Below are 50,313 nucleotides of genomic sequence, written 5' to 3' on the forward strand. Positions count from 1 at the left end.
GGGTCGAATTACTGCGTCTGAAAGCCAGTCAACAGCTCGCAGCCAATCGCGCTGAGAAGGGACAGTTTTTTACCCCTCAAGGTATCGCGCAATTCATGGCTGGACTTTTCACGCACAGACCTGACACCTTACAGGTCCTCGATCCTGGTGCAGGTGTCGGCTCTTTATCAGCGGCTCTGGTTGCAGCAGCCGGCACGTGGCAAACACCACCTACCCGGATCAAGATTACTGCCTACGAAATTGATCCAGTCTTACGAGCATATTTGCAATCAACACTGGAACATTGTTGCCAGCTATGCCGGCAAAAGGATATTGATTTTGATTATGAGATTATCCCAGAAGATTTTATTGAGGCAGGCATCGACATACTTATGAGTAATAAAACCCTTTTTGCTCCACTTAATAAATCTTTCAATACTATTATCATGAATCCTCCATACAAGAAAATTCATAGCAAATCACGCACCCGCCGGCTATTACAAAAAGCCGGCATAGAAACCAGCAATCTATATACCGCTTTTTTCTGGATTGCTATCGAACTACTTGAACCTGACGGAGAAATTGTAGCCATAACCCCGCGAAGTTTCTGCAATGGGCCTTATTTTCTTCCGTTCAGAAAAGCCTTCTTATCTACAATGTCTCTTCAAAGAATTCATGTTTTTGAGCACCGTGATAGAGCTTTCCAGGACGAAGACGTCCTTCAAGAGAATATCATCGTACACGCAGTAAAAGCCCAACAGCGCACCACGATTGCCATCTCTGCCAGCGAGGGGCCTGATGATGCATGGATGTCGATACGAGACGTCACGTTCGATCAGGTGGTAAAACCAGATGATCCAGCACTATGTATTCGGATTGTGCCTGACACCTTGCATCAACACATAGGACAGCATGTAGAGCGGCTTTCAACATCGCTCAGCGAGTTAGGTGTTCAGATTTCAACCGGAAGAGTGGTTGATTTTCGCGTTAGGGAATTTCTCTGTGAAGGAAATGGGGAAGAAAAGGCTCCCCTTATTTATCCAAACAATTTTGTGGCAGGATACATCACATGGCCCGGTAAACCTGGAAAGAAACCAAATGCTATCAACATCCATCCCGCCACAGCGAGTCTGTTACTTCCACGTGGCTGGTATGTTCTGGTTAAGCGCTTTTCTGCAAAAGAAGAAAAGCGTAGATTAGTTGCAGCAGTATATAACCCTGACAGAATTGATGCAGACCTTACGGGATTTGAAAATCACTTGAATTACTATCATCACGATGGTCATGGCTTATCGCCAGCGCTGGCGAAAGGGATTGCAGCGTTCCTCAATTCGACAATCGCAGATGAATATTTCAGACAGTTCAGTGGACATACGCAGGTCAATGCCGCAGATTTACGGAACTTCAGGTATCCAACAAAAGATCAATTGATTGCAATAGGTGAACGTATTGGTGAGACATTCCCACCCCAACAACAACTGGATGATCTCGTGATAGAAAGGCTGGGCATGACCGCAACGAGTCGTGATTTACAGGCCAGACAAAAGATTGAAGAGGCGATGGCCATCCTTCGCGCACTTCAGCTCCCCAGGGCACTGATTAATCAACGCTCTGCTCTCACCTTGCTTGCCCTCTCAAATGTCACACCAGACAGCGACTGGGCAGATGCATCTGCTCCTTTATATGGCATAACAGAAATGATGAATTACTTCCGTGATCAATTTGGTATCACGTATGCACCAAACACGCGCGAAACTGTGCGCCGTCAAACCATTCATCAGTTTGTGCAGATGAATCTCGTCATTCCTAATCCAGATGACCCGGATAGACCTATCAACAGCCCCAAGACACGGTATCAGATGGAATCCAACCTGCTGGCATTAATCACGTCATTTGGGACAGATGCATGGGACAACAAGCTGAGAACCTATCTGGCGACCGCTCAGGGGTTGCACCGCCTGCGCGAAAGGGAACGGTCTCAGGCATTCATTCCTGTGCAACTGCCGGATGGGAGCGAAATCAACATAACGGCAGGAGGACAGAATACGCTCATTAAGCAGATTATCGAGGATTTCTGTCCGCGGTTTACACCGGGGGGAGTTGTCATATACGTGGGCGACGCCGGTGACAAGTTCAAGCTATTTGAGCGAACATATTTTGAACAATTGGGTGTTCATGTGAATGAGCACAGCAAGATGCCAGATGTGATTATCCATGTACCAGATCAAAACTGGCTTGTTCTCATCGAAGCAGTGACCAGTCATGGCCCGATCAATATGAAACGCCATAACGAACTCAAAGATGTGTTTAGAGATAGTAAATCTCCTTTAGTGTTTGTAACAGTATTTCCTACACGAAAAGTAATGAAAAAGTATCTTCAAGAAATCGCCTGGGCAACGGAAGTCTGGATAGCAGAGTCTCCAGGTCATATTATTCATTTTAATGGGGAACGCTTTCTGGGCCCATACGAGTAACATGTTCAGGAAAAGCAAACCCGCGAGCACAGTCATCCGTAGAACCTGTTGCAAAAACATCTGCTAGAAGTTATCTCATGCACGTATAATCGTGACGAGCACACACAGCATCCTCGTGACCAGCAGGGTCAATGGTGAACCACGCTCCGGCTCGTGAGCATGCTGGTGCGGCAGCATGGCTGTCGCACTCCAAACACTGCGACACGCACCTGACGAGCGGGTAAGGCAACCCATCCAGCGCGTGATTGCACTATTGATGATGCCAGCGCTGCTCTATTTCGTACCGGTATAATAGCTATCGTTGGCAATTAGCAAGCGTTCAGGCGCATGTGCGACAGGCTGGAAGCAGACAACAAGCTTTTATGAAATAAGTGCTACTCTGTGTCCGGCATGACTGGCTCGTGAGGTTTGGTAGCCCATAGCATAGCAAATCGGTAACCCTTGTAACGATTCTCTGACTACAATCCCGCAACCCCCTTCGCACCGGTCAGATCACAATCGGTCAGATCAGCATCTGTCAGATCGGCGTCGGTCAAATCGGCATCGGCCAGACTTGCTTCACGCAGGTTCGCACCTTGGAGACTCGCGCCGCGCAGGTTGGCCCCACTCAGGTTCGCACGAGACAGATTGGCCCGCGTGAAGATCGCCCCGCGGAGATTGGCACCACTGAGGTAAATACCGCTAAGGTTCGCCTCGCTGAAATCGGCATTACATAAACTGGCTTCGCCTAAATTGGCTTCGCTGAGATTGGCACCGATAAAGTTTGCCTCATCGAAGGTCGCCTCGCGCAGGTTGGCGTGCATCAGATTGGCATTCGCCAGATTGGCTCCATTGCCGTTGGCACCATTAAGGCTCACCCGAATCAAGATAGCACCACTCAGATTTGCGCCACTCAAATTCACCAGTTGTGCCTCGCGCAGTTGCGCTTCGCTCAGATTGGCCCCAATCATCACCGTATCACGCAAATCAGCACCACTGAGGTTGCAAAGGCTAAGGTTTGCCCCGTACAGATTGGCCCCACTGAAGTCGGCAGCACTTAAATTAGCACCGCGCAGATTGGCCCCAACCAGCGACGCAAATTCCAGGTTCGCCCAGCTCAGATCGGCCTTACGCAAATCAGCATCACTCAAATCAGCACGTACCAGTTGCGCCCAATTCAATCGCGCTTCACGCAGATTGGCCCAGCTCAGATTGGCACCGCCCAACTCACAGACACTCAGATCGGCCCGGTACAGGTTGGCATCGGTGAGGCGGGTACGGCTCAACTGGGCTTCACTTAAGTTGGCATTGCTCAGATTAGCTGCACTCAGGTTCGCACCACTCAAATTCGCCCCCACCAACCACAGTGGGCCAGGGCGGTTAAGCAGATCAAAAATCTGATCAGGAGTCAGGTCGGCCATACGGCCCTCCTTTACACATCAGTTATACGGCAGCGTCGGCGTCTTCGAGACCAGCCAGATCGACGCCGGCGCACCCATTGAACGACAGGCAATCTGTTCTACGGCAAATTCACGACCGGTTTGCCAATGGAGAGCTTCTTGTAATACACCACACTGGATATAACCGATAGGTTCATCGGCCTGCTTCCCAGCCGACATCGAGCAGGTGTAGTCAATATAGGCCCAGGCTTCCCCCCTATCCTCCAACGCTAGCCGGCGATCTTGATTCACGGCTTGACTCAGGCGACGTAAACCGGCTTGCATTGCCGATAACCCCAGTTTCACCTGAGTGGCAAAGGGCAAAACCTTTGATCCAATCAGCGCAGCCGTCCCAAACAAGGCACTCTGGTTTGCGATGGCCAGACGCGCAGTCTGCCGCCCGATCCGCAACGCCATACTACGCGCCGAACGACCGAAAAAATTGATCAGGCCGGCATTGAGCGATGCATAGTGATAAAATGTCAGACCGGTCGTGGCTTTCAGTTGCTCCGGCGGATAATTGCCGATCAGATGGCTTAAGCCGGCTTGTCGTAGTACGACGGCCAGACCGTTGCGCCCGATCACCTCTTCGGCTGCCAGTAATGCCCAACGCATATACGCATCAACCAGTAGTAAATCGGCAACCGGATCGTGGTCGGAGCGGTCGCGGATCTCCATGCCTTCCTCCTCTACACGCCTGTGACCTGCGAATAGGTGTAGGATACCACAGACCGACCGTACATGTTACTGTCGTTGTAATAAACGTATGTGATGAAAAAAGTGGAACGTGAAGAGCAGATTTATTTCTCACAGAAAACACCGGTTGGAGAGGTGTAAACGACATCCTCTGCTCCATCACCTGCATAGATGCGCACCAGGAGCCTGAAGCACAGACAAAGCTCTGAAAAAATCAGAGAGGGGTACATACCCCTCTCTTGCAATCAAACGTGTTCGTGCTGCTTACTCACCCTTGATTTCAGTCCACAAATCATCGAAGGCAGTAGTGCCCTCATTGCGCACCGCCCACTCAAGGCGCTGATACATCGCGTCATCCGGGGCAAAGCCTTGCGCATACAAGTCACGCACCTCGGCGGAAATGAGTGGCAGCGCATCCTTATTCGGTGTCAGATAGCCAACATATTCGGTATTTTGAGCGGCAATTTCCGGTCGCATGAGAAAATTGATGAAGACGTGGGCTGTATAGGCATTGGGTGAGTCCTTCAGGATAACGAGATTATCCATCCAGATCATGCCACCCTCTTTGGGGATCACGAAGGCGATGTTCGGATTACCGCTGAACTCATCACCCAATCCATTGCGCGCCTGCATAGCCGTTCCACTCCAGGCATGCGCCATCACATATTCCTCGCTGGCAAGTTTGCGGTTCACGTCAGAACTGTTATAGGCAGCCAGGTATTGCTTCTGAGCCAGCAGAATATCTTTCACTCGCGCTAGAGCTGTTGGATCGGTGGAATTGAGCGACTGACCGATATAGCGTAGCGCCGCCCCCGGTGTCTCTCGTGCATCGTCGAGCATGCTAAACTTACCGGCAAACTGAGCAATCTGATCGGGTTCAAAGATCGCAGCCCAGCTATCAATGCCGTTCGGGAAGAATTTCGTGTTGTAGGCAATGCCGGTAATGCCATACATGTACGGCACGGAATAGGAATTTCCCTTGTCGAAGTACTGATCAAGCAGGTTTGGATCGATGTGCACCAGATTGGTAAGCAATGACTTGTCTATCGGTGCGGCTAATCCCTCTATCACCATGATCTGCACTGCATAATCCGAGGGAACGACAATATCGTACCCTGAATTACCGGCCCGCACCTTAGCCAGCATGTCTTCATTGCTGTCGTAGGTGTCAACCACGACTTCAACGCCATACTCGGCTTTAAACTGATCGAGAATCGCCGGGTCGATATAATCTGACCAGTTATAGAAGTAGAGCTTATTTGACAATCTGCTGCGATCAACACCATCGCCAGTTGTTTGAGTTGTATCACCACTGCCGGTACCGTATTCGTTACCGGGACTGGTGGTTGCGCCACCACCACCACACGCCGTTAGTACCAGAAGCAACACCAGCGTCATCAAGCGAAGCATCTGCATCCTCAACCTCCCTCACGACTGTGTATCCAGACCTATCGTCGCCGCTGTAAGAGTTGCGACAGTGCGACCAGCACCATTGATAACAGTAGCATCAGGGTAGAAATAGCATTGATTTCTGGCGTCACTGCTCGTCGCACACGGTTATACACTTCCACCGGTAGGAGGGAAGTTCCTGGCCCGGAGAGAAACAGCGAAATGATGAAGTCGTCGAGCGAGAGGGTGAAGGCCAGCAAAGCACCACCAACGATACCGGGCAAGATGAGCGGAAAGGTAATGCGCCAGAAAATGTTCCAGTTATCGGCACCTAGATCGGCTGCTGCTTCTTCGAGCCGACGGTCGAAATTTTTGAGGCTGGTACGCACGACAACCACAACAAACGAGATGCTGAAGGCGATGTGGCCAATCGTTACTGTGGTGAGATTACGCCGCAGCGTCTCGCCGGTCATCATTTTAATCAGATCAAAGGCGATTGCCGAGAAAGCCAGCAAGGCTACTGCCATCACGATTTCGGGCACCACAATCGGGAGATAAATCAAGCCTTCCATCGCCCCTCGTCCCCGAAACCGGTAGCGCTCCATCGCCATCGCCAGCAAGGTGCCAATGATCGTTGACGCAACCGTTGACACACTGGCCACCACTAATGTATTCCAGGCGGCTCCCATCATACGTGGATTGTTGAACAGGCGGATATACCAATCAAGCGTAAAGCCTGTCCAACGCACGCCAAACTCATCACGGGTGAAGGAAAAGATAACCAGAATGACAATCGGTGCATACAGGAACAGATAGACCAGAATTGAGAAGATTGTCAATCCCACACCGCTCCACGTCAGGCGCCCCTCGGCAAATGCACCGCGGGCGCGGGTCAGGGTGGTTGAAGCGGGTGCTGTCTCGATCATCGCTCTTCCTCCGTTGTTGCGCGGAAGTACATCATTATCAGCACCAGCAGCACGATCATCATCAATACAGCCATTGCTGAGCCGAGTGGCCAGTTAATCGGGTTGGCCCGCAGGAAGAGCCGCTGAATCAGATTACCCAGGTAGTCGACCTTGGCCCCACCGAGGAGTTCAGAGACGACGAACTGACCGAGGGTCGGAATGAACACCAGCACCGACCCAGCCACAATCCCCGGCATCGTCATTGGCAGCATCACGCGCAGAAAAGCCTGTACCTTGTTTGCGCCGAGATCGGCAGCGGCTTCCATCAGCGTGAAATCGAAACGATCAAGTGCGGCATAGAGTGGCAAGACCATAAACGGCAATTCACCGTAGACCAGGCCGAGGAGCGTGGCACCTTCGTTGTTGAGCAAAGGGAGGCGACCAACGCCGATGATTTCAAGGAAGCCGTTGATGATCCCATTGTTGGCCAGAATAATCTGCCAGGCATAGATACGCACCAGAAAGTTGGTCCAAAATGGGATCAGAATCAGCATCAGCAAAGGCATACGCCATTGTTGTGGACTGCGGGCAATAAAGAGCGCCAACGGATAGCCGATCAACAGGCAAATCACCGTCGTCAGGACACTAGTCCAGATCGAGCGCCAGTAGGCGTTGACGTACAGGCTCTGCGTGAAGATCGTAATGTAGTTATCGAGCGTTGGTTGATAGACAACCCGCCCCAATGCATCGTTGGTCATAAAGCTGTAGACAAGAATAATGACCAACGGCAACGCGAAGAAGAGCAAGAGCCAGAGCAGACCAGGAGAGAGCAGCAACAAGAGCCGGACACGGTCGCGACGCTGTTGTTGCTGTTGAAGCATGGTCATCGCGCCCTCCTATTCACTGAGCACCAATGCATTGTCGGGTGGGCAGACAATGACGGCGGCTTCACCCGGCTGCCAGTATTCATCACGGTCAAGCGTCGAGCGCGTATTTTGTTCCCAGATGTCAATCGTGCGGCGCTCGTTAATGCGAACCGTAATCCGCGTATCACTACCGATATAATTGACACTCATCACCGTACCGGCCAGACCATCCATCGGCAACTCACTGTTGGCAGCCAGTAAACGTACTTTTTCGGGCCGGATCGAATAGGTGACCGCTGTCCCTTCACTCAATGGACGAGAGGCCAGGCCACGAAAGCGTAAGCCCTCTGGCGTCTCTAACACTGTGTAATTGCCATCACGCCCGATCACTACGCCATCGATAAAGTTAGTCTCACCGATAAAGTCGGCAACGAAACGACAATTCGGCCGCTCGTAGATCTCGGTTGGTGTTCCCACTTGCAGAATTTTGCCCTTGTTCATGACCGCAATGCGATCCGACATCGTCAAGGCCTCTTCCTGGTCGTGGGTTACAAACACGAAGGTGATCCCAACCCGGGCCTGAAGACTCTTCAACTCAAGTTGCATCTCTTTCCGCAGTTTTTGGTCAAGCGCACCGAGCGGCTCATCAAGCAACAAGACTTCGGGATGGTTGACGAGCGCGCGCGCCAGCGCAACCCGCTGTTGTTGACCACCGGAAAGCTGACGCGGTCGCCGTTCTTCCAGGCCGGTCAGGCGCACCAGTTCGAGCGCTTCCCGAACACGATGGGCAATCTCGGCCTTTGGCGTTTTGCGCATTTCGAGGCCAAAGGCAACGTTTTGCGCAACGGTCATGTGTGGGAAGAGGGCATACGATTGAAACACCGTATTCACCGGTCGCAGGTGTGGTGGCGTAATACCCATTTCACGACCGTGAATAAGGATACTGCCAGCGGTTGGCAATTCAAACCCGGCGATCATGCGCAGACTCGATGTCTTGCCACAACCGCTTGGCCCCAGCAAAGAGAAAAACTCGCCGTCACGAATTTGCAGATTAACGTGATCGACGGCCACGACATCGCCAAATCGTTTGACAACGTCACGGAGTTCAATTGCGATCGAGTCGCTCACCTGAACACTCCTGCCAACTGGTTGAACCCCAGTTATGAGTAACGCGAATTACGGTACGACGGTTAATAAGACCCCATCGCACATCGCAACATTTCACTCCCCACATTAGCCAGGATCATTCACCGGCATCGTGGCCTGCTGGCATCACACTGTGCTTTTGTTTGAAAGGTAGTATACCACAACCTTCCGGCGCAATTTTGCATCGTCCTGCACAGATTTATATGGATGATATTCAGTAGATATGACTGTCTCGATCTTATTTCGGGCACCAGTGAAAGGTGGTCAAATCATTTTCATCCCAATGGAGCACGAGCTTTAACCTGTGCACATAATTTCCCCTCTGGTTCACCATCCAATCTGATCACTTGCACAAATACGTAGTCCCTGTTCGCGGTACGATCTCTGTCTCAGTACCACCTGGCAGAACCACACCACGATCGCGACCATCGCAGCACGATTCAGAGACGAGACTCACATAATGTCAATAGACATCAAATCGGCGCGAACATAATCAGGAGGGGCAGGCATGCAGCCTGCCCCTCCCGGTGTCGGGCTATACAGCCCTGTGTGCCTATCCTCCAGCCACGTTATGGCGCAACAAAACGCCCCTGCCACGTCTTAATCTGGGCAATTGTATCCTGTGCCCGCAGATACGAGAGACGCGGACTCCAGTCGGGATTGAGAATGGCGAATGCCGCCTGTTCATGGTTCGGGTTCCCCTGCTCACCCCAGAGCACGGCAAAATTGATGTTCCAGAGGAACATATTGCCAACGAACGGATAATTCTCGTAAACTCGCAGCATCGCCGAGCGAATGTATTCCGCCTGCTGCTCTGGAGTCACGTAATTACCAAATTCGTACCCCGGCGTGTTGTTTGGCGTTGCCCAGCCGTACTCGGTAATCCAGATCTCCTTATCGCCCATCCCATACTGCTCCATCCACTTCCGCACATTCTCGACATGCCGGAAATAGTGCGCCTCGTGGTCGTTCCAGCAGCGATCAGGTGCCGGTTGACAACCGGGAATGTAGCTCGGATTGTCGGGCCAGAGAGTATCGGGCGGATTAGCCGCGCCACCCGGATGGACCGCCTGAATATCGAAGTAATTGCGTACTTCACCGTTGTTGTAGGTATACATCAGGCGGTAGAACTCCTGGTCGGAAAGGGCAATCGCCGGGTTAGTCACACCACTCGATGACGAAGCGGCTGCCAGCACTAGCGCGTCTGGATTGAGCGACTTAATGCGCGTGTAGGCTGCTTTCAGAATCTCAACATAGTGCCCGACATCTTCCGGCACAATCTCGCCACCATTCTCAACCGCCAGGTTTGGTTCATTCCAAATCTCATAGGCATGAATCTTGTCACCGTAGCGGCGTACCATTTGCTCCAGGAAATTGGCCAGTGTCTCAGGATCATCGGGCAAACCATTGGTCGCGTTGTACGCGGTCGGTGAACGTACCACATTCACCAGCAACTTGATCCCAGATCGATCAACCGCCTCAACGATGCGATCCAGCTCATCCCAACCGTAGATACCCTTTACCGGGTCTTCGATATCCATCCAGACCACTTGCTGGCGGAACCAATCAAAACCGGCATTATTCGCCAGTTGCAAGACACGGTCGCGGTCGGTGTAATAGAGGTGACCAACGATACCGAACTCCAGATAATCAGGGTTAATCGGTACAGGGGTCGGCTCAACCGCTACCGGTGTTGGCTCAGACGGTACCGCAGTCGGCTCAACCGGTGCAGTCGTCGGTACTGCTGTGGGTGGCGTCGAAGTATCAGGAGTAGACACCACTGCTGCCGTTGGCACATTACTTACCGGTGGTGTTGCCGGTTGACCACCACACGCGGCCAACAGCGCTGCCACAATCATCAAACAAAGGATCAGAGCCGGCCAGCGCCGGATACGATGCATCTTCCATCTCCGAGTCATACGAATACTTCCTTCTCACACGTTGGCGAGCAATATAACCCGGTGGGTCATACCGCTCGCCTGCTCTTCGCTAATCTTTGGGCATTGCCTGGATGGCAAACCACGCCGGACGGGGGCTCCAGTCACCATTGATCACCCCAAACGATGCCTGTTCGTGCAACTCATTGCCCTGTGCACGCCACGGCACAGCAAAGTTCAGGTTCCAGAGGAACATTGCCCCCACCCATGGCGCATACTCGCGACGCCCAATTTGGAACGCACGCACAATCCACTCGGCCTGTTGATCGAACGAGATCGAATTACCATACTCATAACCTGGTGTATTATTGCGGGTTGCCCAGCCGAATTCGGTAATCCAGATTTGCTTGTCGCCCAGGCCATTTTCTACCAGCACGTTACGAATATCTTCAATACGGCGGAAGTAGAATTCACGGCTTGTACGCCACTGCGGGCCAGGACCAGGACGGTCAGGCCAGAGGGTATCAGGCGGATTGTAATGGCCACCGGGATGTACACCAATGGCATCGACATTGGCCCGAAACTTGGGATTAGAGGCCATCGAGCGCATATACGATGTATCGCTCAGTGCGATATTGGGGTTGTTCGTCTCGGTGCTGGTTGGTGCACCACTGACGACAATAGCCATCGGATCGTTGGCTTTGATCGCCTTGTACGCAACCTCAAGGAGATCAACATAGTAGCTTGCATCGGCTACCCGGCCACCCACACCGCCATCGCGGGCACAATCACCGCCATTTTCGCACGCCCGATTCTGCTCGTTCCAGATCTGATACGCCTGAACTCGCCCTTTGTAACGCTTTGCCATCTCGCCGACAAAATAGGCGAAATCCTTGAAGTTTTCGCGCCGGGGCATACCGTTACTGCCGTTTGCCGTTGCCCAACTGGGTGCGGCAACAATGCTCAGTAACAGATTCACCCCTTGACGATTCGCATCGGCCACAATATCGTCAAGTTCGGCCCAATAGATGGCACCTGAACGGTCGTGCAGATCCATCCAGCGCACTTGTTGTCGAATCCAGAAGACACCCGCATCACGGCTCATTTGCAAGACACGGTTGCGATCTTGCCAGGCTGTCCCCTGTCCGTAGAGGTGTGCATTGAAGCCATAAATGAATTGCCGCGGCAATGATTGATCGGATGACCGGTAATTAAATGCCGGATTTGTGCGGTGTCGCAAATCGCGATACTCATTACCCAGCAAGCCGAGCAGAATACGATAGCGGGGGTCCGGTTCATCGGGATGCCACTCCATGCGCTGCCGCTCGAAGTACTGCACCCAGTAGATTTCACCGGTGGCCTGATTGCGCTCCTGGAACTGCTCGGAGAGCGGATAACCGAAGACCTCAAGACCACCGTTGTTGAGCCAGAATGTGCGGAACGGTGCCGGGCTATCGCGTAAGGTATGGCCGGTCTCAGCAAACCACGTACCATCACCGGGATTGGCGACCCGCTGGAACGGAGGTTCATTCTCACGGCCTTCAACTAACCGCCGACCAAGCAAACGGCCCAGGATATAGTACCGGTTATTTTGCTGACCAAAGTTTTCAGGATGCTCTTCGAGAATAGCCCGCTCAAAATACTGTACCCGGTAAAACTTACCCGGCTCAGTAAAGCTCTCTTCGATAAACGGTTCCGAAATGGGATATCCCAATACAAATAGCGCATTTGGCGTATTTTTCCAGGTCTCCAGGAACCAGTTCACCGCACTATGGCCGGTCTCAGGAAAATAGCGCGCCTGATACGGCGGATACGTATCGGGCACACCGCCCTGCGCTGCACCGGGTCGTGGCCAGGCCAGCAATGAAACGGATAGCACCAGTAAGCCCAGTACAGCAAAGATCCGTCGTGTCATGCAACAACTCCCTCACTTACTGCGTTCACCATTGAATCACTACTACATGTCATAACCGCTACCGTAGCGAGACTTACATAGCGCATAGCTGATGAATGGCTGATATGTGGCTTAGAAACGATTTGGCAACTGATACAATTGCTCAAGCAGCCCGGCAGATTATACCCGTCGCTGTGAGTGGGAGTCAAATGAGGCAACACAATGCTACGAAAGCAGACCGGTCAGCCAGCAGGCCGAAAGCCCACCTTGCGACACTGAAGCTCAGGTGGGTTTGAGCCGGCGAGAAATCTCTCATCATAACCCCAGTTGCTACCTTTATCACCACAGAGGCACGGACGACACAGAGGATGGTCATAACCCGAGTTGTTACGTTGAGGCGTGACGTAGAACGTCTATAAGAACTGGCTGCTACCAAATCGTTCATGCAGTTACGGCGCATGGTGTTGTGCGTAGTGTCTTGCTATTCATCCTGGTAGTCTGCCTCACGTGACCTGCTTACAGCGCAGGTCGCAACCCGGGTTATCATAATACAGTGCATGATTGCCGAGGCCATCAACCTTATTGATCAGTCCCTTCACAGCGTTTTCCTGCTTTGTCTGTGATGAACCAGCTCCCCGTGGGACAGGATACCAGCTCGCGACCATCCCCTGTCACCAGGGGCACGTACCGGCAAGGGCGGCACTGCGGCCCACACCTGCCGGTACGCACGGCTGGCGCAGTATGGCTGCCGTACGCCAAACGATGCGTCGCGAACAACCCGGTCAGGAAATCATATCTGCGCCAGCGGGTAATACCACTGGATATGCAGCGGAAATGCCGTTCTCCATATGCGTGATTGCCACTGGTGTGATGGTGCAATCACAAGCAATGACTTTGGTAAACCAGATTTGCTATGACAACCTACGGTTCAACAACCGGCAACTGCGCTTCAACGACTGGATCAATGGTGAGCAATGAACGGTGTACCCAACCTTCTGTCTGGCGCAGATTAATCATCCGCAACCACTCGCCATCAGGGCTGCGGCCGAGAAGGGTAACAGACTCACCGGCATGAATCTGGTCAAGCACCGTCCCGCGTAGATTTGGTGCAGCCCGTACATTACCACCGTTAAAAACAGTCGTCAGAGCCGGTACGTCAGTCGGACGGACAGTGGGCACCGACAGGGTTGGCTGTACATCCTGTCGCATGACAGTCGGCGTGGCCGGGATGGTCTCTGCTGTGGCCGTTCTGTGCACATCGAAGAGGACATGCTGGTTCGGCTGATCACTAATTTGGGTGGTGACAACCGGCTGTGTGGCAGGTTCCATAAGGATGGCTACACCGGCCAACATCAGACTCACCCCTAGTAGTGTCGCACCGACTAAAAAAGGCCACTGCTGCCACACAGGTAAACGCACAGCTCCGCGGCGTTCAGCGATGTCGATATAGTGCAAGAGTTTGCGGCCATCCCACAACTGGACAGGTTGGTCTTTGGCTTCCAGGTAACATTGACGGGTAAAGCCGCTCGTGGTGACGAGAATAGCCTGGTTAGCCCGTTGAATATGCAACGCCCCAACCAGGTCACGCACATAATTCGGGCGTACCGGTTTGGTATACCGCTTACATTGCACAAGATAGAGTTGTCCATTCCGTTCGGCAGTAATATCTACACCGCGATCACCACTCCCACCCCGTATCTGGACACGCTGCCAGCCTAGATCGTGTAAAAGTTGCGCAACACGTTCTTCAAATTCAGCGGGAGATAATTCCAGCAATTGCTTGCGACGTAGTGAGCGTTGACGGTAATCATTCCACAATGCAAAGAGCAGAATAAAGAGGGAAACAATTCCGGTAACGATGGTCACTTGCCACCAGATAGTCAGAGAGGAAAAGGAGAACCAGAGCAATGCAAGAGAAACTACGATTAATCGAGCAACATAATCATCAACAAGCCTTTTGCGGGAACGTTTGAACATTGTAAGGCCTCATCGTTATCAAAAGCGTGAACCAGACATATCTTACACGTATTCCATTACGACAATGGCACGTATAGATATGAACTGTGTACAGGCTTGTGAAAAGGGGCTGTTTCATCCATTCGCAGCAGGTCACATTGCGCCAGGGAAACGTCGAGGGAGTCGCACTTCACCGCCGGGTCATATCAGACCTTAGTCGCTCGCAGTTATCTCATTAATGACTGACAACCTCCATGATTGTGAGGCGCACACCAGTATCCGCATGACCAGCCGGATCAACCGCGTGCCACGCGCCGGATTATGGGTACGGCTGGCGCGGCAGCATGGCTGCCGCACACCACACCGCACACCACACGAATGATGAGCGGGCAAGGCAATCCATCCAGCGCATGATAGCACTGGCGATGATCGTCAGCCCTCCTCGCTGGCATACCGGCAGAGATCGTGACGCTCACACCCACTATCCGCATGACCAGCCGGATCAACCGCGTGCCACGCGCCGGATCGTGCGCACGGTTGGCGCGGTAGCACGGCTGCCGAACGCCAGGCTACACGCCACGGGCAATCCGGCCTGGAAAGCAGTATCCCCGCTGGTGCAAGGAATGGAAGCGCTGGTTCAGTAGGTCAAAGGTGGGGCATTGTCAACCGCAGATGATGAGACACCCGCTTTGATGTAGAAACCCTCTTTGCCCTCTGTGTCTCTGTGGTGATATAGTGTACGCCTGAACTTCCGTATTAGATTTTACTATCAGGGGCACCTCTATACCACGCGCCTGATCGTGAGCACGGCTGGTGCGGCAGCGTGGCTGCTGCACGCCACACGATACGTCAGGGGTATGACGAGCGTGCAAGGCAACCAATCCAGCGGGTGATGGCACTACAGATGGTTGCCAGTGCGGAGTGAGCTCTCGTTACAAAGGTATCGACTCTACTGACAATGGCGGTTGTATCACCTGCCGTAACCGCGGTGATTGTTCCCATAACCGCTCACGGCGCATCAGGCGCAAGAAGGCATCAACCACCTGCGGATCCCAATGGGTTCCTCTGCCATTCTCAATGATCTGGAGCACCGCTTCAGGACTCATCACCGAACGGTAGGCACGATCGGCAGTTAGCGCCTCGAAGGTATCGGCTACCGCCAGAATACGAGCCTCGAAGGGTATCTCTTCTCCCTTCAAACCGTATGGATAGCCGGTACCATCAAAACGTTCGTGGTGGGCAGCGATAATCGGCAATATATCACGTAACCCACTGATCTGCTCAAGAATCCGTACCCCGATTTGCGGATGGCGGCGCATCTGGGTCAACTCTTCAGGTGAAAGAGGTCCTGGCTTGAGTAAGATATCGTCGCGAATGCCAATCTTACCAATATCATGCAAGAGACCGGCATAGTGAATGCGCTCAATCGCCGCAGGACTAAGACCCAGTTCTTGCGCCAGGCGGACGGCGTAGCGACTAACCTGGCGTGAATGGCCATAGGTATAGGCATCGCGGGCTTCGATTGCCCCGGCCAGCGCAGCGATCATCTGCTCGTATTGATCTTTGAGGGCACGATAAAGACGTGCATTGTCCAGGGCAGCAGCAATCTGCGAAGCAAAAATTTCGATCAGATGCCGATCAGCAGCATCAAACGAAGGTTGTTCACTGTTGCGGGTCAGATTGAGGAATCCGATGGCGTGGTCGCGACTCCGCAAGACCACTTCGATAAGGCGATCTGATGGTGTGGCCGGACATTCGATCAACTGGTAGTGCGCCGCTCGCAGACTCTGTTCGTCACGTTCGCTTAGGGGCAGGCTTCGGCCAGATTCGGAACCGATCAGCACCACCAACGCATCGCCATCAGCGTCAATCAGTGACAAGCCGATGGTGCTTGGGGCAAAACGACGACCGACGAATTCAAGCAAGAGAGCGGATTGTTCTTGAACATCGAGTGAAGCCGTAATCACCTGGCTAAACTGATACATAAGCACCAGATCGGAGAGACGCTCCTTCTCACGGCGCACACGACGCAATTCCAGTGCCGTTCGTACCGTCTTTTGCAATTGCTCAGCATCGACAGGTTTGGCAATGTAATCAAGGGCGCCGAGCTTAAGTGCTTCGCGTGCAGTTTCGACCGTCGCATGCGCCGTCATAACGACCGCGTCTGTTTCCAAATGATTGGCACGCAAGTATTGAACAAGCGCAATCCCATCCAGATTCGGCATTTGCAAATCGGTCAACACCAGATCAAACGTCTGCGTAGACAGCAACTCTATCGCCGCGAGACCATCCTCTACGGTAACGACATCATAATGCCGACGGAGAAGCAGACGACAGAACTCACGGATATTTACTTCGTCCTCCACAATGAGTATCCGGGGGCGCTCAGGGGAAGAATTTGCGTAGTCAGCCATAGATCAGGCTCCCCAGGCATGTCCATCTGCACAGAGCAGATTGCGGGCTATTCGTTTGTAATGTAGCAAGTTAAGTTTGCATAAAGGCTACAATGACCGTCATGTCGGTAACAAAATTGTCATTGGGTAACGGATGCCAGGGCAAACTCAACCGTTATCGCTACAACACCGGTACGTGCAGTATATGCTCAGGAACCACCTTGCGCACGACGGGAGAAGTAGAGTTGCAGCCGTCGTTCTAACTCATCGAAGTCGAACGGTTTGGTTAAATATTCGTTAACACCAGCGCGCAGCGCATTCTTTTCGGTATCGGGAGTACCGAAAGCAGTGACCAGGATCACGTACACTTGTGATTGATTTTGGCGGAGAGTGCGCACCAACTCAATACCACCCATACGAGGCATATTCATATCGGTAATAACCACATCACAATCATGCACGGCCAGCTTTTCCAGCGCATCGATCCCATCTTCGGCTTCGATCACATCGTAGCCGCTATTACGTAACAGAAAACGATAAAGCCGGCGAGTAGCAGCATCATCTTCAACAACCATAATGGTGTGTGGCACGGCGCACTCTCCTCAAGTGTACACGATACAGCGATCTCTTTACTGAACGTGAGACAGGTGTTCTTTTAGAATACCGGCAGAGCGCTGAAAGAGAGCAATCTCCTGCTCGGACAATGGCAAATTGAGCACCTCCTCAGCACCATCACGACCAACGATTGTTGGTAGACTGATTGCAATCCCGCTTACTCCATACTGACCATTCATCAAGCTGCTGATCGTCATTACCGTATGTTGATCGCGCAGCACTGCTTCGGCAATCGATAGCAGCCCCAGGCCGATAGCATAGTAGGTCGCTCGCTTGCGCTTAATAATCTCGTATGCGGCGTTACGGGTTTGTTCGAGAATCGCATCAAGCGCAGCCTGATTGTAGCCCTGACCATTTGCACCGACAAAATCAACCAGCCTGACCCCGGCAATATTTGCCAGGCTCCAGAGCGCTAACTCGCTATCGCCATGTTCGCCGACAATGTAGGCGTGTACAGAGCGGGGATCGACACCGTAGTGCTGACCAAGCAAGTAGCGAAAGCGTGCCGTATCGAGGATGGTACCTGATCCGATCACTCGATTCGCTGCCGGACCGGCAATCTGTGCCCCAATGGTGGTTAAAATATCCACCGGATTGGTTGCAACAACGATGATCCCATCATCATTGGCTGCCAGAATTGGGGGGATGATCTCGCGGAAAATGGCTACATTCCGATTCAATAGATCGAGACGGGTCTCGCCAGGCCGCTGATTTGCCCCGGCAGCGATGACTATCAAGTCGGCACCGGCCAGATCAGCATAGGTACCGGCGTAAATGCGCATTGGGCGAACGAAGGGCAGGCCGTGATTGAGATCCATCGCCTCCCCTTCGGCACGGGCATGATCAATATCAATCAACACCAGTTCGCTGGCCAGGCTACGCTGCATCAGTGCATAGGCAAAAGATGTGCCCACCATGCCTGTCCCGACGAGGCCAACTTTACCGGTGCGTTTACGTAAACTCATAGCATACTCCTCCTATTTGCTCTTATCATACCATATCGCACCAGAGATTGCGTATCCGGTTCAGATCACGGGGATACAGCGCGGCACAACGCACGAATTCATCTCGAACATCTGATAAGGCCGAGGGGTAGTGAGTAGTTTCGTTTTACACGAGTACGGTGAATGCAACAGCCTGGCTTCCGCATTCCGCACAGCACCGCAAGGGCACACTGGGGATGGAAGAGATAGTATCCAGCGTCATCTTTGATACCTGGTGAAATTATTTCCACCCGGTTGGTATATGAAAAAGTAAAGATAGAGGTATTTACCAGGTCGGTACGTAACCCGGTCAGTAAGAGGGCTTCTTTATCTTCAGGACTGGAAACATGTTTGACAGTAGCAGCAGCGTGCCACCAGGTCACACGGGTCGACAGGTATTGCTGCACCGATCTGGTCAGGTAACCACCGGGAATCAGCGATACGCCGCCAGATCGCGTTCATCGATAGTCGGCATATAGCGCGACATCTCAACCATCTTAAAGATCTTCTGGTGATGAGGAGTCACGTTCATCGCAAAGAGCTGATACCCCGATTTACGTGCACTGACAACAAACTTGAGCAATGCTGAGATACCGGCTGAATTGATAAACGAAACCTCGCTAAAATCGAGTACCGTAATCGGACGCATCTCCTGACACTCAGCAGCAATAGCGGCAGCCGAGATGGCATCAACGCTGGTGGTCAAGATGTGGAGTACAACGACATCGCCAAATTCTTCTCGTCGAATAATGTCGCTCATTGTTGCCGATCCTTCCGATACAAACGAAGGGTTAACACCGTTCCCTGTTGCGATGAATCGACCTCATAATCATCAACTAATGCACTGATCAGATACATCCCAAAGCCGCGCAGATAGCCGGCATCAAGGGTTGCATCATCAACAACGCGCCGCGAGACATCGATTCGTTCAATACCCCCACCCTGATCGCTCACCCGAATCTCAAGTTTTTCACCATCGATCTCGAACGTTACAGCAACCAGTTTAGCTCCATCGCCACGATTTCCATGATCAATTGCATTGTTGACCGCTTCGCTAACAGCCAGTTTCAAATCTTCAACCTGTTCGGGGCTAAAACCGGCGGCACTCCCAACTTCCGCGGCGCTGGCCCGCACTACCCGCTCGAAGATCGGGATTGATGGAATCCGTAACTCTACTCGTTGCATGCCACTGCCTCTACATACATCGTTCGTTCGGCCTTACACCAATTGTAGTGTACCGGCTCAAGCGAACCATTGTATTGCCATTCACGATGACAGACGTGATGAAGGAACCGGACGCGACCGGGAACTACCATTCATCGTTGCTGTCTGACGAACGAGATGATCATAGCGACGCAGATACGCCTTGCCAAGTGAGGTATTACCAACTTGCAGGTAGCAAGCACCGAGATAATACAGCGCCTGAGCATGACGAGGGTTACGCCGGAGCACTTTTTCAAACAACGGGATTGCCCGCGCCGGTTCCAGAAGTTCTTTGTAGCACAAGCCCAGCATAAACTGGGTTTCCAGATCGTCTGGCCATTGTTCGAGTACTTGCTGAAATTCCGCCGCTGCCAGGTCGTAACGACCACGCCGAATGTACATGTACCCCAAATCGAAACGCAGCGAATGGGCTTCCGGTGCCAACTGTACAGCTTTTCGCCAGGCTGCCAGCGCCCAGGTATCACGTCCTAACGTATTGTACACAAAACCGAGCAGATAATGAGCCTGCGCATCGGTTGGCATCAGTTGAACGGCGCGCTCGAACGCACGAGCTGCCTGAGCATTCATTCCCATATCGTAGAGGAGCTTACCCATGTGCAGGAAGAGTTGACCGTGATGCGGATTAAGACGTGCACAGGCAAAGAGCAGTTCATACGCCTGTTTCGGTTTCTTTTGCAGGCGCAGAATGGCACTCATGCGCAAGCGGGCATCGACGTAGTGACGGTGCTGGGGTGGTATCTGTTCGTATTCGGTGTAGGCTTCCTCAAACCGACGCTGGCGGGCCAGAAGGTTGCCCAGCAGATAGCGAGCAGCATACTCTTGCGGACGCCATTGCAACAGCGCCCGATAAATCCGCTCAGCCTCCTCTTCGTACCCCTGCTGTTTGAGCGCCTGGCTCAGCCGGTAATACCATTGGGCCACCTCTTCTTCACTGCGCTGCACCAGTGGTTCATCGGGTAATGGCTCCGGCGACACAAAGGTTGGCTCAACCCGCAATGCTTCGGCAAAACAGCGTTGGGCCAGCTCATGCGCACCGTGGCTCTGGTGCATCAAGCCCATGTAGTAACGGGGTTCGGCAGCCTGTGGGCGCGCACTACAGGCACTGCTGAAATGAATGTATGCCCGGCCAGCATCATCGATCCGCTGGTAGCAGCGGCCAAGCGCAAAATGGGCTTCGTAGAGGTTGGGATTGTGCTCAAGCGTCTCTTTGAAGGCAGCAATCGCCCGATCAATCTGACCGAGAGCTGCAAACGCGACTCCCAGGTTGTAATGCGCTTCGGCTAACTGGGGATCGGTCTGTACCGCTTCGAGATATTCGCGTAACGCTTCTTCCCAGTGATCTTGGAAAGCAAGCGAATTACCAATGTACAGGTAAATAATCGCCCGCTCGCGCTCGTAGATTTGCGCCTGCTCTTCACCATCCACATACGCGGCTATCAGAGCAGCTTTAAAATGTTCAATCGCATCAGCATACGCAGCCCGCAGGTATGCGCGCATTCCCTGACTGAACGCAGCACCCAGCCGCGTTCCGGTCATGAAGCGCTCGCTCCCGGTAAAGGTGTCGAGATCGAGGGGCATGAATTGTAGTTCGTTGGTTGACGCCATAGTGCACCTCGGCAACCAAAATGTACTGATCTCTACTATAACATGCCGCCTGTCATTCGTATATGGTAGAATCGTCATACAGAAAAATACGACAATATGTAGTTTTGTTCATCTGCATGTATGGTATGAAGAATACATAAGAAGGTTGCCGTTGAGAGGCATATCAAACGATACACTTCGCGCAAACTGCACCAGGTTGTGAAGAGTCTGTAAGTAACAAATTAGATCGCACAGAACGAGCCGGCAACCCAACACTGCCAACAATGTTCATATCACCCGCTCTCGACAGTGAGCGCACGCTCGTGTGTGATCGGGAACTGGACTAGACACGTGGGCCTGGAAGGATGCAGGATGAATGCAGAGGCATAGCTTCACCACTTTTGGGATACATATATCAAATCTGGAAAAATACAATGCGTGGCATGCGATTCAAGATGTACCCTTCCACTACCCTCTCGTTCCCCGCATTCCAGATATGGCAAGGGGGGGGTGGGTTCAAAACCTGCTCCTACGGAATCCACCCATCTGTATCATGCAGGTGATACCCACGGATCGTTGCGGCGGGTAGTGACCGATGAGCAAACCGCTACGTCCACCGCCTGCGCATGAGGACGGCTGGCGCGGCAGCATGGCTGCTGCACTCCAAACTGCGCACGGGCAATCCGGTCTGGCAACGGTATTCTCGCCGCAACGTGATCTTCTGGCGGTCGCGCTCTTGGTGGATGGATGAGATGGCTACTAACTCTGATGGAATCATCAACGTTCACTCGCTCAAACATGCTCTCGATAGTCGTCGAGCGTCAGTCGTATCTGCTGCAACAGCTCGCGGGCCAGGCCACGCCCAAACTGCGCCTGGGCCAGTGATTGCACTCGTGGCAGACGCTCGCGCCACGCTTCAACTGTAGCCGGCACCCCATCAGAAAAAGCTGCTGCCCAAAGCGAGTGCATGGCCTCGCTCCCGATCACATCGACGATCACACTGCGCATTTCGGCTGCCAGATCGAGCAACCGCCGCCGCAGGATCACGAGGGTCACATCATCACTGAGCACACCATTCGTCCAGGTACGAACCTCTTGCACCAATGCCGCAGCCAGCGCACGTGGCTTACGCTGCGGCTGAACCATTACCAGTTCGACCAGACGCTCGAAACCCAGAATCGCACCATCAGCACGGGCGGCTTCGATCAGACCATCGGTGTACAGCAGCAAGCTTGCTCCCGGTGCAATGACCGCATTGAGTTCAGTATATTCGCTCTCGCTATCAACCCCTAACGGTAAGCCACTGATCTCTAATTCCTGGATCGTATCGGTAATCAACAACGGAAAAGTGTGACCGGCATTCGCACAACGAACTTCTCCCGTATGCGGTTCAAGGTGCAGATACAGCATTGTGATCATGCCATGCGGAATTTCGCTCAAGATGCCACGATTCACGGCTGCTATCGTCGATGCCGGATCGGCATACCGACGGGCTTCGTGACGAAAGACGGTACGTGCCACGGCCATCCGCAGAGCAGCAGGCAAACCTTTGCCGCTGACATCACCGATCATGATGCCGTGCAGACCATTAGTCAGAGGGAGAAAATCGTACAGGTCACCACCTAAATCACGAGCCGGCAATGAAATCGCCGTTACTTCCCAGCCGGGGAGATGAGGCGCCGCCTCAAGCAAGAGTCCCTGTTGAATATCACGGGCAAGCTGCAACTCCTGTTCAATCTCACGGGCACGCTGCTGGGCGACTTCATCGACTACCGGTTCATGCAGAGCAGGTTCTCCTGGTGACTGACGTTTTGGCACAACGATTCGTCTGCGCTGGCGATGACTTAACAGACTCGGCCAGACCCGGCGCCGTGAGGGCAGTTCTGGCAGCAGACGATCATGACGGACGGACATTTAACGCTCTCCCTCAAGCCGGACAACCCAACGCCGGCAACTCTCAATCAGCCATTGTACTGCAACCCCTTCCAGAAGCTGATCAGGTGGTAGATTGTTTAATAAGCGTTCGGCATTTCGATATTCGCGGATCGCCTCGGTGATCTGTCTGTTTTGACGGTAGCACTCGGCCAGATGGAAGGCCACTAATGGATGGTCGCGGTTCAGATACCGTGCCTGCTCCAGATGCCGAATGGCAAGAGGCATTTGTTGTTGTCGTTCATAGATCAAACCCAGTAAGAGATACGCTTCGGTGAGCAACGGATTCAGTTCAAGCGCACGCCGTGCTTCAGCTAAGGCCAGATCAAGATCACCACGATTGGCATGGGCCTGGGCGGCAAGAGTCAATACCATAGGTGCATGCCGACCGGCCAATGGCACACGAGCGAATAATTCAAGTGCTGTATCGAGCTGGCCATTTTCGATCAACTGACGACCTTCTTGAACAACGGTCTCCTCGGTAAATAATGTCACTTTTCGTTCAAGTGGACGTGACACACGATCACGCAGAGCCGGTGACGGCAACCGTTGACCGGTGGTCGTCGGCATCCGACGGGCCGGCGGCGGATTTTTGCGATACAGAAATGCGCCATCTACAGCAACTGGCGTCAGGCGGTCGAAAATGTTCCAGAGCGTTTCGGAGAAGCCAAGGCACAGGATGCCACCATCTGTCAGTGCATCGTAGAAGCGGGCCATCAGGCTACGACAGGTATCAAGCGAAAAGTAGATCGTTACATTTTGACAAAAGAGGATATGCGTGCCATACGCTGCTGCCGGAAAGGGTTCGAGCAGATTATGTTGGACAAACGTGACCAGTTGCCGTACCCGTTCGTGAATGGACAGGCCAGCATCGGTAGTGGTAAAAAAGCGAGTACGTTGGGCCGGGGTTAGATTGGCGATCGTTCGCCCGCGGTACACTCCCTGCCGGGCCTTTGCCAGGGCCGACGCACTGAGATCGGTTGCCAGAATCGAAACCGGACGTGGGAGCGGATCACCGAGAGCTTCCAGCGCAGTTATGGCAATCGAATAGGGTTCTTCACCGGTAGCACACCCGGCACTCCAGATTTTGATCGGCATCCCCGGTGGCAGCGTGGCATGCAATGACGGCAACAACGTTTTACGTAATGCGTCCATGTGCGGACGATTGCGGAAGAAGACTGTCTCGTGATTAAGGAGCAGCTCAGCCAGTTGTTGTAACTCAGTTGGGTCAGCGTCTAACACCAGATCGGCCAGGTAGCGCGCCGGTGTGCGAGCCGCCGCTGCCGCCCGTCGTTCCACCGCACTGCGGAGGGTCACCAGACGCGCATCATCGAGCAGGACGCCACAATAGCGCACCAGCAAATCGCGAAGCGGAACAAGAGCTTCTGTCGATACCGTCATGGCATACTCGCAGACCCGGCAAAGCGCTCACTTAATACCACAATCATCTCTTCAGGTGACAAGACCAGCTCGGCAGCACCCAACTCAATGGCCGCACGAGGCATACCAAAAATGGTACAACTGGCTTCGTCCTGGGCAATCGTCAGCCCACCAGCCCGGCGAATCGCCCGCATGCCCACCGCCCCATCGCGCCCCATGCCGGTCAACAACACACCCGCTGCGCTGGCGCCGTAGAGTTCGGCAACCGCCGTCATTGTAATATCAATCGAAGGGCGTTGGAGCAACAACGGTGACATGCTGAGATGAACAGTGCCATCAGGCTTAATGAGGAGATCGGCACGATCAGGGGCCAGAATGGCATGACCAGGTCGCAGCAGCATTCCCTCGCTAGCCAGTTCCAGCGGCAGTGCACTTGCGCCGGACAGCCATTCGGCCATCCCAGCCCCAAAACCCTGCGCAATATGCTGCACCACGATGACCGCTGCCCCAAAGGTTCGTGGCAGACCGGCTAATAGCTGACGAACCACTTTCGGTCCACCGGTCGAGGCACCAATCACCAGCACCGGAAATTGGCCAGGAGCAACGCGAGGGGTCCGCACATAATGCGGTGTATCACCCAGTGAGACTCGTTCTGCAGGTGGGGGCTGGCGACGACCGCGCAGATGAGTTACGACTTTGATGCGCGCAATAAGCTTCACCCGTCTGATGAGGATCCGCCGCAGGTGATCGAGCGAGTCAGGATCGGTCAGGCTTGGCTTTTCCATCACCTCAAGGGCACCAGCGGCCAATGCCTCAAACGAGATGTTGGCATCTTGACCGCTGACTGCTGCGGATAGAACCAGAATCGGTGTTGGATGGTACGCCATGATCTGGCGTGTCGTCTCGACTCCGTCAAGCACCGGCATGCGGACATCAAGCGTGATCACATCAGGCCGCAGCTCAGCAGTAAGCGCGATAGCCGTCTTACCATCACCAGCCTCACCGACCACGCGGATTGTCGGATCACTTTCAAGCATTTGCCGCAACAACCGACGCATTAGCGCCGAGTCATCGACAACAAGGACGCGCAGAGGGTTTGTCATACACCCCTACCCCATCATTGCGCCGCTAAGCGAAGGTAACCTGTTATTCCATATCCAGTACCAGTCGCACTCGATTGGGCAGGTTGAGGAGATCAATGTCTTTGTTGAGATAATCATCAACCCCGGCTTCAAACGCTGTGCGCTTGTCATCAGATGAGGTTAGCATAATGATACGCAGATCATCGAGCGCCGGATTTTCTCGAATACGACGGCACACCTCGTAGCCATCGATACCAGGCATCTGCACATCGAGCACTAACAAATCAGGCGGTTCGGCAGCAATCGCGGCCAACGCCTCTTCACCACTATGGGCGAGGCGAACCGTATAGCCATACATCTCGAGTCGCATCTTGACGATGTCGGTAACGAGACGGCTATCATCAACGACCAGAATGGTTGGCATAGCTACTCCTCGTGGCCGAGCAGTTGCTGAATCACGTTCAGCAGACTGTCCTGGTTAAACTGACTCTTCACGATGTAGGCCTGTGCTCCCACTTCCAATCCACGACGACGATGTTCTTCAGAAGCAAGGCTGGTAATTAAGATGACCGGCAGATCAACGAGGGCCAGTTCATTTCGGATGCGAGTCGTGAGGGTAAAGCCATCGACACGAGGCATCTCGATATCGCTTACTACCAGATCGTATGGCGTCGAACGGAGCCTGTCAAGAGCATCTGCCCCATCAATAGCCACGGTAACATCGTAACCAGCCGATTGGAGAATGCTGCGCAATAATTCACGGGTCGTAAACGAATCATCAACGACCAACAGCCGCGCCGTCCGGGTTGGTTTCACTACCGGCTTGCTCGCGGTAGCAGCAGGCTTTGGCCGATAGCCATTCCCCTCGACCAGATAGAGCGGGTTGATCAGCAACACGAGACGACCATCACCCGATTGTACCGCGCCACTCAAGGCTGGACGACGAGCAAACAGATGGCCGAGCGGCTTAATCACAGCCTCGCGCTCATCGATCACGTCGTCAACCAACAAGGCAACACGATGTTGTCGTGTCTTGAGTAGCACAACCGGTATGCGACGGTAGCGCGTGAGTGGCGTCTCCGCAGGAATGGCCAACAGTTCGGCCAACACGAGCAGATTGATCGTGCGTTGCTGATGCACAAATGTCGGCTGGCCATCAATGAACTGAATCTGATCGTGCTGTACCCATAAGATACTCCGAATAGTCACTGCCGGTAGCGCCAGATGGTGTTGGCCGACCTGCACAACCACAACCCGGCTGGTGATTAGGGTAAGCGGGATGGTGAGCGTGATAGTCGTACCCTGGCCGATGGTCGAATCGATGCGAACCTGTCCGCCCAATTCAAGCAGATTGGTGCGCACGATGTCCATCCCGACTCCACGCCCGGAAATTTCGGTAACGTTCGTCGCCGTTGAGAAGCCGGGCTGGAAAATGAGATCGAGCGTCTCTTGCGTATCGAGCTGATCGGCTCGACCGGCAGTCAACAGGCCGAGTTCTATCGCCCGGTTACGGATACGAGCCGGATCAATTCCCCGACCATCATCCTGAATACTGATCCGCACCTCATTGCCCGAGGACTCGGCACTGACCTGAATCAAACCTGTTGGTGGTTTGCCTTGCGCAATGCGTTCATCCGGTGGTTCGAGACCGTGATCCACTGCATTGCGTATCAGGTGAACTAGCGGATCGCTGATCAGCTCCAGCACTTTACGATCAAGCTCGGTCGTTTCACCGCGGATCTCAAGCGCTACCTGTTTACCGGTCGCTGCTGCCAGATCGCGTACCAGGCGGGGGAGCGAGTTAAAGATGGTCGCAATCGGTAACAGGCGAACCGTCATAACCTCTTGCTCCAAATCTTTGACCAGTAGATGCTGACGTGACAGATACCGATCAAGATGCTCCCGCTGGTGTTGGATATGATCAACGAGCATCACCTGCACATCGCGCAAGGCGGACAGACGCGCATCAAGTACCTGGCGCTGAGTTGGCGAGAAACGGAGACGGGACAGCTCTTGTTCAAGTGCCAGCAGCGCACGTTGTTGGCGTGATACCAGTGCGTATAACTGCTCTAATTCTGTACCAATTTCGGTAAGCCATTGTTGCCCGATAGTGAGTTCACCGGCCAGATTAAACAGTCGGTCGAGGCGATCAATACGCACTCGTACTGTCTGGCGTGTGGTACGCAGTGGTGTATCGGTTGGCGACGATGGCTCTGGCGAAGCGGGTTGTGGAGTGGGTGGTGAAACGGAGGGGATTGCCGGAGAGGTTGCCCTCAGCGCTTGCAAAACATCGGGCAGATGGGCGAGCGTTGCTGCCGACAACTGAGGAATCTCAGCGGTCAGCCGGGTAACCAGATCACCACCTTGCAGCAGCAGATCGATCAGTGTTCGTTCAGGTACACGCCGACCTTCGCGCAGATCGCCTAAGACGTGTTCCAGCGCATGCGCCAACTGAGCAATCGGATCGAAACCCAGCATGCGTGCTGACCCCTTGATCGTATGGACTGCGCGAAAAGCCCGATCCAGGGCTGCCCGCCGCTGACCATCATCAACCTGCGCCTCCAGGTTCAAGAGGGCATCGTTCAGCACCCGTATATTTTCGGTTGTCTCATCACGAAACTGATCGTAGAAGCTGGTCAAATCCATATAAGGCAACTGTTTTCAACACGACACTCAGTGAGTGCCGGTAAGGCTGGTCTGTTCAATAGTAGAGTAACCCAAGTTGCTCCCATGCTGTGAGCAGACCACGGAGGCTGACTGCCAGGAGGATTTGCACGACGTGGTGCTCAACACCGTGCAGTGCAACCGCATGAACGATGTGGGCAGCAGGTAGTTCCCATGGACGCGCTACGTCACGCCTCAAAGCAGCAACTCGGATTGTACCCATCCTCTGTCTCCTCCGTGTCTCTGTGGTGATAAAGGCAGCATTGGGTTAGAGGAGTTTGCTCCGCAAATGCCTCACCCATCCATACAGATTGCACTCCGCTGGAGCAGACCTTCAGCACCTCACCGGTAACCACTTCGCCGGTTTGGAGTAAGCTAATGATCAGAAGAAGCCAGTCCATGCAAGCGGGCGGCAATCGCATTCAACCTGGCTGCCGATTCGGCCATATGGCGTGCACTGAGCGCCGATTGACGGGCTACCTCAGCAATTTCACGCATCGTCTCGACCACCTGCTCACTAGCGCTTTGCTGCTGCGCGGTTGCCAGACCAATTTCGGCTGCCGCCTGCGCTGTGCGTTCAGCCACCATCACGATGTTATCCATCACCTGCCCGGCGCGGTGTGCCAGCTCAACGCCGCGTTCAACCTCTTTACTCCCCTCTTCGGCGGCCAGCACCGCAGCGCTGGTAGCCTGGCGGATTTCGGCAATCACCCCCTTAACCTCTTTCGCCGCGGCGAGCGTGCGATTGGCCAGACTCTTCACTTCAGCGGCGACCACTGCAAAGCGGCGACCATACTCGCCGGCACCAGCAGCTTCAATGGCTGCATTGAGCGCAAGCAGATGGGTTTCATCAGAAATATCATCAATCAGGTCGATAATCTCGCCGATCTGTTGTGACCGCTCACCTAAACCGAGCACACGAGTTGAAATATCTTGCACGCGCTGACGAATCCGCTCCATCGCCTGAATACTCTCATCAACCGCAGACTGACCACTGCTCAGTTGTTCCAGCGTTTGCTGCGCCGCTTCAGACACATGTTCAGCCGCCTGTGCGATTTGACGGGCAGTACTTCCCAGCTCTTCAATCGTGGTCGAGACCTCTGTGACGGCACTGGCCTGCTCGCTGGCACCACCGGCCTGCTGCTGTGAATTGGCCTGTAATTCAGCGGCAGCCGCAGCCAGTTCACTACCCAGCTCGACCTGCTGGATATTCTTTTCCATCAACTGCTCGGTATTCCGTAACAGCTCTTCGGCCCGTGATTGCGACTCAATCAGGGCGCGGCTGAGATCACGGCTACTTAGCCAGGCCAGCGTGCTGATCGAGACCACGGCAATCACCAGAAAACCACCATCGATCCAGAGACTTCCGGCGTAGAACGGTTGTAGCCCCCAGAATTGCTCGGCCAGCAACAGTAACAGGTACGCGACCAGATTGACAAAACTCACCAGAAAGGTATCCTGCCCACTACCGAGCAGGCCAGCGCTGACGATGGCGACAAACATCACACTGACCCGTGCGCCATCAGCTCCTCCAAACAGGAGCAGAACCAGAATCGCCCCAAATGTCATCGCCAGGAACAGCCAGCGCCGACCAGAGCGTATTCGCCCTTGCTGGAATGACCAGCTTGCCAGCCCGTAGAGCGACAGTCCTACCAACGCGATCAGGCTGACGATCACGAACGAAGCCATCGCTGCATTGCCGGCCAGCCAAAAAACCAGACCGATAACCCAAAACAGAAGCAGAACAATCACACCAGCTACAACCAGCCATTGCAAAAGCAACCGATTTTCACGGAGAGCCGACAGTTCAAAGAAAGTGGTAGTTCGCGAATTCATAACGCAGCCTCAGCATGTTTCAGGCGCAAACCGAGCGCGAGATCGGTAGCCAATCGCCGCAGATCGAGCATTAAAACCGGCTGTTCATCCAGTAACGCTGCACCGGTCACCCATGGTAACTGCAAGCACGCCGTCAGAAACGGTGCGAGCGGCACCACCAATGGCGATTCAGCGAGAAGGTCAATCCGTACCACCAATAATTCTACAACCCGCCGCCGCAAATTAATCGTGAGCGCGTGTAAGCGTCCAGAAGCTGGTGGATCGGAAGGATCGAGTAAGGGGCCAAGCTGATACCGCATGATCGGTCGCCCACGATCATCGCGGTCAGTAGTTGAAGGAAAACCAACTGCATCAACATCGTTCTGTCGGCAAAGATAGCGACGGCAGCTCGTCTCGATGAGCAGGATCACAGCCCCTCCTGCACAAGCATAAACAGCGTTGCCGGATCAAGGATAGCGATAGCGAGGTCATCGCGATAACGATAGATGGCCTGTATCGCCCGTTGAGCCGCGCCGACAAGATTGATCGGGGGTGGTTCAAGCTGAGCCGACTCAATCGTAATCAAATCCACCACCGCATCAACCAGAAGCGCAGCATCCATCTGCTCGTGATGAACCCAGATCAGACGAGTTGCCCGATCAGGCGGTGCCGCCGGCAGACCTAGCAGCAAGCGCACATCGATCACCGGCAGAATCTGCCCCCGTTGATTGATCAGACCGGGAATGGTTGGTGGTGTGCCCGGAACCGGTGTTGGTGTCCGCCAGCGCATAATCTCTCGCACCGCCGTACCGGCCAGAGCAACATGCTCGGCTGCCAGGCGCACATACAGATATGCAGAGGTTTGAGACTGGCCCGATAATGATTGCATAGCTTCCATATCAGCACCAGATGACCGGAATCTCCGGTAATATGTGTGAGCATACGGCAAGCAGACGCATCAGTCAAGCTACTTGCCGGTATCCAACGACTGTGCTATAATCGCAGGCGGAACAGAGCCGATCTGGCAGGCGGCAAATCACCCGCCTGCCAAATTTGTGTGTCAGTGCGCTGTGCAGTCCCGCTCCCATGCGGGCGCCTGCCGGCATCATGCGAAAGGAGCGACGCCGTGTCGCAGCAACTGCTAGAAGAGTTGGGCCGGCGCCAGTACCGCACCGATATTCCCGAATTTCGCGTCGGTGACACGGTGCGCGTCGGCGTAAAAGTGGTCGAAGGAAATCGCGAGCGAGTTCAGGATTTTGAGGGAGTGGTCATTCGCCGCCGTGGCGAAGGGATCAACGAGAATTTCACCGTCCGCCGCATCGCATCGCACGGGATTGGTGTAGAGCGTACCTTCCTGTTGCACGCCCCACGGATCGACTCGATCAAGGTTATTCGTCAGGGTAAAGTGCGACGGGCTAAACTCTACTACCTGCGTGGGCGCACCGGCAAGGCAGCCCGGATTCGCGAGCGCCGTTAGACCACACAGCACTCACCGCCGACACGATAACGAAGAGGTGTTGCATTGCAATGCCTCTTCGGTTTTTTTATAGCCAATGGCTATCGTGAATGTTCATGTTCCGGTACGCGCTACACCCCGCGCCTGCCGGTGCCAAGGTGGGTATGGAAACGTGCCTTACGCACGCCAAACGATGCTCTACGGGCAACCCGGACTGGACCCCGTATCCACGCCAGCGTGTGCAGCAGAAACGCCGTTCTCCATCTCCCGAAAGCCATATTGCCCTACCAGTATTACTGGTGCCCACCAGAACGAGAGACAAACCGGACAATGATAGGTAACAGGTAAACCAGGCCATCGCTGGAAGACAGATCCAGGTCACAAACTGTAGCCTGTGCTCCTGTTCAGTATCGCCAGCTCCCTGTTGTACAGCCCATAATGAGGCGCATTCATCACACCTTTCCTGAACCTCTTGCCTCGCGGTCGTATAATGAGCGTAGGGGTCTTTATATACAGCAAAAAGGGCAAGCCAATGCAAGACTTTTTTGAATTTAGTCTTGGTGCCAGAGTGTTATACCAGATGGGTCTGGCCGGTGAATTAGGGCAGGTCATCAGCAATGCGCTGCCGCAACGGCGCGCTTTTATTGTGGCTGATAAGGGAGTGGTACAGGCCGGCCTGCTCGAACCAATCCGGGCCGGCCTGGCGCCTATAGAGCTGGTCGGTATTTTCGACGATGTACCTGCCAATTCGTCGGTGGCAAAAGTTACAGCAGGCGCTGAACTGGCGCGGGCAGCCGGCGCCGACCTGCTGATTGCAGTCGGTGGCGGTAGCCCCATCGACACGGCCAAGGGTATCCGCATCGTGCTTACGCTGGGCGGATCAATTCCCGATTACGAAGGCTACAACGTGATTGAAACCCCGCTTACACCGCTGGTAGCAATCCCAACAACCGCCGGTACCGGTAGTGAGGTGACACCAATTGCTGTGATTCTTGATGAAGAAGGTCAACGTAAAATAAGTATTGTAAGCCGTTATGTAACCCCTACCCTGGCTATTCTCGACCCACTCATGACCCGTACCCTACCGCCACGTCTGACAGCGGCCACGGGCATGGACGCGCTCTCACACGCGATTGAGACGTATGTTTCAACTGAAAACAACCCCCTAAGCGATAGTCTGGCACTGGCAGCCATTGACATGATAGCCGCCCATCTGCGCGATGCAGTCCACGACGGCGAGAATATGGAGGCTCGTAGCCAGTTATTGATTGCGGCGACGATGGCTGGTATTGCCTGCGGTAATAGTCTGTTTGGAGTTGTGCATGCACTATCACACGCACTGGGCGGCAAATTCCCCGTTCATCACGGCACGGCGAATGCTATCTTCCTGCCGCCGGGTATGCGCTTCAACAGCGAGGTAGTGCCGGAACGGTATGTCCGCATCGCCAGGGCAATGGGAGTCAATGTTGGTGGCCGGAGCAACGCCGAAGTGATTGCTGATGGTATTGCAGCGGTGCGCACACTGACTGCCGACTGCGGGTTACCTACTACGCTCCGTGAAGTCGGTGTCCCGCGTGAAGCCTTGCCGGAGATGGCTGAACTGGCGGCAGTTGAACCGGCCATTTTCAACAATCCCCGTCCGGCAACGCCTGAAGAGTTACTCGCTATGCTCGAAGAGGTGTGGTGATAACCCGGCAGGGGGCGAGCAATAGTGTTCGCCCCCTTCGATCAAATCTTCTCGCGGGCAACCCGATGGGCAAAGAGTTTCTGAAACTTCACCACTTTCGGGGCTACCACAAACTGACAGTAGGGCTGATAGGGATTGCGAGCAAAATATTCCTGGTGATAGTCCTCCGCCGGATAAAAGGTGGTAGCGGGGACGATCTGCGTCACAATCGGATCGCGAAACACCTTTTGCTCGGTCAACTCACGTACAAGCTGCTCGGCCGTCTGACGCTGCTCCTCAGAGTGGTAGAAGATCGCTGAACGGTATTGTGTGCCGACATCAGCCCCCTGCCGGTTCAGCGTCGTCGGATCATGAATACTGAAGAAAATTTCCAGCAATTCGCGATAGCTGATCTGTTCAGGATCAAACTGGATTTGCACCGCTTCCGCGTGGCCGGTATTGCCGTCACACACCCGGCGATATGTCGGGTTGGGTACGTGCCCCCCGGTGTATCCCGATACCACATCCTTTACTCCGCTCACCTGATCGTACACCGCTTCCAGACACCAGAAACACCCACCGGCCAACGTTGCTGTCTCCAGAGGCATACCAACTCTCCTTGTCTACGTCATCGCTTCCTCTTTGTAGTCTACCGCAGTTTGACGATGGATGGCAGGCTTTCGTACAAAGAGTGCTACAGCGGATTGTAGCGGTTCATCGCTGTTGTTAAACCTTCCCGTAAGATTAACTCAACTGCATCGGCAATTCGTCCAAGCAGATCGGGAAGAGCAGCCTCTTCATCAGGCGTGAAACGCCCCAATACATAATCGGCAGCGTCCATCTTGCCGGGAGGCTGACCAATCCCGACCCGTAGTCGGGGGAATTCGGTCGTTCCCAATTGGGCTACTATCGAACGCATGCCATTGTGCGTCCCGGCACTGCCGCGCTCACGGATGCGAAGTTTGGCGAACGGTAGATCGAGATCATCGTAGATGACCAACAGCTCGCGTGCCGGGTCGATCTTGTACCAGTTACACAGCGCGACCACCGCCTGCCCGCTGAGGTTCATGTAGGTTTGAGGTTTTGCCAGCACCACGCGCTGATTGTGAATGTTCCCTTCGGCAAGCTGACTGTTCGCCCGTTGCGGGCGAAAGGTCAGACCATGCCGTTCGGCTAACGTGTCCACGCTCCGAAAACCGATATTGTGGCGGGTTCTCGCATAGCGCTCCCCCGGATTTCCCAGACCAACAATGAGCCACATATGATCCATCCTGACCGGATACTATTCCTTTACATCAGATGCGCATGGTAGAAGCGGTTGCGGTATGCGTCAAGGAGATAGGAAGTAGGAGTGAGCAGGGAGAGGGAAGGGGGAAGAGGCGTGAGGAGAGAGAAAAGAAGGGTGAGCAGGGAGAGGGTGCAGGCAACGGAAAGAGGAATTGGAACGAGGTTGCATGATCAGGGGAGCTTATCATCTTCTCGCCATTTATCGGCGATAATAGAGGCTAACAGACAACAACCTCAATTAAGGATCGATCATGACAGTGACAACGTACTCTCTACCCATACCAGAACTGGCCGAACAATTTCTGCTCCGTCGCGATATGACCTTTCTCAACCACGGCAGCTTCGGCGCCTGTCCGCAGCCGGTCTTTGCTGTCTATCAGCAGTGGCAGCGTACTCTTGAAGCACAACCGGTTGAGTTTCTCGGACGGCGTTTATCAGATCTGCTGTATCAGGCCCGTTCTGAACTGGCAGCCTTCGTCGGTGCAGCAGCAGAGGATGTGGTCTTTGTCCCAAACGTCACCTACGCGCTCAACATTGTGGCCCGTTCACTGGATTTGCAACCAGGTGATGAAGTTTTGGGGATCACGCACGAATACGGCGCTATCGAGCGTGCCTGGCGCTACGTATGTCTGCAACGAGGCGCAACCTACACGAATCAGCCGGTTGAACTGCCGGTAACGACACCTGATGAGATTATCGATCAGATCTGGCAGGGCGTCACTCCGCGTACACGGGTTATGTTGCTCAGCCATATCACCTCGCCAACGGCAATCGTGATGCCGGTGGCAGAGGTATGCCGGCGGGCACGGGCAGCAGGGATTCTGACCGTCATTGACGGTGCGCATGCGCCGGGTCAGATCGATCTGAACCTGCACGAATTAGCCCCCGATTTCTACGCCGGTAACTGCCACAAATGGCTGTGTGCGCCCAAAGGGGCCGGTTTTCTCTACGTTCGTCCTGAACATCAGGTCAAACTGGAACCACTGGTGGTAAGTTGGGGATGGCAGCCACCCACTCCGCTCCAGGGCAGTTTTCTCGCCTACCCGGAGGGAAGACCACTACAGGCGTATTACGAATGGATGGGTACCGATGACCCTTCGGCATTTCTCACCGTACCGGCAGCCATCGAATTTCAACGTCGCTACAACTGGAGCGCGATGCGGCTGGCGTGCCACGCACTCTTGCGAACCGCCTCGCAGCACATCCTGGCACTCAGTGATACACCACCGCTTACCCCTGACGATCCAGGCTGGTGGGTACAAATGCGGGCACTGCCACTGCCACCGTGCGATCCGACACTGGTTCAGTCCCGGCTCTGGCGCGAGTGGCGAATTGAGGTACCATGTTTCACCTGGGAAGGACGACCATTGATCCGCGTCTCCATCCAGGTCTACAATACACCGACGGATGTTGAGCGATTGTTGACCGGCCTGCAAGCCGTACTGAGCACATTATGATAGACATCGACCACGTAAGCTACACCTATCCCGGTGCCCCTGAGCCAATCTTACGCAACCTGAATCTTCAGATTGCACCCGGCGAATTCTTACTTGTTTGCGGCCCCGGTGGGGTTGGCAAAAGTACGCTACTACGCCTGTTCAACGGCCTGGTGCCCCATTTCTACGGCGGACACTTTCGCGGTCGGGTGCGTGTGTGGGGGCGCGACACACTCCATCATCAACCCCGTGATCTGGCCGACCTGGTTGGATTTGTGGTGCAAGACCCCGAAAGCCAGTTTGTGGTTGAGCGGGTAGAAGACGAGATTGTCTTCGCGATGGAAAATCTGGGTGTGCCACCACCAATGATGCGGCGGCGGGTCGAGGAGGTGCTAGATCAACTGGCGATAGCTCACCTGCGCCACCGCCACGTGGCGACCCTCAGCGGCGGCGAGCAACAGCGAGTGGCGATTGCAGCAGCACTGGCTGCCCAACCGCGAGTGCTGGTGCTCGACGAACCTACCAGTCAGCTTGATCCTCATGGGGCGGAAGAGGTCTTAACTGCGCTCCAGAAGCTCAATTCCGACCTGGGCATCACCATCGTGCTGTGTGAACATCGGCTGGAACGTGTCGTGCAGTACGCAGATCGCATCCTCTACCTGTCACCAAACGGTGAGAGCGATCTTGGCCCACCACGCGAAGTGCTGAGCCGAATCGATCTCCGGCCACCACTTCAGCATCTCGGTGCTGTGTTGGGCTGGCAACCATTACCGCTGACAATTAAAGAAGGGCGAAAGTTTGTGCCATCTGAACTACCGGATGTTACCTTACCCGCACCACCGTCACCACCAACCGCCACCGCACCGATTGCACGGTTACGCAATGTCACGGTACGCTATGGTCAGCACGAAGCGCTCTACCGGGTACAGCTTGACCTCCCGCGTGGCAAACTTATCGCCCTGATGGGACGCAATGGCAGTGGTAAGAGTACACTCCTGAAGACACTGATCGGCCTCGTTCGCCCCAGCGAAGGGCGCGTCGAACTGGAAGGGCGTGACATTACCCCGCTGGCCGTCGAAGAACTGGCTCGACACGTTGCGTATGTACCACAACAGCCGCGCAGTATCCTCTTCCACGACACACTTGAGGAAGAGATTACCTTTAGTTTGCGTGGGCGCAGGCTATCCCCCACCCAATCTGCCATTCGTGACATCCTCACCCGCTTCCGTATCAACCACCTGATAGCCCGCTACCCGCGTAGCCTGAGCGGCGGTGAGTCACAACGGGCCGCTTTAGCCGCCGGCCTGGCTGGTGATCCGCAGCTTATTTTGCTCGACGAGCCAACCCGCGGTCTCGACTACCACGCCAAGCATCACCTGATCGACACGCTACGTAGTCTCTGCCGGGATGGACGGACTGTGATCATGGCCACCCACGATGTCGAACTGGTTGCCGCGTGTGCCGATTGGGTGGTGTTGTTGAGTGAAGGAGAAGTTGTCGTTGAAGGATCGACTGCCGAACTACTCGGCAATAGTCTCATCTTTTCCTCGCAGATCGCCAAACTGTTTCCCGGCCAGGGCTGGTTGACCGTTCCGCAAGCGCTTGACGGATTGGGAAGGCGATCACCGTAACATCAGCATGCTGCTGACTAGAACTTATTTCATAAAAAGCTGTGCAGTCTGCACTCAGACGGTCGCCCAGGCGCATGAACGCTTGCCAATCACCAACGACAGCCGACCCGGCTCCTGGCCCGTTGGCAGAGCACAGCTCAGGCAGTGCCATCACGCCCTGGAGTAGTTACCTTACCCGCTCGTCATGCGCGTGTCGCGACGTTTGGAGTGCGGCAGCATGGCTGCCGCAGCAGCCGTGCTCATGATCCAGTGTGTGGCATGCCGTTGAGCCTACTGGTCACTGAGATGCCAGGTATGCTCATTACCATCATAGAGTCGGTTAGGAATGAAGGAGATAACTTCTCGTACATGTTTTTGAAAAAGGTTCTACCTTGCCAAAAGCAATGCGGAGACACCGTCCTGAAGCGTTGCGAAGGAACGAATTCTATCCCACATCGAGCCGGTGTGGATCATCACCTCAGCCAGATCAGGGCGAATCCCGCACAGGACAATCTGCGCTCCCATTAACCGGGCACCCTGGTTAAGCTGGTTCAGCGTAAGAGCAAGCGTCTGATCGAACACCGTCAGTCCGGTAACATCAATCAGCACCACCCGCGCCTGACGGGTTGCCATTTCGTTCAGGATTAACTGCACCAGCGTCTGACACCGTTCAGTATCAAACATGCCGATCAAAGGCACCACCAGCGTCGTTGAGCTGAGCGGGATGATCGGCAAAGTCAACCGTCGCAATAAATCATCGCGCTGGCGAAGCTCTGCGAGTGACCGTTCCAGCGCTGCACTCCGCTCGGACAGGATCGCCTGCGACGCCAGCAGATCGGCCTGTTGCCGCTCAACAATCGTCACATCACCCAACAGCACGACACTCGATCCACCACGCTCGTCACGGATTGCCACCTCGAAAAGTAGAAGCACCCGCTCATTTCCCCGCACAAAACGACGATAGCCAGGGCTGGGATCGGAAACCGTATTCTGTTCGACAAAGCCTGCCCCGTGTAGTACCTCTTCCAAACCACGTCCTATCTCCAGCGCCAACAATTGCTGTGCAGCACGATTGGCAAACCGTACCTGACGATTTGCATCGAGCACCAGCACCCCATCAGGCAAATGGTCAACGGCTGCTTGCAGAGCGACCTGCGAAGGCCGAAAAAGACCATACTTTATCGTAACCCAGCCAAACGAGAGGTGGATAGGCAGCAGACTGGCATAGGTCAGCGCGGTTAGACCAATTTCTCGAAACACATAGCCGGTCAAAAAAGTGAGTAATGTCCCCGCTGTAAGCCAGATGGTCGGCATCCGCACAGCGGCATGCCGTACCGCGAGCGTCACCAGAATCGTCACCGGAATAACAATACAACCGATGATGTAGAGCGCAAATACCGGCCCGAAAGCCGGCCCACGCACGAACGTCAGAACGCCACGCTCTTCGCGAAAGACATCACGGCCCACAAATCCAAACCGACCGTACCAGTCAATTGCCAGACCAATCGCCATCACCAGGTATGGCGAAATCGTAGCCCAGCGGATCGCCGGTTGATTGTAGCGATGCGGCATAAAGAGAATGAGTATCAACCAGATCAACAGACCGAAAATCGCAGCTTGCAGCGAGGTCAGCAGCCCGGACAACAACCATATCTCGGTTTGGTTCCGGCTGGCAAAACGCACCGCCCCGGCACAACTTAACAGCAACGAAGCAGTGGTAAAGAGGGCAAAAATACGATTCGCCGTCGCTCGATAATCTTGCAACAAAACATACACAATGCTGGTGACAAGAATAACAATGGTGAAGATAATGGCGAGGAGTTCCATGTAGTTATCCGTGTACGTGTATGACTGTCGTGATCAAAGAACTGGCGTGAATACATGGAGTTCTCTGTCACACCTCCGGCAACTGCCCCCACGCCCGGCACCAGACCACTCGTGAAAGCGCAACAAAAGCCTGTCAGACGCGAGATGTAGACGTTTACGAGTACTGTTACCAGCAGCAATTTATTCAAAACGTATGATAGCACTCGAGCATAGCGATTGCAATGTAGTGGAGAGGTTGTTTGTAAATCTAGCTGGATAATATGAAATCTGGTAGCCTGGGAAGCATGGCGAGGGATAACGAACAATCCTCGCGAACACGCACGGTAGACAGAACCTGTAACACCCTCACCCCCTCCCAATCCATCCCGGTACTTGCGCAGAGGTCTGCTGACAGATGATCTACTACTGTCCGCTGTAGAACCTATTCAAAAACATTTACTTCATTACTGACAGCCTCTATAAACGTGACGAGCCGAGCACACACAACATCGCTGTGACCAGCAGGGTCAACAGCAAGCCACGCACCGGATCGTGATCATGGCAGCCGCACTCCAAACGCCGCGACACGCACATGACGAGCGGGCAAGGCAACCCCTCCAGCGCGTGATGGCACGACCGAAACTGCTCTCTGCCAACAGGACAGGAGCAGGACAACCTGTCTTTGGTGATTGGCAAGCGTTCATGCGTCTGTACGACCGTCTGGAAGCACGATAGCACAGCTTTTATGAAATAAGTTCTGGAAACAGGTGTTATGGCTCAACAGCTCGCACGGGTAATGGAGTCATCGTAGACAGACACACGTTGCGGAACAAGACCTTTTCCACACCTGGTACGTTCATCTCCTGGTATGGCGTCTGCACGCAAGACAGGCAATAAAGGGATACCAGCCAGCGAAGCTGTGCGCTGGCAGATCAACGTGATCGATGTATCACTCTCAAGCTGTAACGTCTGAGTGCTGGGAAGCCCTCTAATCGCTTACACCGGTGGCCAGGGCACGTGTGGGCCGGGGCCGGGGGGCGGATAGCAGCCCTGTTCAAGCAAGCGGTTCAGTCGCCGCCGCAACGCTCGCACTTCAGCCCGATCAAGTAAGGTATGCAGGGCCTGGCTTAGCCGATCATCCTGATCAAGCTGCTGACGAAAATCGGTAAAGGCGGCGATCACCTCATCAGGAAGCGGCTCACCAACGAAATCCCAGAGCACCGTCCGCAGTTTGGGTTCGACATGAAAACAAATCCCGTGATCTATCGCCCACAATCGGCCATCGCGCCCTTGCAGACAGTGACCACTCTTTCGATCAGCATTGTTGATCAGACAATCAAACGCACAGAGCAGTCTGATCTCGTGCTCGTACCCACCCTGCTTCAACATTGTAAACAGGTGCACCTCTTCATCGTTATCGATAAACAACTGCACCATGCCGACTCCATACGGCCCATCGCGCACAACGGTTGGCGGCACCAGATGAAAGCCCAACGCTTCGCTCACCAGATATGCAGCAGCCTCACGCCGGTAGAGTGTGCCACGCGGAAAATCCCATAACGGGCGTTCGCCACGCTGGGGCTTATACACTGCTAGCAGATGAAGATCATCGTGAACAATACTGGTGAGCAGCGTATAATTGCTGCTGTACGGCATGGCTGCTTCAACGTTCATCGTACCCTGTGCCAGTGCCGTAAGGATCCGTGCGACACTCAACTCGCGTGCCTGACCGCCTTCCATACCCTGCCTTTCACGATAGCGTATGGGTTTCCTGTTCCCTGGTCGTTTGCGCGACCTTTTCCTGATCAGACGTGATCAGCTATACACCGGGCCGTGACCGTTGCGATGCGGGCAGAAATGACCACTGGGATCAATCGGGCGACCGCAATTCCCGCAAATTGGACGACCGGCTGCTACCACTTGTTCAGCGTGAATACTCAGCGCCTTCATCTGTTCGCGGGTCGCCGAAAACCGTGCCGATAGCGGCTCTTCATCGTTGCCTTCCGGCATCCCCTGCGCCAGTAACACAATCCGATCACGTTCACTATCGTAGCCCAGGCCCATCTGATAAATGCGGAACTCCGGTTCGAGCGGCTCCTCAAGGCTCATATCGGTCACCAGCAAATCATCAGAGGTTGCCAGCCGGGGGTTCCGTTCGCCAATCACTTCGAGCAGGCGATTGATCGCATTCGCCAGCTCGCGAATCTGCTCCTTTTCAGCCAGGAGGGTAACCAAACGATTACCCCGCCGGGCCTGCAAGTAAAACACGCGCCGACCCCGTGGGCCAACTGCCCCGGCAGTAATGCGATGCACCGATTCCAGATCAAAGGTAAACTCTGCCATATCTACGTTGCCTCCGTTGATGACGGGGACGCTGTCGCCGGTGGGTCCGGCGGTGAAGACGGTTTGGGGCGCAGATGATCAAGCGACCCGGTCTCATTGTACGCCAGTAAGCGAGGACCCATCGGCTCAAATGCGATTGCACTCAACGAGCAAGGATGTATCACCAGCCGCTGAAACAGATCAATGTGGACACCAATATAATACGCCAGTGCCAGCCGGATCAAGTCGGCGTGTGAAACTACGGCAATCAGCTCACCCTGATGACGAGCACGCAACTGATCAATGGCGCTAACCATGCGCATCTGCGCCTCACCCAATGTCTCGCCACGCGGAAAGCGGGTGCCACTCGGATAGTGCTGTACTCCCGGCCAAAGCTCGTGCTTGTACAGCTCTTTCAACTCGGCACCTTCCCAATCGCCGTAACGCACCTCGCCAATCTGCTCCACGATCCGCAATGGCAACCCGCGTGGCTCAGCAATTGCCCGGGCGGTTTCTACACACCGATCCAGCGGACTGGTATAGAGTGCGGTAATCGGTAAATCCCCCAATCGTTCACTCAGCGCTGCCGCCTGTCGGCGCCCCTCTTCACTGAGATGAACCCCCGGTAGCCAGCCGGCTAACCGGCCATGTACCCAGTCATTCGTCCCGTGGCGGATCAAGAGAACTGTGGTTACGCGACGTTCTTCGTTTGGCACAACGACACCTGCCATCTATGCTGGTTTACATCGTGCGTGCAATTGCTCTCCGTTCTTCCGGGCAACCTGATTGCACGTTCATTAGTACATTCATTATCCCATGATACCACGGTTGCGCCGATGTCACAGTAGAGCGTTGCGCTTGCCAACGAAGGAACCAAAAGTAGTGGTTAAGACAGATTGTTATTCTTTGTTATTTAAAATGATGTTTTTAGAATTGCTTTTATAATATATTTTTATAACCAATGTTTACCACTTAAAAGCTAATTATTTTTTCATCAGACAGATGAAAAAATTTTTAGATCATATCGCAAACTCTGATAATATAATGGTTTACACAGTTGTTTTTCAGTCAAAAAAATACACATCCCTGTCGTCACACTACTTCAACGTCATGACGGGTGTATATGACGGTACAAAGTGTTAGTCTGTGCTGGTTCTGGGTAGATCAGAACAACGTTTCAGATACTGTCACACCCCTCGTCATCTACTCACGGCCACTCACCATCAACCCGGGATATATAGCCCAACCAGCATAGCCTGGCACGCTATGAGGTGTTGCGTATTTCCCGCTGTCATCCTACTCTGCGTCTCGGCTACCCAATCCTGAACCCATCATTCCGGTATCGTCCCTACTTGATTGGTCGGCTGATAACGTCTTGCCACTATGTCAAAGGAGGTGACTCGCAGCAACGAAACTCTCACATCCGTAACATCACGCGCTCATCGCATCCGGTATTGTCTGCCAAACGAACAGTAGCAACAATTCACAGAACCTGCTTTAGGGGGGTCTATGAATCTTTTCTACCGTTACCGACGCATGGCATGGACGCTCATTGTCGTCATATGTCTGCTCGGTCTGACAACAACCACTGCGCTGGCGATTGTCGTCACATCCAGCGCACCCGACGGCTGGGCGCCTGCCAATGTACGCGCTAATGCCACTGTCGCCATCACTACTGCCCAGCCCCGTTCCGGCAATGGCTCGCTGGAGTTTACTACCAATACCATTACACCAGGCCAGGACAAAGCTGATTACGAGAAGCTCTGGAATCCCGCCAGTTTTCCCAGCCGCACCCTGGCCGGTCTGACTGCTCTGAGCTACGAGTACTACCGCTCCAGCAGCAGCACCACTGCCAGTCACCTCGCTCCGGTCTTACGCCTGTACGTCGGTGATGCCAACCCATTATCCCCAACCTTCGGTAAGTACGCGCTCCTGATCTGGGAGCCTGTCTATAACGGTGCAACTTCGATACCGACCGATCAATGGATTACCCAAAACATCCTGAATGGCAAGTTCTGGATGTTCGTTCCTTCCGGTCAATCAATCCCCAGCGGTGTTGTTCAGAACTACAACTCCACCCTCAACGACTGGATTACCGGTTCGCCGGTCGGTCTGTCGGGAGACCCGGCGCCGATCAATATTGACCAGTTTTCAATCGTTTTCGGGGTGAATGTGGGGGTTGGTTCCGGCTGGGGCGCTACCTTCCGCGGCTTCGTCGATAATGTGACGTTGCAGTGGGGCAGCGATGAGGTGCATGCCAATTTTGAGGTTGATATTCAGGGCGAACTCACCGTCACCAAGGTTGTTGACTGGAGTGGGGCGCCACCGGTAACCGGCCAGACCTTCGAGATCTGCATCACCGGCCCGTCGTATCCATCAGGGAACTGCCAGACCACGAGTAGCGGTAGTGTAACCTGGAGCAGCTTGCAGATCGGCGACTATACCGTCACCGAGACCGATCCCGGCCCGGCGTGGGATGTGTCTCTACCCGGCACCGTAAGCATCACCGATGATCAGCCGGTCACCGTGACGGTCACCAATACGCTCCGTCCGGGAAGCCTGAATGTCAACAAGACGATCAACTGGCAGGGCGTTACACCCATTCCCGACACTACCTTCAATATCTGCATCAGCGGACCTTCCTATCCCACGCCCTTCTGCCAGACCACGAGCGGTGATTCGCTGACCTTTGGGCCACTGGTACCGGGCACCTACACCGTGAGCGAGTCGCCGGGTAGCGACTGGATCGTCACCATTACCGGCGCACCGGCGAATGTTGAACCGAACCAAACGGCGCAGGTAACGGTTCAGAACACCTATGTCGGGCCGGCCCTGGCCTGTCCATTGCTCGACGACTTCAATCGCGCAAACACAACGAAAGGGCTTGGGAAGAACTGGACCGGTGCAACCAGCACCTACCGCATCCTGAGCAACCAGGTCCAACCCTTCACAACCGCAGGTGCGATCTTCTGGAATAAGGCACCACGCACCTTCGGCGCCGATCAGGTGGCCTGTGTGAATCTGACGACCATTGACCCGCAAGGGAAGCATCATTCGCTGATCCTCAAAGCACGGGCCACGAACAATTATGCTAGAGGGATGATCCTTGTCTCGTATGATGCGGTCAATCAGCAGGTTGTGGTCGAGAGTATCCAGCCCGGGCAAAACTGGACAACCCATCTCACCATTCCGATTACTCTTGCCAACGGCGACGTTCTCGGTGCCCGAGCGCTGGCCGACGGTTCAGTCCGCGTGTACCGGAACGGCGTCCTGATCGGCGCTACCTCAACCACCAGCTTCTTTGCCAACCGTGGTGGTCGCATTGGGGTCTGGTACCACCAGACGGCAAACGCCACGTTCGATGATTTCGGTGGTGGGAATACACCCTGACACAGTCCGTTGATACCGACCTCACCCCTGGGCAATAGGCCAGAGGTGAGGTCGGTGCCCGCTCAAATGTGTGCCGGAAATACCGTTACGCAGGCACATACTATCAAATCTGGTGTAATAGCGTTCATAACCTGTAATCCGACGATTACCCTTCAACCACACTCGATCACGAAAGTGCAGAACCAACGCCGCTACGACGCACGCATCAGATCACGTTTCGGCGAGGGTATCGTTTCCAGAAAGGGTTGCCTGTGGCGCGTAGTTTGGAGTGCGGCAGCTACGCTGCCGCAGCAGCCGTACTCACGATCAGGGGCGGTGCATAGCACGTACCCGTACCGGTACGCGATCCTGGTGAAAGGTATGGATAAGCATAGGCGAGAAGCCAGCCTCACGGGGAGCAGCTTCCTCGCGTACAACACTGCAAAACGCTGCACAGGTACCAGGCTAACCGGTAACGATTGATAGTCTCAGCAATGAGACACCGTATTGGTCACGATTTGACATCACACCCCACCGCCCACACCCGGTTCTTCCCGGCCCGCTTGGCCGCTAGCTCGGCATTGTCGGCAGCCAGCAACAGCGCCATAGGTGTCTGAGCATCGTCCGGGAAGGCTGCCACACCGAGGCTCAGGGTATAGCCGGGCACCGGCAATCCATTCAGCGGTTCAGGACACGACATTTCAGCCTTGCGCCGTATCTGCTCGGCGACAGCTATCGCCGCCTGCCTGTCGGTGTTGATCAGGATAATCGCAAACTCCTCACCACCGTAGCGGGCGACAAAGTCTACTTCACGTACCGATTGCGCCAGCAACTGTGCCACTGCCCGCAATCGAACATCACCGGCCAGATGCCCATACGTATCGTTGTAGTGTTTGAATGAATCGATATCGACCATAATCAGCGCCAGTGGATAACCGTAATGACGCGCCCGTACAAATTCACGTTCAAGTGCCCGATCAAAAGCACGGCGATTGGCAATCCCGGTCAGGCTATCGGTAACCGCCAGCGCTTCTACTTCGGCATACAACCGTGCATTTTCCAGCGCAGTCGCTGCCTGCGTCGCCAGACTCTGGCCCAGTTGGAGTTCGGCAGTGGTGAAATCGGGATCACTGCCCGTCCGTCCGACAACCACGAGACCGTGCACTGCTGTCTTTAGGCCGGTCGCTAGCGGCAAGAGCAACAGCTTTGGGCAATCTAATTGACCGAGAAACGTACCATCGACATCCTGGTCAGTATTGATGAAGACTGCCTCAGCACTTGTCAATACCTGTTGCAAGATCGGCACTTCGCGCAGCGAATACACCCTCCCCATCTCAATATCGTCCATCGTAGTCGCCGCTGTACAGGCAAACGCCATAACAAGCTGCTCCTGAAGCGACTCCCAACGCAAGATGACACAACGTGCCGCATCGAGTGCCTTCACCAGATGATGTACAATTGCTTCAAAGATCGCCGCTTCGTCAAGACCGGCGCTAAAGTCACGGGTTGCGGCATACAGAATACGTTGTTCTTCACTACGACGCTGGGCTTCACTGTAGAGACGGGCATTCTCAATGGCCAGTGCAGCGTGTCCAGCAAAGGCAGCCAGATAGTCGGCATGCTCTGGCCGATAAAAATTCGGTTCAGTTTTGTCTAACGAGAAAAATGCGATTACCCGACCGTGAATGATGATTGGTGCCCCAGCCCACGAACGAACTTGGGCAGCCGCTTCGATATCGACCCACTCAGGCTCCTGTGCAGTGTCCGGAATGATGAAAGGTCGACCGGTTGTCAGCATTCGCTGCAAATTGGGCGTACTGGCAACATCGAACACCACTGCCGCCGCCGCACGGGCAACTGCTTCACCAAAGCGATCATACCCTCGCAAGTGAGTAAGCCTGGCTCGCTGCGCCTGCTGCTGCTCGTCATACTCGACAATCATCACATTCGCCGAATCATACGGCACTACTCGCTGTATCTCGTCGAGCAACCTGTCCAGGATCGTGTTAACATCAAGGCTTTCGCTCAGCGCCAACCCGGCCTGGCGTAACGCTTCCGCCAACCGCCGCTGTTCCCGCTCGGCGGCCAGCAAATGAATTTTCACCATGGCCAGTGAAAGCTGGGCTGCAACCTGTTCGCCAAGTGTGATCTCTTCATCGGTAAACCGATGCCGTTGATTAAACCCAATCAATGCGGCACCGAGCTTCTGCTGCTCAACCATCAGCGGTAAAGCAAGCATCGAGCGCGTCGGAAAGAGGGCTGCAATCCGCCGACTCAGGTACGGGGTATCCAGAACATCCTCAATTGCCAGAACCCGTCTTTCCCGCAACACGCTTTCCGTAAGCGTTGCCTCACCAGGTGCAGCCTGCATTTGTATGTACCGCTCGTGCAATGCGTCATTAGCCGCGGCTGGCACCGGACGTTGTAGATGCGCATCCCACAACGCGAGATACGCACCATCCGCTTCAAACAGTTCACCTAGTCGGTTTGCCAGCAGCCGCAACATCTCGTGCAGATCATCGATCCCAAGTGCGGTACGTGTTATCTCATTTAGTAACGCCATCTGACGAGCGTGGCGACGGGCACCCGTCAAGAGACGTTTGTTTTCCAGCATCGTGGCAGCAACATACGCCAGTGTCTGACCGGCATTGATCTCATCTTCTGAAAATGGCTTGACAATGTTCCGGTAAACTACAAACGCACCACCCAGACCATCCGGCATAAACAGCGGAAAGACTGCATAGGAGTGAAATCCTTCCCGCACCACTGCCTCGCGGAGTGGCGCTAAACCGGGATGAGTTTGGGCATCGGCAACCACAATCGGTTCGGGACTTTGCAGCAGTTGTACCCCTGGGACATTGTGAAAAAACCGGTTAATTGTGGCAACATACTCCGCTGAAAGCCCACTTGCATACGGACAACTCAGACTATCGGTTGCCCGGTCATAGAGGTATATCGCTGCCTTATCCGCAGTCAACACTTTTTGCGCAGCGACCATCAGTGTGTTGTAAAAAGTAGCGGTGTCGGTTGTAGCCAGCAACTCACCGATTGACTGCACTAGATGGCGCTGTCGCTCCACCCGCCGCCGCTCGGTCGTCAGCAAAACGTACTTGCGGGTCGTCTCACGCCAGACCAGAATGTAGCTCACCGGCACATGCTGCCGCTCGCGAACTATCGCGACACTGAGCTGAAAGACGCGCTGATTGGCTTCAGTGTCGATCACAATCTCATAGGAACCCTCCACCAGTCCTTTGTCTGGAATAAATTGACGTATCTGCGCCAACCTGGTGAGCGGATAACCAATGATCTGTTCATCAATCCCCAGAAGACGTTGTGCAGTAGGATTAAACTCAACGACGCGGTACAAATGATCGAGCACCATAACTGCATCTTGCAGATGGGCAACAATGGTACGGGCAGTGATTGGGGCAACATCAAATAACCCAAACCGAAAGAATCCGATCGCCAACAAGACACCCGAACCGGCGAAAATAAGCGGCGTTGGATCAATCCAACCCAGCGGTAATGCCCCTGACAAATAGACAGCATTGCCCAATAGCGGCACCAGCGCACTCCCCACCATCATCAGTGCCTGATAGCGATACAGACGCGCTACCTGCATCGCAAACACGATGTAGAGCGCAATGCCGCCGATGATCAGGCTATAGGCAATCGTCGTATGGACCCAAAACCAAACCCCACGCCCGGCAACGAAGAGTTCTGGATGTCCTCTCGGATCAAGGGTCACACCGCGCCAGATCAGACCGTGCCATTCATTCGTCAACACCAGCAAACAGGTCACAATCGCCGGAATAAACAAGAGCCGTCGTCGCAATGGCGTCAGCCAGTCATCACGGCCAGTGTACTGCAAGGCAAAGATCAGCCACAACGGCGGGATTGTGGTAATGGCCAGATATTGTAGTTTGGCAAAGATCACTTTCGCCGCCAACGAAGGTGACTGTAACTCAGCCGCGTACAACAGTGACCACCCACTCATTGCCGTCAACAGCAACACTAACGTGAGCGCACCGGGCCGGACGAGGTGACGAAAAGCGTAGTACGCAATACTCCCCGTCAGCGCAGCACTGCCCCAGAGCAGCAAAACGGCAACCTGTACTTCAATGGTCATAGGTGATTATTCCGGCCCCTTCACCTTTGTCGGGAACACTGAACAGCCATTGCATGAAGGTTTCTTCCTAGCACGGCATCGCTATGCTTCTATTATTACACAATGCGAGTTCAATGGATAATCAATCATCAGCGATTATTCCAGTCATCCATAACCATACCAGCACATTGTTACATTATTTGTTTTGTTGTGAAAAGTGTTGGACTTCAGCCTCCTGCACGATTGCGCTTATACATGCCCGTCACCAATCCAACGCCCACCATATGGCGAGAGAGGGCTGGTCGGGTGAAGGTCAGGGCCAACCACGCTGTTGATACAACGAGTATTTCAGCATCCACTCCACTTCGCAGCGAGTGTGTGGGACACACACCAAATCAAGGTTTTATCTTAATTAAAAGCTGTGCTGTCCTGCTGCCAGACGGTCGCCCATGTGCATGAACGCTTGCTAATCAACAAAAACAGCCTATCCTGCTCCCAGACTGCCTACCATCACCGGTGCCATCACACCTCGGATTGGTTGCCTTACCCGCTCGTCATGTACATGTTGCGCGATATGGAGTGCGGCAGCATGGCTACCGCAGCAGCCGTACTCGCGATCCGGCGCATGGCACGCCGTTGACCCTGCTGGTCACGGGGATGCTGTGTATGGGTAGCTGTTTTTGAAACAGGTTCTACATCAAATATGGTTAGAGGGTAATCCTTTCACCACTACATGACTTTTCAACAATAAAAATAAGCGACTTTTCCTGGTAGCCGTTTCGTGTGACATAGTGATCATCGCGCAGATTATCTCTCTCTTGCTCAGTACGCATAGCGGTAGTGTCTACATTTATGTTTCTTATTAAAACATAAAAAATACTCTTAAAAAGAATATAGAACCGATTGATATTGATCGGCAAATATGTTTATATGACAGAGAACATTTCTCGACAATAACAGCTCTACCTATCGTAAGGGGAT

Annotated in this window: 39 protein-coding genes; 8 read left to right on the forward strand and 31 right to left on the reverse strand. The window is 54.1% G+C overall.

What is annotated here, in order from left to right; translation table 11 throughout:
* The coding region (locus VAE57_RS05590) for a BsuBI/PstI family type II restriction endonuclease (protein WP_322820907.1) at positions 1-2,453 on the forward strand (2,453 nt) is incomplete at its 5' end.
* Between the two features lie 458 nt (positions 2,454-2,911).
* On the opposite strand, the gene VAE57_RS05595 is transcribed toward VAE57_RS05590, so the two are convergent.
* From VAE57_RS05595 to VAE57_RS05635, 9 genes are all read right to left on the reverse strand, one after another.
* Positions 2,912-3,853 carry a pentapeptide repeat-containing protein gene (locus VAE57_RS05595; RefSeq protein ID WP_322820908.1) on the reverse strand — a complete coding sequence of 314 codons (942 nt, stop codon included), beginning with the start codon at positions 3,851-3,853 and terminating at the stop codon, positions 2,912-2,914.
* Between the two features lie 18 nt (positions 3,854-3,871).
* A complete protein-coding gene (locus tag VAE57_RS05600) occupies positions 3,872-4,549 on the reverse strand; it encodes a 4-vinyl reductase (protein WP_322820909.1) in 678 nt (225 codons plus the stop codon).
* 282 nt (positions 4,550-4,831) lie between these two features.
* Positions 4,832-5,983, reverse strand: a complete 1,152-nt coding sequence (locus tag VAE57_RS05605) for a spermidine/putrescine ABC transporter substrate-binding protein (RefSeq protein WP_322820910.1) — start codon at positions 5,981-5,983, stop codon at positions 4,832-4,834.
* A gap of 32 nt (positions 5,984-6,015) precedes the next feature.
* Positions 6,016-6,882, reverse strand: a complete 867-nt coding sequence (locus VAE57_RS05610) for an ABC transporter permease (RefSeq protein ID WP_322820911.1) — start codon at positions 6,880-6,882, stop codon at positions 6,016-6,018.
* The gene (locus VAE57_RS05615; RefSeq protein WP_012257554.1) at positions 6,879-7,748 is read right to left on the reverse strand and encodes an ABC transporter permease; all 870 of its coding nucleotides are present in this window, start codon (positions 7,746-7,748) and stop codon (positions 6,879-6,881) included. The genes VAE57_RS05610 and VAE57_RS05615 overlap by 4 nt, the downstream gene beginning before the upstream one ends.
* 9 nt (positions 7,749-7,757) lie before the next feature.
* A complete protein-coding gene (locus VAE57_RS05620) occupies positions 7,758-8,855 on the reverse strand; it encodes an ABC transporter ATP-binding protein (RefSeq protein ID WP_322820912.1) in 1,098 nt (365 codons plus the stop codon).
* Between the two features lie 587 nt (positions 8,856-9,442).
* Complete coding sequence (locus tag VAE57_RS05625; RefSeq protein ID WP_322820940.1) at positions 9,443-10,774, reverse strand: cellulase family glycosylhydrolase; 1,332 nt, start codon at positions 10,772-10,774, stop codon at positions 9,443-9,445.
* An 88-nt stretch (positions 10,775-10,862) separates the two neighbouring features.
* Positions 10,863-12,665 (reverse strand): hypothetical protein, encoded by a 1,803-nt coding sequence (locus VAE57_RS05630; protein ID WP_322820913.1) that lies wholly within the window; start codon positions 12,663-12,665, stop codon positions 10,863-10,865.
* Positions 12,666-13,565: 900 nt separating this feature from the next.
* Positions 13,566-14,621 carry a restriction endonuclease gene (locus tag VAE57_RS05635; protein WP_322820914.1) on the reverse strand — a complete coding sequence of 352 codons (1,056 nt, stop codon included), beginning with the start codon at positions 14,619-14,621 and terminating at the stop codon, positions 13,566-13,568.
* Positions 14,622-14,944: 323 nt separating this feature from the next.
* On the opposite strand from VAE57_RS05635, the gene VAE57_RS05640 reads away from it, so the two are divergent.
* Positions 14,945-15,244: a hypothetical protein gene (locus VAE57_RS05640; protein WP_322820915.1), complete on the forward strand. Its 300-nt coding sequence runs from the start codon at positions 14,945-14,947 to the stop codon at positions 15,242-15,244.
* Positions 15,245-15,532: 288 nt separating this feature from the next.
* On the opposite strand, the gene VAE57_RS05645 is transcribed toward VAE57_RS05640, so the two are convergent.
* From VAE57_RS05645 to VAE57_RS05670, 6 genes are all read right to left on the reverse strand, one after another.
* Positions 15,533-17,014 carry an HD domain-containing phosphohydrolase gene (locus VAE57_RS05645; RefSeq protein WP_322820916.1) on the reverse strand — a complete coding sequence of 494 codons (1,482 nt, stop codon included), beginning with the start codon at positions 17,012-17,014 and terminating at the stop codon, positions 15,533-15,535.
* Positions 17,015-17,202: 188 nt separating this feature from the next.
* Complete coding sequence (locus tag VAE57_RS05650; RefSeq protein WP_012257548.1) at positions 17,203-17,583, reverse strand: response regulator; 381 nt, start codon at positions 17,581-17,583, stop codon at positions 17,203-17,205.
* 39 nt (positions 17,584-17,622) lie between these two features.
* On the reverse strand, positions 17,623-18,573 hold the full coding sequence (locus VAE57_RS05655) for an L-lactate dehydrogenase (protein WP_322820917.1): 951 nt from the start codon (positions 18,571-18,573) through the stop codon (positions 17,623-17,625).
* A 451-nt stretch (positions 18,574-19,024) separates the two neighbouring features.
* Positions 19,025-19,351 (reverse strand): STAS domain-containing protein, encoded by a 327-nt coding sequence (locus VAE57_RS05660; protein ID WP_012257546.1) that lies wholly within the window; start codon positions 19,349-19,351, stop codon positions 19,025-19,027.
* Complete coding sequence (locus VAE57_RS05665) at positions 19,348-19,776, reverse strand: ATP-binding protein (protein ID WP_322820918.1); 429 nt, start codon at positions 19,774-19,776, stop codon at positions 19,348-19,350. Before VAE57_RS05665 ends, VAE57_RS05660 begins: the two co-directional genes overlap by 4 nt.
* A gap of 81 nt (positions 19,777-19,857) precedes the next feature.
* Positions 19,858-21,420 carry a tetratricopeptide repeat protein gene (locus tag VAE57_RS05670; protein WP_322820919.1) on the reverse strand — a complete coding sequence of 521 codons (1,563 nt, stop codon included), beginning with the start codon at positions 21,418-21,420 and terminating at the stop codon, positions 19,858-19,860.
* A 574-nt stretch (positions 21,421-21,994) separates the two neighbouring features.
* On the opposite strand from VAE57_RS05670, the gene VAE57_RS05675 reads away from it, so the two are divergent.
* Positions 21,995-22,150, forward strand: a complete 156-nt coding sequence (locus tag VAE57_RS05675; protein ID WP_322820920.1) for a hypothetical protein — start codon at positions 21,995-21,997, stop codon at positions 22,148-22,150.
* A gap of 41 nt (positions 22,151-22,191) precedes the next feature.
* Here VAE57_RS05675 and VAE57_RS05680 read toward each other — a convergent pair whose 3' ends face one another.
* The 9 genes from VAE57_RS05680 to VAE57_RS05720 form a co-directional block, all read right to left on the reverse strand.
* Positions 22,192-23,313, reverse strand: coding sequence for a PP2C family protein-serine/threonine phosphatase (locus tag VAE57_RS05680; RefSeq protein ID WP_322820921.1), 1,122 nt, complete (start codon positions 23,311-23,313; stop codon positions 22,192-22,194).
* Positions 23,314-24,732 carry a CheR family methyltransferase gene (locus VAE57_RS05685; protein ID WP_322820922.1) on the reverse strand — a complete coding sequence of 473 codons (1,419 nt, stop codon included), beginning with the start codon at positions 24,730-24,732 and terminating at the stop codon, positions 23,314-23,316.
* Positions 24,729-25,814 (reverse strand): chemotaxis-specific protein-glutamate methyltransferase CheB, encoded by a 1,086-nt coding sequence (gene cheB / locus VAE57_RS05690; protein WP_322820923.1) that lies wholly within the window; start codon positions 25,812-25,814, stop codon positions 24,729-24,731. The genes VAE57_RS05685 and cheB overlap by 4 nt, the downstream gene beginning before the upstream one ends.
* Positions 25,815-25,857: 43 nt before the next feature.
* Complete coding sequence (locus VAE57_RS05695) at positions 25,858-26,217, reverse strand: response regulator (RefSeq protein WP_322820924.1); 360 nt, start codon at positions 26,215-26,217, stop codon at positions 25,858-25,860.
* A gap of 2 nt (positions 26,218-26,219) precedes the next feature.
* The gene (locus VAE57_RS05700) at positions 26,220-28,439 is read right to left on the reverse strand and encodes a hybrid sensor histidine kinase/response regulator (RefSeq protein ID WP_322820925.1); all 2,220 of its coding nucleotides are present in this window, start codon (positions 28,437-28,439) and stop codon (positions 26,220-26,222) included.
* Positions 28,440-28,494: 55 nt separating this feature from the next.
* Positions 28,495-28,680 carry a hypothetical protein gene (locus tag VAE57_RS05705; RefSeq protein ID WP_322820926.1) on the reverse strand — a complete coding sequence of 62 codons (186 nt, stop codon included), beginning with the start codon at positions 28,678-28,680 and terminating at the stop codon, positions 28,495-28,497.
* A 152-nt stretch (positions 28,681-28,832) separates the two neighbouring features.
* A complete protein-coding gene (locus VAE57_RS05710) occupies positions 28,833-30,293 on the reverse strand; it encodes a methyl-accepting chemotaxis protein (protein WP_322820927.1) in 1,461 nt (486 codons plus the stop codon).
* On the reverse strand, positions 30,290-30,703 hold the full coding sequence (locus tag VAE57_RS05715) for a hypothetical protein (protein ID WP_322820928.1): 414 nt from the start codon (positions 30,701-30,703) through the stop codon (positions 30,290-30,292). The genes VAE57_RS05710 and VAE57_RS05715 overlap by 4 nt, the downstream gene beginning before the upstream one ends.
* Positions 30,700-31,161, reverse strand: a complete 462-nt coding sequence (locus VAE57_RS05720; protein ID WP_322820929.1) for a CheW domain-containing protein — start codon at positions 31,159-31,161, stop codon at positions 30,700-30,702. The genes VAE57_RS05715 and VAE57_RS05720 overlap by 4 nt, the downstream gene beginning before the upstream one ends.
* A gap of 237 nt (positions 31,162-31,398) precedes the next feature.
* Between VAE57_RS05720 and rplS the strand changes: the two genes are divergently transcribed.
* Together rplS and VAE57_RS05730 are read left to right on the forward strand one after the other, a co-directional pair.
* A complete protein-coding gene (rplS, locus tag VAE57_RS05725; protein WP_322815207.1) occupies positions 31,399-31,749 on the forward strand; it encodes a 50S ribosomal protein L19 in 351 nt (116 codons plus the stop codon).
* A gap of 511 nt (positions 31,750-32,260) precedes the next feature.
* The gene (locus VAE57_RS05730; protein ID WP_322820930.1) at positions 32,261-33,415 is read left to right on the forward strand and encodes an iron-containing alcohol dehydrogenase; all 1,155 of its coding nucleotides are present in this window, start codon (positions 32,261-32,263) and stop codon (positions 33,413-33,415) included.
* Positions 33,416-33,456: 41 nt separating this feature from the next.
* On the opposite strand, the gene msrA is transcribed toward VAE57_RS05730, so the two are convergent.
* A complete protein-coding gene (gene msrA / locus VAE57_RS05735; RefSeq protein WP_322820931.1) occupies positions 33,457-34,002 on the reverse strand; it encodes a peptide-methionine (S)-S-oxide reductase MsrA in 546 nt (181 codons plus the stop codon).
* 86 nt (positions 34,003-34,088) lie between these two features.
* Entirely contained in the window at positions 34,089-34,655 is a 567-nt protein-coding gene (gene pth / locus VAE57_RS05740) for an aminoacyl-tRNA hydrolase (RefSeq protein WP_322820932.1), read from the reverse strand.
* Between the two features lie 277 nt (positions 34,656-34,932).
* On the opposite strand from pth, the gene VAE57_RS05745 reads away from it, so the two are divergent.
* Together VAE57_RS05745 and VAE57_RS05750 are read left to right on the forward strand one after the other, a co-directional pair.
* Positions 34,933-36,138, forward strand: coding sequence for an aminotransferase class V-fold PLP-dependent enzyme (locus tag VAE57_RS05745; RefSeq protein ID WP_322820933.1), 1,206 nt, complete (start codon positions 34,933-34,935; stop codon positions 36,136-36,138).
* The gene (locus VAE57_RS05750) at positions 36,135-37,748 is read left to right on the forward strand and encodes an ABC transporter ATP-binding protein (RefSeq protein ID WP_322820934.1); all 1,614 of its coding nucleotides are present in this window, start codon (positions 36,135-36,137) and stop codon (positions 37,746-37,748) included. The genes VAE57_RS05745 and VAE57_RS05750 overlap by 4 nt, the downstream gene beginning before the upstream one ends.
* Positions 37,749-38,114: 366 nt before the next feature.
* On the opposite strand, the gene VAE57_RS05755 is transcribed toward VAE57_RS05750, so the two are convergent.
* The 4 genes from VAE57_RS05755 to VAE57_RS05770 all read right to left on the reverse strand — a co-directional run bounded on the left by VAE57_RS05755 (position 38,115) and on the right by VAE57_RS05770 (position 42,571).
* Positions 38,115-39,554, reverse strand: coding sequence for an STAS domain-containing protein (locus VAE57_RS05755; protein ID WP_322820935.1), 1,440 nt, complete (start codon positions 39,552-39,554; stop codon positions 38,115-38,117).
* Between the two features lie 975 nt (positions 39,555-40,529).
* Entirely contained in the window at positions 40,530-41,273 is a 744-nt protein-coding gene (locus VAE57_RS05760) for an SCO1664 family protein (protein WP_322820936.1), read from the reverse strand.
* Between the two features lie 75 nt (positions 41,274-41,348).
* The gene (locus VAE57_RS05765; RefSeq protein WP_012257527.1) at positions 41,349-41,876 is read right to left on the reverse strand and encodes a DUF3090 domain-containing protein; all 528 of its coding nucleotides are present in this window, start codon (positions 41,874-41,876) and stop codon (positions 41,349-41,351) included.
* A gap of 2 nt (positions 41,877-41,878) precedes the next feature.
* Positions 41,879-42,571, reverse strand: coding sequence for a histidine phosphatase family protein (locus tag VAE57_RS05770; RefSeq protein WP_322820937.1), 693 nt, complete (start codon positions 42,569-42,571; stop codon positions 41,879-41,881).
* 793 nt (positions 42,572-43,364) lie between these two features.
* Between VAE57_RS05770 and VAE57_RS05775 the strand changes: the two genes are divergently transcribed.
* Positions 43,365-45,245 (forward strand): MSCRAMM family protein, encoded by a 1,881-nt coding sequence (locus tag VAE57_RS05775; protein WP_322820938.1) that lies wholly within the window; start codon positions 43,365-43,367, stop codon positions 45,243-45,245.
* Positions 45,246-45,735: 490 nt separating this feature from the next.
* Here the strand turns inward: VAE57_RS05775 and VAE57_RS05780 are convergent, their stop codons facing one another.
* Positions 45,736-49,353, reverse strand: a complete 3,618-nt coding sequence (locus VAE57_RS05780; protein ID WP_322820939.1) for a histidine kinase N-terminal 7TM domain-containing protein — start codon at positions 49,351-49,353, stop codon at positions 45,736-45,738.
* Between the last annotated feature and the right edge of the window lie 960 nt (positions 49,354-50,313).

Source organism: Chloroflexus sp., assembly GCF_034434295.1.
In the GTDB taxonomy this organism is placed as follows: domain Bacteria; phylum Chloroflexota; class Chloroflexia; order Chloroflexales; family Chloroflexaceae; genus Chloroflexus.

Excerpts from the sequence above, each read along its gene's own strand:
- VAE57_RS05595 (WP_322820908.1), bottom strand. The coding sequence starts at position 3,853 with ATGGCCGACCTGACTCCTGATCAGATTTTTGATCTGCTTAACCGCCCT.
- VAE57_RS05600 (WP_322820909.1), bottom strand. The coding sequence starts at position 4,549 with ATGGAGATCCGCGACCGCTCCGACCACGATCCGGTTGCCGATTTACTA.
- VAE57_RS05605 (WP_322820910.1), bottom strand. The coding sequence starts at position 5,983 with ATGCAGATGCTTCGCTTGATGACGCTGGTGTTGCTTCTGGTACTAACG.
- VAE57_RS05610 (WP_322820911.1), bottom strand. The coding sequence starts at position 6,882 with ATGATCGAGACAGCACCCGCTTCAACCACCCTGACCCGCGCCCGCGGT.
- VAE57_RS05615 (WP_012257554.1), bottom strand. The coding sequence starts at position 7,748 with ATGACCATGCTTCAACAGCAACAACAGCGTCGCGACCGTGTCCGGCTC.
- VAE57_RS05625 (WP_322820940.1), bottom strand. The coding sequence starts at position 10,774 with ATGCATCGTATCCGGCGCTGGCCGGCTCTGATCCTTTGTTTGATGATT.
- VAE57_RS05630 (WP_322820913.1), bottom strand. The coding sequence starts at position 12,665 with ATGACACGACGGATCTTTGCTGTACTGGGCTTACTGGTGCTATCCGTT.
- VAE57_RS05635 (WP_322820914.1), bottom strand. The coding sequence starts at position 14,621 with ATGTTCAAACGTTCCCGCAAAAGGCTTGTTGATGATTATGTTGCTCGA.
- VAE57_RS05640 (WP_322820915.1), top strand. The coding sequence starts at position 14,945 with ATGGCTGCCGCACACCACACCGCACACCACACGAATGATGAGCGGGCA.
- VAE57_RS05645 (WP_322820916.1), bottom strand. The coding sequence starts at position 17,014 with ATGGCTGACTACGCAAATTCTTCCCCTGAGCGCCCCCGGATACTCATT.
- VAE57_RS05655 (WP_322820917.1), bottom strand. The coding sequence starts at position 18,573 with ATGAGTTTACGTAAACGCACCGGTAAAGTTGGCCTCGTCGGGACAGGC.
- VAE57_RS05660 (WP_012257546.1), bottom strand. The coding sequence starts at position 19,351 with ATGAGCGACATTATTCGACGAGAAGAATTTGGCGATGTCGTTGTACTC.
- VAE57_RS05665 (WP_322820918.1), bottom strand. The coding sequence starts at position 19,776 with ATGCAACGAGTAGAGTTACGGATTCCATCAATCCCGATCTTCGAGCGG.
- VAE57_RS05670 (WP_322820919.1), bottom strand. The coding sequence starts at position 21,420 with ATGGCGTCAACCAACGAACTACAATTCATGCCCCTCGATCTCGACACC.
- VAE57_RS05675 (WP_322820920.1), top strand. The coding sequence starts at position 21,995 with ATGAGCAAACCGCTACGTCCACCGCCTGCGCATGAGGACGGCTGGCGC.
- VAE57_RS05680 (WP_322820921.1), bottom strand. The coding sequence starts at position 23,313 with ATGTCCGTCCGTCATGATCGTCTGCTGCCAGAACTGCCCTCACGGCGC.
- VAE57_RS05685 (WP_322820922.1), bottom strand. The coding sequence starts at position 24,732 with ATGACGGTATCGACAGAAGCTCTTGTTCCGCTTCGCGATTTGCTGGTG.
- cheB (WP_322820923.1), bottom strand. The coding sequence starts at position 25,814 with ATGACAAACCCTCTGCGCGTCCTTGTTGTCGATGACTCGGCGCTAATG.
- VAE57_RS05695 (WP_322820924.1), bottom strand. The coding sequence starts at position 26,217 with ATGCCAACCATTCTGGTCGTTGATGATAGCCGTCTCGTTACCGACATC.
- VAE57_RS05700 (WP_322820925.1), bottom strand. The coding sequence starts at position 28,439 with ATGGATTTGACCAGCTTCTACGATCAGTTTCGTGATGAGACAACCGAA.
- VAE57_RS05705 (WP_322820926.1), bottom strand. The coding sequence starts at position 28,680 with ATGGGTACAATCCGAGTTGCTGCTTTGAGGCGTGACGTAGCGCGTCCA.
- VAE57_RS05710 (WP_322820927.1), bottom strand. The coding sequence starts at position 30,293 with ATGAATTCGCGAACTACCACTTTCTTTGAACTGTCGGCTCTCCGTGAA.
- VAE57_RS05720 (WP_322820929.1), bottom strand. The coding sequence starts at position 31,161 with ATGCAATCATTATCGGGCCAGTCTCAAACCTCTGCATATCTGTATGTG.
- VAE57_RS05730 (WP_322820930.1), top strand. The coding sequence starts at position 32,261 with ATGCAAGACTTTTTTGAATTTAGTCTTGGTGCCAGAGTGTTATACCAG.
- msrA (WP_322820931.1), bottom strand. The coding sequence starts at position 34,002 with ATGCCTCTGGAGACAGCAACGTTGGCCGGTGGGTGTTTCTGGTGTCTG.
- pth (WP_322820932.1), bottom strand. The coding sequence starts at position 34,655 with ATGTGGCTCATTGTTGGTCTGGGAAATCCGGGGGAGCGCTATGCGAGA.
- VAE57_RS05745 (WP_322820933.1), top strand. The coding sequence starts at position 34,933 with ATGACAGTGACAACGTACTCTCTACCCATACCAGAACTGGCCGAACAA.
- VAE57_RS05750 (WP_322820934.1), top strand. The coding sequence starts at position 36,135 with ATGATAGACATCGACCACGTAAGCTACACCTATCCCGGTGCCCCTGAG.
- VAE57_RS05755 (WP_322820935.1), bottom strand. The coding sequence starts at position 39,554 with ATGGAACTCCTCGCCATTATCTTCACCATTGTTATTCTTGTCACCAGC.
- VAE57_RS05760 (WP_322820936.1), bottom strand. The coding sequence starts at position 41,273 with ATGGAAGGCGGTCAGGCACGCGAGTTGAGTGTCGCACGGATCCTTACG.
- VAE57_RS05765 (WP_012257527.1), bottom strand. The coding sequence starts at position 41,876 with ATGGCAGAGTTTACCTTTGATCTGGAATCGGTGCATCGCATTACTGCC.
- VAE57_RS05775 (WP_322820938.1), top strand. The coding sequence starts at position 43,365 with ATGAATCTTTTCTACCGTTACCGACGCATGGCATGGACGCTCATTGTC.
- VAE57_RS05780 (WP_322820939.1), bottom strand. The coding sequence starts at position 49,353 with ATGACCATTGAAGTACAGGTTGCCGTTTTGCTGCTCTGGGGCAGTGCT.